Origin of the sequence: Streptomyces sp. SID12501 (assembly GCF_010550245.1) — a bacterium.
Lineage (GTDB): Bacteria > Actinomycetota > Actinomycetes > Streptomycetales > Streptomycetaceae > Streptomyces.
The window spans coordinates 112229-168190 of record NZ_JAAGLU010000007.1; the positions used below are offsets into that span (position 1 = coordinate 112229).

Here is a 55962-nt window from a genome sequence, read left to right on the forward strand (position 1 = left end):
ACCTCGTCGCCGCCTAGCGCGTTGATCGCGGACACGTCAGCCCCGCTCATCGCCCGTGGCGTCATACTCCCGGTCCCACCGGCTCTGCCGTACGCCGCCCCACGTACCCATCGCCACGGCCGCCACGATGAGATACGTGAGCAGTTCCCCGTACGAGATCGTGTCCACGGCATCGACCGGTCGGGCGACGCCTTCCGGGTCGTAGCGAACACGCAGTGTGTCCCCTTCCGACACCGACTCCCTGCAGCCGTCCTCCTCCGAAAGCGAAGGCCAGATCGCACGCCCGGTGGATGCCCGCACCAAGCACTTGTCGGTCCTGCCCTCTTCCTTGTGCACCACCACGGCCTCGGTCCACCGCCCGCGATCCGCCAGACCGGCCTGATCGCCGGCCTGTTTACCGAACGTGCCCAGCGCCACCCCCGCGACAACGGGCACGATGAACTGCCAAGAGACCTTTCGCCGCTTGAGCGGAACCCGGCGCAGCCACAGCACAGGTACCAACACCGTCGCGAGCGGCAGCACGATCCAGGCAAGCAACAGTGCCGCGCCGCCGAAAGGGTTCGGCAGAGGTGCTGCGGGGACAAGCCAGGCCAGTTCTGCGGAGCCGCCGGCGCACGCGAGGGCGCAGAGCGACCAGCGGATCATCGCCATCCGCCGCCAGGAAACCTCATCCGCCCACCCTGGCCGTACGTCAGCCTGGGACGACTTCGCTGCCATTTTTTTTCCCGCACTTTCCGGGCGGCGCCCGCCCGGTGCGTACAGCATCCGCTGCCGCACCAAGCGGGCGCCTCGCAGGCACTGCCGCTGAACTACGTCTCTGTACCGAGCCTTTGTACCGAGTCTCCGTACAGCACCTCTGAACTGCGCTTCGGCTACCTCTTCGCCGACTTGGCCAGTTCCTCGTCGATCTGCTCGAACTTGTCCGCGGCCATGGTCAGGTAGTCGCCCATGCCGTCCAGACCGTCCAGCGTGTCCTTCGCGCCGCGGGTGAACTCCTCGAAGTTCTCGTCGAAGGCCTTCGACGAGCTCTTCGTGACGTAGCCGGACTCGACCAGGTTCGCGATGTACTTGCGCAGGCCGTCCAGCTTCTCCTGGAGCTTTTCCTTCTCCTTCACGACATGCTTGGCAGCATCCCGCATGTCCTGATATGTGACATCAAGGTCCTTGGCCATGAAGCTGCTCCCTCGTCAAAGTGCCGCAGGGCCAACCCCCGTGGCTTCCCTGATCCAACTCGCTGTTCCAACTTGCTGTTCCAACTCGCTGAGGCAGCAGCTTACGGGTGTGGCGCGAGGGGAGACATCCCGGTTCTGGAACAGAACTGTTCAACACCGTTCCGTCACCGATTCACCATAGGGAAGAGCCCCGGGCCCACCCGTTGCCCTTCTGTCACAGGGAGCGGATATCGTCGCTCTGTACGGTGGCCGGCGTTGTGGAAGCGGCCACGGGGGCCGTTGGGGAGGACAACCGTGCGCCTGACTCTGACCGTGGTCGATCCGTTCGGCGGGAGCAGCGCCGACGTCGTGCTCGACGCGGATCCCGAGTCCACCGTCGGGGACATCGCGCAGGAACTGGCGAAACAGGTCGGCCACAGCGGTGCCCAGATCATTCCGCTCGGGCATCACGGGCAGGTGCCTCCGAACAACTCCCCCCTTGTCTATGTGGACGGTTACGCCGTCGACCCGAGCGCCAACGTCGGCGGATCGCCCTTGCGCGAAGGGGCCGTTGTCAGCCTTCAGGATCCGGCCGGGTGTCTGCCCGGGGAGCCGACCGGGCTCGTCGAACTGCGTGTCGTGGGCGGACCCGTCGCCGGGTTCGTGCACCGGCTCGGGGTCGGGCGGTACGACATCGGCAGCGGGCCCGCCTCGTACATCCGGATCGACGATCCCGAGGTCGACGCCCGCGCCCTCACGTTGTCAGTTGCAACCGATGGCACCTGCCAGGTCGCCGTACACGGAGAGAAGGACAGAGAGAAGGACGGGGACAAGGACGGGGGCAAGGAGAGGGACAAGGAGAGCGTCACCCTCGACGGCAAGGCGATGGCGGACATCGAGGGGAACGAGTGGCCCCTCGGCGGGCAGATCGCCATCGGCAACTCCCTTGTAGAACTGGCCCGTTACACCCCGCCCAACGCCGCCCTCAAGTGGTCCGAGGACGGTGTCGGCCTCGACTACAACCGGCCGCCTCGGCTGCGCGCCCCCGACCGGCAGACCAAGTTCCGGCTGCCGTCGCCGCCCCGGGACTTCGAGGCCCGGCCGCTGCCCTGGCTGATGGCGCTGACGCCCCTGGTGGGCGCGATCGTGGCCGTGGCGATCTTCGGGCGCTGGTACTACCTGATCATGGCCGGCCTCAGTCCGATCATGCTGTTCGCCAACTACTCCATGGACAAGAAGCACGGGCGCAAGTCCCATGCCAAGCAGGTCAAGGAGTACAAGGAGCAGAAGGCGCGGATCGAGAAGGACGCGCAGGACGCCCTGCTCGCGGAGCGGCAGGACCGGCGGCACGCCATTCCCGACCCCGCCACCGTCCTCTCCCTCGGCACCGGGCCCCGTACACGGCTGTGGGAGCGGCGGCGTACCGACCGTGATCATCTGCTGCTGCGGGTCGGCACCGGGCAGTTGCCGTCCGAGGTCGTGCTCGACGACCCGGAGCAGGACGAGCACCGGCGTCAGGTGACGTGGAAGATCGAGGACGCGCCCGTCGCGCTGTCGCTGCGGTCGCTCGGTGTCATCGGCATGGCCGGTCCTGGGGATTCGGCTCGCGCGCTCGGGCGGTGGGCCATCGCCCAGACCGCCGCGCTGCAGAGCCCCATGGACGTCCAGTTCTACGTGCTCAGCGAGAGCACCGCGCAGGAGAGCTGGGACTGGGTCCGCTGGCTGCCGCACACCAGGCCGTCCGGCGGGCAGGACGTCAACGTCCTCATCGGGACGGACGCGGAGACCGTCGGCGCGCGTATCGGCGAGCTGACGCAGATCCTCGACGCGCGCAAGAAGGCCGCCGAACAGAACAAGGGGCAGCGGGCGTCGTTCAGCGACCCGGACATTGTCGTCGTGTGGGACGGGTCCCGGCGGCTGCGGTCCCTGCCCGGCGTCGTCAAGCTGCTGCGCGAGGGGCCGGCCGTGGCGATGTACGCCCTCTGCCTCGACGCCGAGGAGCGGTTCCTGCCCGGTGAGTGCCAGGCCTTCGTCGTCGCCGAACCCAAGGCCGAGGAGCACGCCGACCCGGCGTACGCAGCCAACCAGGGTCAGCCTCAGCCGCAGGTCGCGGGCGGGTTCCCGTCCTTTCCCTCCTTCCACGCCTGGCATGCCGCCGACAGCGAACCCGATCAGCGCGCCCAGGCCGACAAGCTGCGGCTGCGCGTCGAGGAGGAGAGCGCGGAACGCGTGCGTGACGTACGCCCCGACTTCGTCTCCGCCGCCTGGTGTCTGCGCCTCGCCCGGTCCCTGTCCGCCCTGCGCGACATCAGCGGCGAGACCGAGGACTCGGCACTGCCCGGCTCCAGCCGACTGCTCGACGTGCTCCAGCTGGAGCCGCCGACGCCCGACGCGATCACCGCGCGCTGGCGGATGGGCGGGCAGTCGACGATGGCGGTCATCGGTGAGTCGTACGACGGCGCGTTCGGCATCGACATCCGCAAGGACGGGCCGCACGGGCTCATCGCCGGTACGACCGGTTCGGGCAAGTCGGAGCTGCTGCAGACCATCGTGGCCGCGCTCGCCGTCGCCAACACCCCCGAGAACATGACGTTCGTGCTCGTCGACTACAAGGGTGGCGCCGCGTTCAAGGACTGTGTGCATCTCCCGCACACCGTCGGCATGGTGACCGACCTCGACGCCCACCTCGTGGAGCGCGCCCTCGAATCGCTCGGCGCCGAGCTGCACCGCCGGGAACACATCCTGGCCGCCGCCGACGCCAAGGACATCGAGGACTACCAGGACCTCGTGCGCAGGGACCCCTCGCATCCTCCCGTCCCCCGACTCCTCATCGTCATCGACGAGTTCGCGTCGATGGTGCGCGACCTGCCGGACTTCGTCACGGGTCTCGTCAACATCGCCCAGCGAGGCCGTTCCCTCGGTATCCATCTGCTGCTCGCGACACAGCGGCCGTCGGGTGTCGTGTCCCCGGAGATCCGCGCCAACACCAACCTCCGTATCGCCCTGCGCGTGACGGACGGCGGCGAGTCCAGCGACGTCATCGACTCGCCGGAGGCCGGGCACATCTCCAAGAACACCCCTGGGCGGGCCTACGTACGACTCGGCCACGCCTCCCTCGTCCCCTTCCAGTCCGGACGGGTCGGTGGACGCCGGCCCGGAGCGGCGGACCCGGCGGTACTCATGCCCTGGTCGGGTGCGCTGGCCTGGGAGGACCTGGGCCGGGCCGCGCTGAAGAAGCCCAAGGTCGAGGCGCGGGAGGACGAGGAGATCACCGACCTCAAGGTGCTCGTCGACGCCGTGCGTGACGCCAACCGGTCGCTCGGTATCCCGCCCCAGCACAGCCCCTGGCTGCCCGCGCTCTCCGAGACGCTGCTGCTCGACGAGATCGAGGTGCCCGCCTTCGCCGACCATGGCACGGGCAAGCTGGCGCCCGTCCCGTACGGCATCGAGGACCTGCCGGCCGCCCAGGCTCGTCGCCCGGTCGTCGTCGACTTCGCCACCTTCGGACATCTGATGATCGGCGGCGCCCCGCGCAGTGGCCGCTCACAGATCCTGCGTACGATCGCCGCCTCGCTGGCCCGCACCCACTCCACCGCCGACGTCCACCTGTACGGCATCGACTGCGGCAACGGCGCGCTCAACGCCCTGAGTCGGCTGCCGCACTGCGGGGCTGTCGTCAGCCGTAACCAGACCGAGCGCGTGATCCGGCTCGTCAATCGGCTGAAGGGTGAGATGTCGCGCCGCCAGGACCTGTTGGCGGAGAAGGGGTTCGCGGACATCGGTGAGCAGCGGGCCGCGTCCGAGGCGGACGAGCGGCTGGCGCACATCGTCGTACTGCTGGACCGCTGGGAGGGCTGGGTGCCCACCCTCGGCGAGGTCGACCACGGCTCGCTCACCGACGAGTTGACGACGATGATGCGCGAGGGTGCGAGCGTCGGTGTTCATCTTGTCCTGACCGGTGACCGGACGCTGCTGGTCGGCCGGATCGCCACGCTCACCGAGGAGAAGTACGGGCTGCGGCTCGCAGACCGCAGCGACTTCTCGACGCTCGGTATCCCGCACCGCAAGGTCCCGGAGGAGATTCCACCGGGGCGCGGCTACAAGAACGAGTCCGGTATCGAGACCCAGTTCGCGCTGCTGTCGGAGGACACGACCGGTCAGGGCCAGGCCGCCGCGATCACCGCGATCGGGGAGGCGGCTGCGGCCCGGGACGCCCAAGTGCCGCGCTCCCGGCGCCCGTTCCGCGTCGACAGCCTGCCTTCGCGGATCTCGTTCGCGGACGCGTGGGGCATGCGCGACCCGGAGACCTCCGGCTCCCGTCTCTGGGGGCTCGTGGGCATCGGCGGCGACGACATCACCGGCTTCGGCCCCGACCTCGCGACCGGTGTGCCGACGTTCGTCATCGCCGGGCCGGCCAAGTCGGGCCGTTCGACGGTGCTGATGAACTTCGCGCAGTCGTATCTGTCCCAGGGCGTACGTCTGGTCATCGCGGCGCCGCGTCAGTCGCCGCTGCGGCAACTCGACGGTGCGGACGGGGTGTTGAAGATGTACACCGGCGACGACATCGACGAGGACGACTTCGAGGAGCTCATCGACCAGGCGTCGGTCGAGGAGCCGATCGTGGTCCTCGTCGACGACGGGGAGATCCTGGAGGACTGCGACGCAGCGAGCCAGATGAAGAAGATCGTCTCGCGGGGTGCGGAGCGGGGGCTCGGGCTGGTCATCGCCGGTGACGAGGAGGATGTCTGCAGTGGGTTCAGTGGGTGGCAGGTCGATGCGAAGAAGGGGCGGCGGGGGATTCTGCTGTCCCCGCAGGAGTCTTCGAGCGGGGATCTGATCGGGGCGCGGATCAGCCGGAGCATGGTGGGTGGGCAGGTGACGCCTGGCAAGGGGATGTTGCATTTGGGGGATGGGGAGTTGCGTACGGTCGTCATCCCGGGGTGAGTGAGGGTAGGGGCGGCTTGTCTTCGCCCCCGCCGCCCCTACCCGTCCCATCCTGTTCCTGGGGGCTGCGCCCCCAGACCCCCGCTGTCGGCCCTGAACGGGCCTCGTCCTCAAACGCCGGACGGGCTGAAATGCCCGGGCCGAGACGGGTGGGCGGGTGAGCGGGAGAACTCGCCCAACTCCCCTACCCCACCCGCGACATCCGAGCCACCGGATCCCCCGCCTCCGGGTTGTCCGTCTCGTACTTCAGGTCGTCACCGACCGGTGTGAGGAGCACCCTGTGCGACCCCGTGGTGCACACGTTCCTGTTCGACTTGTCGGCGATCGACGTGACGACGAGCTGCGTCTTCGTGACCTGCTTCAGGTACAGATCGTCGTCGCAGATGCCGCCGATCTGGTCGGTCTGCCGGAAGGTGCCCAACTTCTCGCCCACGGCGGCCTGTTGGACCGTCACCCGGAACGTCCCCATCGGCAACGCACCGTCGAGGGCGACAGCCGGCCCCTCCCAGGTGCCGACGTAGGACGCGGGGATCGCCGTAGGCCCGGTGACCACGCCCCCCGACGAGGTGCTCGGTGCCTGGCTCTCCTCGGCCTGGCCCGAGTCGTCGCTCGGCACCGGGGACTTGGCCGTGTCGGAGCTGCTGCTCTGAGCGGTGCCGTTGTCATCGCTCCCGCCCGGCAGCAGGTCGAACACGTACACCGAGCCCACCGTCACCGCGGCCATCGCGCCCGCCACCGCGAGGGCCACCGTGCAGCTCAGCTTCCGTCCGCGCCCGCCGGCGACGGGTGCCGAGGTCGCCGCGACGCTCACGGAGACCTTGCCGGGCGTCCGATCAGCCGGCTCCGGCTCCGCGTCCCGAGGCCCCGGCAGCGCCGGAAGCACCGGACCCGGCATCACCGGCGGCGGCCCGAACTCCCCCGCCCCACCCGCCGGCCCGGACAGCGCACCTTCCTTGACCTCCGCCTCAGCCCCCGCCACCTCCAGGTTCAGCAACGCCACCGCGCTGCGGCTGACCCGCTCCACCAGCGCTCCCGGCAGCCACCCGCCCGCCACCAGCCGCGCCGCGCCCTCCGGAGCGAGCCGCCGGGCCACCTCGCCGGGGGCCGGTCGCGCTGCCGGGTCCTTCGTCAGGCACTCTTCGACCACCTCCCGCAACTCACCCTCGAGTCCGTCGAGTTGGGGTTCCTCGTGGACGACCTTGTAGAGCAGGGCCGCCGAGGAGTCACCGGGGAAGGGGGATCTGCCGGTCGCCGCGTACGCCAGTACCGCGCCCAGGGAGAAGACGTCCGCCGCTCCCGTGATCGGCTTGCCGAGGATCTGTTCCGGTGACATGTAGCCGGGCGAGCCGACCGAGACACCCGTCGACGTCAGGGACGCCGTGCCGTCCGTGGCCCGTGCGATGCCGAAGTCGATGAGAAGAGGGCCGTCGAGGGTGAGGAGGACGTTCGAGGGTTTCACGTCCCGGTGGACGAGGTTCAGGGCGTGTACGGCGGTCAGCGCCTCGGCGAGGCCGGCGCCCAGTGCCCGTACGGAATCCAGGGGCAGAGGGCCGGCGCCCGTGATCGCCGCCGTGAGGGAAGGGCCGGCCGCGTACGCCGTCGCGACCCACGGCACCGGGGCGTCGGGGTCCGCGTCCAGGACGGGGGCCGTCCAGGCACCGCCGACCCGCCGGGCGGCCTCGACCTCGCGCCGGAACCGGGCCCGGAACTCCTCGTCGAGCGCGAAGTGCGGGTGCACGATCTTGACGGCGACGGTACGGCCGCCGGCGCTGCGCCCCAGGTAGACCCGGCCCATCCCGCCCGCGCCGAGCCGCCCGAGCAGCCGGTAGGGCCCCACGACGGCCGAGTCACCGACGTCCAGCGGCTGCATGACCCCCACCTCTCCCCCGTACACACACCGCACACGACCTCATACGCCCGCATGCGCCCGTACTGCGCGCGCTGGTCCCGTGCGCGATCAGCAGCCTACGGCTCCAGGAGGTCGACCTCCACGTCTGCGGGGAAGCCTGTCGTGGGGCCCACCCGGCGGGCGAACTCCCGCACGGCCGCCAGCTGCGGCCCGCCGAAGCGGAAGTCGAGGGTCGTGAAGTAGCGCTCCAGGACCTGCGCGTCGAACTCCTCCCAGCGGGCCGCCTGTTCGGCGACCTTGCCGACCTCCTCCAGGGAGAGGTCGCGGGAGGCGAGGAACGCCTCATGGACCTTGCGGGTCAGGACCGGTTCGCGCTCCAGGTAGTCCTTCCGGGCCGCCCACACCGCGAAGACGAACGGCAGCCCCGTCCACTCCTTCCACAGCGTGCCCAGGTCGTGCACCTCAAGGCCGTAGCGCGGACCGTCCAGGAGGTTGGCGCGCAGGGCGGCGTCCCCGATCAGCACCGCCGCGTCCGCCTCCTGCATCATCAGGCTGAGATCGGGCGGACACGTGTAGTAGTCGGGCTGTACGCCATAGCGCTCGGCCAGGAGCAGTTGCGCCAGGCGCACGGAGGTGCGGGAGGTCGAGCCGAGTGCGACCCGTGCGCCGTCCAGGCGGTCCAATGGGACCTGGGAGACGAGTACGCACGACATCACCGGGCCGTCACAGCCGACGGCAATGTCCGGGAAGGCGACCAGGTCTTCGGCGTTACGGAGGAACTCGACGAGCGTGATGGGCCCGATGTCGAGATCCCCGCGCACCAGCTTCTCGCTGAGCTTCTCAGGGGTGTCCTTGGTCAGCTCGAAGTCGAGGAGCGTGCCTGTTCTCGCGAGCCCCCAGTACAGAGGCAGGCAGTTCAGGAACTGGATGTGGCCGACGCGCGGCCGGGTGCGAGAATTGTCCACATCGCGAGGCTAACGGGCGTTCGGTACGGTGCACCCTCCCGGGGGTTGTCAAGGCCGCGCGCCGCCCCTCAAACGTCCGGGTGGCGTGATCTTGACCTCTATTGCTTTCAGGTAGCTGCATGCTAGGCTCGCCGCAAGTTGCAGTTTGGTTTCCCTTGCAGTACAGAGCCTGCGGAGCATCTGACCGCGGGCTCTCGTCGTATTCAGAAGAATGCAGTTGTTTACAAGTTTTTGTTTACACCTTGCAGGTTCTGGAGCAGGGCAACCCTTTGGGCCCAGGGAGGGCTTATGGCTACCGGAACCGTGAAGTGGTTCAACGCCGAAAAGGGCTTTGGTTTCATTGCCCAAGAAGGTGGCGGCCCGGACGTCTTCGTCCACTACTCCGCGATCAACGCGAGCGGATTCCGCTCTCTCGAGGAGAACCAGGCGGTTTCCTTCGACGTCACGCAGGGCCCGAAGGGCCCGCAGGCGGAGAACGTCAGCCCGATCTAAGTCTTCGGCTCAGCTGAGCCGAACGCTCTGATCCGGAACGTGTGCAGTACCCCAAGGAGCTCCGAGCCGTCACGACGGCATCGGAGCTCCTGCCTTTTCCGGCCGCGGCCGGCCGCGTTGTCAGTGGGCCCCGCTAGCGTCTCCTCCATGACCACCGACACCGACACCGACACCGACACCAACCCCGACTTCGTCGCCGCGACCCGCGTCTTCTACGACGCCATCGCCGAGGACTACTTCAACCGCTTCCGTTCCGGGCACGCCGCCCAGCCGTTGGAGCGGGCCGTGCTCGCCGCCTATGCCGAGTTCGTACGGGGTTCAGGGGGCGGCAGCGGCCAGGTCGCCGATCTCGGGTGCGGACCGGGGTGGGTCACCGGGTTCCTCGACTCGCTCGGGCTGTCGGTGTTCGGGCTGGACGTGTCGGCGTCGATGCTCGCGGTGGCCCGGCGGGAGCATCCGGGGCTGCGCTTCGAGCAGGGCTCGATGCTGGAGCTGGACCTCGCCGACGGGACGCTCGCCGGAGTCGTGGCCTGGTACTCGACCGTCCACACCCCTGCCGACCAACTGCCCGCCCTCTTCGCGGAGTTCCGTCGCGTACTGGCACCGGGCGGGCATCTGCTGCTCGGCTTCCAGGTGGGGGACGAGCCCAAGCACATCGACCAGCCCTTCGGGCTCCCCGTGTCCATGGACTTCCTGCGGCGCCGACCCGACCGGATCGCCGGGCTGCTGACGGAGGCCGGATTCACGCTCGCGTCCCAGACCGTACGAGCGGCGGACGAGCAGGCCGGGGAGTCGTCCGAGCAGGCGTTCCTGATGGCCCGCAAGCCGTGAGGGGCTGAGGGGGCTGAGGTGGGCTGAGGGACTTAGGAGGTTCTGGCTCAGTATCCGTAGTCCTCGGGGTCCGGAAGTGGCTGGTAGTCCTTGTACTCCTGCCACTCTCCCGGGTTGTCCTGGATCAGCTGCAACAGCTTCCCGAAGGCGGTCGGGTCGTACAACGCCCCGCTTATCTCGTCAGGGACACGGACGTCGTCGATCACGGCGGTCGGTGTGCCCGGGCCCTTTCCGGGCTCCGTGCCGACAGTCTCGTAGGCGTGCTCGGAAGCGGTGACGAAGGAGCGGTACTTCATCGTCCTCACCGCCGATTCGAACGCGGGGGTGCGCAATCCGTCGACCTGCTCGGCCAGTTGGAGGAGGCGGGCGTCGGTGAAGCCGTCGACCTCCTCCTCGGGCTGGTTGGCGTACAGCACCTCGTGGTACTCGGCGAACCTGCCGGTGTCCAGTGCGGCCCTGAGCGCGTTGGCCGCCTTCTTCGAGCCGCTCCCGCCGAGCCTGTCGTCGAGGAAGGAGGCCAGGGTGTACTCGGCCTTGACCTCCCGCCGCAGCACGGCGTTCTGGAGTTCCGGGCCGCCGCCGGTCGTCTCGAACTCCTCGCAGACCGGGCAGCGCATGTCCTCGTACAGGTGCACGGTCACCTCGGCGGTCGGGTCGCCGACCATGACGGTCGTGCCGCTCACCGCGAGCTTCTCCGGCACCTGTGCCAGGGTGTCGTACGGCTTCGGATCCCCGTACCGCTGCCCGCATCCCGTGACGAGCGCCATGCCCAGTACCGCCATGCCGACCACCGCGACCGTCGTCGTCCTTCTTGACGCGGCGAACCGCCCCCCGTGCCTCACGCGCACCTGTTGCCTCCCCAGCAATCAGCGTGACACTAAGGCATGTTCATGCAGAACGCACAGGTATATCGCCCGGCTGCGGGCCCCGGCGGTCCCCCGGCGGTCAGAGCACCCCCGCCGCTGCCAGTGCCGCCACGTATCCGAACGTCATCGCCGGGCCGATCGTCGAGCCCGCGCCCGCGTAGCTGTGGCCCATGACGGCGGCGCTGGCGTTGCCGGCGGCGTACAGGCCGGGGATCGCCGTGCCGTCGGCGCGCAGTACCCGTGCCTTGGCGTCGGTTCGTAGGCCGCCCTTGGTTCCGAGGTCGCCGGGGACGATCCGGAAGGCGTAGTACGGGGGCAGCCACAGGGGTGCCAGGCAGGAGTTCGGGAGGACGGCCGGGTCGGTGTAGTAGTGGTCGTACGCGCTGTCGCCGCGCCCGAAGTCGGTGTCGTCGCCGTTCAGGGCAAGGGAGTTGAAGCGGCTGACCGTGGTGCGGAGGGCGGCGGACGGGACGCCGATGGAGGCCGCCAGGGCGTCGAGGCTCCACGCCTTGTACGCGGCACCGGAGTTGTACCAGTCGGCCGGGAGTACGAAGGTCGGCGTGACGTCCTTGAAGAGGTAGCGGTTGCGGTAGTTCTGGTCGACGATCAGCCAGGCCGGGATGTCCGGGTCGGCGCCGTCGCGCTCGTACATGGTGTGGACGACGTCGCTGTAGGGACCGGCCTCGTTGACGAAGCGGGAGCCTGCCGCGTTGACCAACAGGCCGCCGGGGAGGGTGCGTTCGGCGAGGCAGAAGTACGGCTCGCCGGGGAGCGGGATCGCCGGACCCCACCAGGCGTCCTCCATCAGGGCGAGGGAACCGCCGGCGCGCTCACCCGCGCGGATTCCGTCCCCGGTGTTCTCCTTCGCGCCGACCGTCCACTCCGTACCGATGGGCTGCTGCTGGTACTGGGCGCGCATCGCCGCGTTGTGCTCGAAGCCGCCCGAGCCGACGATCACGCCGCGTCGGGCACGGAGAAGACCGGCGGTGCCGCCCCGGGTGACGACGGCGCCGGTGACCGCTCCGGACTCCGAATAGAGGTCGGTGAGTGGGGTGTTGAGCCAGACCGGCACCCCCGCCGACGCCAGCCCTGCGCGCAGTCCGCCCGCGAGTGCCTGGCCCATGGTGAGCGGGGTCTGACCCTTGAGAGCGGCCTTCGTGCCGCGCGCCAGGCACTCGACGGCGACAGCGGCGCCCTTCGCGTTCACGGCGGCGAGGGCGAGCCACTTGTAGTCGGCGCTGAAGACGACCATGCCGGACGGGACAGCGAGGTAGGGCGGGTTGAGGTGGGCGAGTTCGGCGCCCAGGACGTTCCCGTCGAGCTGATCGGGCTCTATGGAACGGCCGCCCGGGAGCCCACCGGCCAACTCCGGGTAGTAGTCGCTGTATCCATCCATCCATCGGAAGCGGAGGGGGCTGTTCGCCATGACGAAGGAGAGCATGGCGGGTCCGTGGGCGAGGAAGGCCTGTTGGCGGGCGGCGGGGACGTCCGGGCCGACGACCGCCGCGAGGTAGGTGGCGGCCTTGGCCGAGGTGTCCGGCACCCCGGCCGCCAGGATCACGGAGTTGTTCGGAATCCAGATCCCGGCGCCGGAACGAGCCGCGGAACCACCAAAAGTGGGCGCCTTCTCGACAACGACACAGGTCAGCCCCTGCTTCGCGGCCGTCAGCGCGGCGGTCATCCCGGCGGCGCCCGCTCCGACGACCACGACGTCGTACGTCCCGAGGAGGGGCGGGGCTGCGGCCTGGGCCGTCCCCTGCCCTGCCGCGACTCCCACCCCGACCGCAACACCCGCCGCAGCGGCGCCGGCCAACACGCCTCGCCTGGAAGGGAGTTCGTCACGTCCGGAAGGTTCGGTACGGTCACTTCGGCCGGTACGGCCGCTTCGGCCGCTTCGGTCGGTACGTCTCGCGGGGTCCGCTTCTGGGTTCATGGGGCGGGAATGTCGTACTTGGGTCTTGTGAAGTCAAGAACCATGCAAGCATCGCGCCCAGGCAAAACCTGGTACGCCTTCGGACCTGGAGTTCCTCTGCTACCACCGCGACCGGCCCGACTCCCTGACATTTGTCAGGGACCGGGCAGCCGGTTGGGTTCCTAGAGTGCTGAACGTCGGCCAGATGCCGCGCAGTTCATCATTCCGTCGTCACAGGGGAACACAGGAATGCTCACACGAACCATTGCCCGGGGCGCGCTCGTCGGTGCTGGTGTGCTGGCCCTGCTCGGCCCGCTCGCCGTCGGCACGGCCGCAGCGGACACGGCCACCACGCAGGGAACCGCCCGCATCATGGCGGCGCCGTACGCGGTCGTCCCGTACGAGACCGTCAACATCCGCAGCGGCCCGTGGCGTTCGGAGGGGATCGTCGGCACCGCTCCCGCGAACGAGCCGCGCGGCGCCTACTGCTGGACCACGGGCGAGACCATCACCGACAACGGCTACAGCAACAACGTCTGGGTGAAGCTCGTCGAGGGCTATGTGAGCGCCCTCTATCTCAAGGGCAACGAGTACGGCGACCTGCCCGCATCAGCGGTCTGCTGACCGTAAGTCATCCGCACAAGCGAGGAGGAGGACGACAGGCATGCGTAAAAGAACCGCGCTACTCGCCGCCGCCGGAGCCCTGGCCCTCGTGGGAACCTCGGCTCCCAACGCCGCGGCCGACGGACACGGGATCGGCTACTACGGACTGTGGGCGACCGGCGTCAATGTCCGAGAGGTCTACCCCAGCGGCTGCTGGGACTACCCGGGCCCGGCCAACTGCCCCGGCGTACTCGGCCAGGTAAGCGCACCCACCCAGGTCCGCGTGCGCTGCCAGATCCTTGGCCAGCCGGTGGGCGGGAACCCGTACTGGGTGGTGGTCGAGGTGCCCGGCTGGAGCGAGTACGGCGTCATGGCCAGCTACTACATCGACAATGCCAGCAACTGGATCGACGGCGTACCCGACCACTGTGTCTGGTCCGGAGGCTGACCACCCGCCACCCACCACCCGGCCGGGACTGTCGGCCCAGCCGCACATCGCGACACGACCGTCGGGGTCGGAACGCGGGCGCCGGACCACTCGGCTCAGCTCCAGGTGCAGGTCGGCACAGGACCAACTGCAGGACCAACCACAAGGGGGACACCCATGAACAAGATGCTCCGCCGTTCCGCCACCGCGATAGCCGTGACCGCGCTCGCGGTCGGCGCGCTCGCGACCTCCGCCGAGGCGGCTCCGGACACACGGGCCTCGGCGCTGAACGCCTCGACCGCGGTGAGCGCGGCGAACGACGGCGACCCGGACCTCACCGACATCTACATCTGGGCCACCGACGTCAACCTCCGCAGCCAGCCCACTTCGGCCTCACCGCGCTTGGCGGTGCGTTCGCAGTACTTCATGGACGCCGTGTGCCAGAAACAGGGTCAGTTCGTCAACGACCCGGCGGTCGGCGCCAACAGCTGGTGGACGGCGGTCATGGAATTCGGCGGCAGCGATGTCGCCTGGGTGAGCAACCTGTACATCCGGGGCGGCGAGAAGATCGCCGGCGTACCGGACTGCACGTTCTGACCCCCACGGGCGGACCTCCTCCGCCCGACCGTGGCCTCCTCCGCACCTGCCGACTTCGGCGCGGAGGAGGCCACCTGGTCCGGCTTCCTCCGCCAGGTGTCTGTGTAACAGCTGTAACAGCTGTGCTGCGTACGCGGCCGAGGTGGACCTACCGGGACACCGCGCGGTGATGATCAGGGCATGACCATGACCACCCGCGCCGCCACAGCGGCAGCGATCTGCGCGGCGGTACTGCTGACCGGCACCGCCTGCACCAGCGGCGACGACGGGCCGACGACCTCGGCCAAGAAGTCGGCCCCTGCCACACCCACGCCCACCGCCTCCGCCGAGCCCGCCGCCGACGCCGTTGAAGACCCCTACGCCGACACCGTCACCAAGGCTCCGAAGATCGACCGAAAGACCATCGCCTCTTTCGCCAACGGGCGGTTCGGTCGTGTCATCCCCTTCAAGGGCGGGCTCCACAAGGGGAGGCTCGGGATCGCCCTGAACTGCGAGGGCAAGGGCACGGTGAAGGTCGAGGTCCCCGCGCTCGGTATGACCTCCGTCGAGGAGTGCGCGGACGGCGAGGTCGCCACCACCTACAACGAGACCGAGGTCAGCGTCACAGCCCCGGACGCGTACGTCCACGTCACCGGCACCTCCGAGGTGCGTTGGTCGATCTCCGCCGGGCAGTGACAACCCCGTAAGCCAATGCCCGCTAGGAGGCTGAGGCTGCCGAGCTCAGCGCAGGTGCATGGGGATAGGCCGCCGACCGGTGCTGGAAGCTGAGGATCTTCGGGTTCTGGACGATGCCGTCCCGGATCTCGATGGCCTTGCTGACCGTCACGTCGGCGTCCCATGCCGCCGGGCCGCTCATGACCTTGCGCAGGTACGGCAGGAGCGCCTCGCTGATTTCCCAGGTGGCGGAGTTCCAGAGGTGGGACGGGCTGTGGTCGACCCCGTAGTAGTGGCATCCCGGTCCCACCGTGAGCATGGGCTCGCCGAAGGTGGTCGGGCGGGCCCAGGAGAAGCCCATGCCCTCGTCGCAGGAGACGTCGACGAAGGAGGTGCCCGGCCGGAACAGGGCGAGTTCCTCGTCGTTGACGAACATGAGCGGTGCGTCGGTGTCCTGCAGGATGCAGTTGACGATGATGTCGAACCCGGCCAGATACTCCGCCAGCGGCATGGAACCGGCCGCGGTGACGGCCCGCAGCTTCGACGGATCGTCCTCCTGCTCCTCGAAGTGGGCCATCACGACCGAGGGCATCGGCGAGGCCACGGCCGCGGCGGCTCGCTGGGTGAGCACGGTGACGTCGGTGACCCCCATGGCGCCCAGGCCCGTGACCGCTCCGCGCGCCGTGGCGCCGAAGCTGATGACCACCGCGCGCAGGCGGCGGCCGTAGTGGCCGGTCAGCCCGCCGAGCTGGAGGGCGTGCAGCACCGAGCAGTAGCCGGCCAGCTCGTTGTTCTTGTGGAACACATGGACGCTGAAGGCGCCCGCGGAGGTCCAGTGGTTCATGGCTTCCCAGGCGATCAGGGTCAGCCGTCGGTCGATGCCGATCTGGGTCATCTTCTCGTCCTGCACACAGTGCGGCCAGCCCCACAGGACCTGGCCCTCGCGCAGCTCGGAGACGTCCTCGTGCATCGGCTTGGGCAGCAGCATGACGTCGCACTCGGCGATGAGCTGCTCGCGGGAGCGCAGGCCCGCCACCAGGGGGCGCAGCGCATCGTCCGCGACGCCGAACCGTCGGCCGTATCCCTGTTCGAGGAAAATCTTGTCGCGCAAGTCGGGTGCGATTCGGTCGAGGTGGCGGGGGTGCAGCGGTAGGCGGAACTCGTTCTCCTTGTGCGAGGAGGCGAGTACTCCGAGAGTCATCAGGCTCATGTGGGGCGGCTCATTTCCGACCGGACGCGATGCGTCCCGGCATTGCCGTTCCCCGAGGGCGACGCCGAACTGGATGACGGCGTGCGAAGTGCGCTCGGTACCGCCACCGTACTCCGCTCCAGGTCCACGGAATGCCCGCCGCTCGTTTGAGCTCGAACAGCTGACGACGGCAACCGGCGACGTCAGCGGCCCAGCGTCGCCCCTACCTCCTCCCACGCGCGTGCGCTCAGCAGGGGCCGGAAGCCGGTGAAGAGGGCGAGCAGGTCCGGACCCCACTGTTCGCGGAACACCGGGTTCACTCGGGCCAGGTCCAGCTCGTTCGCGGCCGTCAGCTCGGCGAGGTCCTCGCGTCGGCTCCGGACCGTCGTCCGCGTACGGCCGGTGAAGCGGTCGTGGAACGGCGCGTCCGGCGCGGCCAGGCCCGGGTGGGTGGCCTTGCGGTTCATGGCGGCGTAGTCGTGGACGATCTCCTCCGCCTCCGGGCCGATCACCCTGGCCAGCTCGGCGCGACGGTCGAGGGAGAGCAGGGCGGTGGGGAAGCCGTCACTGCCGTAGGCGGCGTGGCAGAGGCCCGCCAGGCGGAGGGCCGGCCGGGCGTCCCAGGCGGCGAGCAGACGGTAGACCCGGCAGAGGTGGGCGAGCAGGGTGCCGCCTGGGTGCCCTATCTGCTCGGCGCCCAACTGCCTCAGGAATCCCACGGCTTGGGCGGCGGCGGAAGTAGCGAGGGTGAGGGGAGGAGATGGGGGAGGCGGAGAGTGAGGGGAAGCGGACATGGGGTGGCGTCCTCTCGGTGCGCGAAAGGTCGGCACCCGCCCGCTCCCCGCCCTGTGGTCCGGACCCCGGCGGGGGCGCGGGACGGGTTGCCGCCTGGGCCCTGTGCTGATCGTGACGTACTCGCCCGTAGCCAGTCAATCCTAAGGTTTTGTCACCAGCTCCAAGTGATAACTTGGGTGTTGTGACCCTGGATGATCTGCGCGTCTTCGTCGCCGTGTGCCGGGCGGGCAGCCTGAGCGCGGTGGCCCGTGACCTCGCGTGTACGCAGTCGGCCGTCAGCCAGCATGTGAAGCGGCTGGAGCGGGAGACTGGCGTCGCGCTACTGGAGCGGCACGCGCGGGGAGTTGTGCCGACGGAGGCCGGGCGGGTGTTACAGACCGCCGCCTCGGAAGGCATCGCCGGGCTGGAGCTCGCGCTGCGGCAGCTCAAGGATCTCGTCGACGGGGAGAGCGGGTCGGTGCGGGTTGCCACCGGCGCCACGACCGTACGGCACTTCATGGCGGAGGCGGTTGTCACCTTCCGGCGTCAACACCCCAAGGTGAGCCTGGAGTTCCGTACGGAGAACTCCAGCCGGGGGTGTTTCGCCGCGCTGGCCGACAGTGAGCTGGATCTTGCGTGGATCACCATCGGGGGGCCGGTGCGGGGGATCGAGCAGCGGGTGGTGATGGAGTTGCCGTGGGTGCTCGCCGTGGGGGCGGGTGAGGCTCTCGCGGGGCGGGACCATGCCGAGGTCGGTGATCTGCGTGACCTGCGGTTGATTCGGCTGCCGCCCAACTCCACGTCCGCCGCGCGCCTGGATGCCGCATTCGCGGAGGTGGGGGTGCGGCCGGTGTTCGACACGAGTGTCGCCGACTGGGACACGGCACTGCTCCTCGCCGAACTGGGCCTGGGGTGCGCCATTGTCCCCGCCGTCCCCGACCTGGTCGTGCCGGGTACGGACGGGCCGGTTCGGCTCATTCCGTTGCCCGCGCTCCGGCCGTTGGCGGTGGGGTGGGCTGTGCGGCGGTGGGATGCGCTCAGCCCGATCGCGCGGGTGTTCGCGGACACCGTCGCCGACAGTTGCCGAGGGTAGGCCGGTCGTACGTCGGCTGCGGAGTGGTGGGGCAGTGGGGGCGCCCTGCGGCGGAGCCGCAAGTCGACACAGCCCCCGCACCCCTGCGCCTGCGCCTGCCCCTGCCCCTGCCCCTGCCGGGGCTCGTTTCCGCACTCCCCTTCACAAAACAAGGCAGCCCTTGAAGGGCCCGGCCTACTTCTCGTACAACCCCTCCACCTCGTCCGCGAAGTCCCGCATGATCTCGAACCGTCGCAGCTTCATCGACGGGGTCAGATGACCGGCCTCCTCCGTGAAGTCGACGGGGAGGATGGTGAACCGGCGGATCGTCTCCGGGCGGGAGACGAGTTTGTTGGCCTCCCCCACCGCCCGTTGGATGACGCCCCTCAAGCCGTCGTCGTCCATGAGGAGTTCGGCCGGTACCGGGTGCTTGCCCTGCATCTGGCGCCAGTGGGTGAGACCCGGGGGGTCGAGGGTGATCAGGGCCGAGATGTAGGGGCGGCCGTCGCCCAGGATCATCACCTGGGAGATCAGGGGGTGGGACCGCAGCCAGTTCTCGATGGGCGCCGGGGCCACACTCTTGCCGCCGGCCGTGATCAGGATCTCCTTCTTGCGGCCGGTGATCGTCAGATAGCCCTCTTCGTCGAGGGAGCCGATGTCGCCGGTCGCCAGCCAGCCCTCCGGCGCCGCCGGGACGACACCGCCCGCTCCCGGGTCCCAGTAGCCGCGCAGGATCTGCTCGCCCGCGAGCAGCACCTCACCATCGGCGGCGATCCGCACCCGGGTGCCGGGGAGGGGCCAACCCACCGTGCCCACACGGGGTCTGAGCGGTGGCGTGATGGTGGCCGCGCCGGTCGACTCGGTCAGGCCGTACCCCTCGTAGATCTCGATGCCCGCACCGGCGAAGAACCCGGCCAGGGGGCGGGCGAGGGGTGAGCCGCCGCAGATCATGTAACGGACCCTGCCGCCCATGGCGTTGCGGATACGGCGGTAGACGAGGGGGTCGTAGAAGGCGCGCGCGGTGCGCAGCGCGCGGCTGGGGCCGTTGCCGATGCCGTGCCGTTGCTCCTCCACCGCCTCGCTGTAGCGGCGGGCCACGCCCACCGCACGGTCGAAGGACGCGACCCGCTTGCCCGTCTCGGCCCTCGCGCGGGCGGTGTTGAAGACCTTTTCCAGCATGTAGGGGATGGCGAGCAGGCATGTCGGCTTGAACGCCGCCAAGTCCCCCAGCAGGTCTTCCGACTTGAGGCTCGGGGCGTGGCCCAGCCGTACGCCCGCCCGGATGCAGGCGATGGCCACCATCCGGCCGAAGACGTGCGACAACGGCAGGAACAGCAGCACCGACGCCTCCTCCTTCGTCTGCTCCAGGAAGACGGGGTAGAGGAGTGCGATGGCGTTGTCGACCTCGGCGAAGAAGTTGCCGTGCGTGAGCGCGCAGCCCTTCGGTCGGCCGGTCGTACCCGAGGTGTAGATGAGCGTGGCGAGGGTGTCGGGGCCCAACACCCCACGGCGTACGGCGACCTCCTGGTCCGGCACGTCCTTGCCGAGCTCCGCGAGCCGCTCCAGGTGCCCCTTCTCGAAGACCCACATGTGCTTGAGGTCGGGGATGCGGTCGCGTTCCGGGCCGAGGGCGGCGGCCTGCGTGAGGGTCTCGGCGGCGAGGGCCACGGCGCCGGAGTCCTGGAGGATCCAGCGGGTCTGGAAGGCGGAGGACGTCGGATAGATGGGTACGGTCACCAGGCCCGCCGCCCACGCGGCGAAGTCCATGAGCGTCCACTCGTACGTCGTCCGCGCCATGATGGCCAGCCGGTCGCCCGGCATCAGGCCCTCGGCTATCAGCCCCTTGGCCACCGCGCGGACCTGCTCGGCGAACTCGGCCGCTGTGACATCCGTCCAGGTCCCGTCCGGCTCACGGCGACTGAGGACCGTCGCCTCGGGCTCCTCGTTCGCGTTGTCGAAGGGGACGTCCGCGAGCGAGCCGTACGTCGCGGGTGCGACGAACGCCGGTACGGCCACCTCCCGCACGACCCCGTCCAGCCGCCGGATCTCGGGCTCGACCAGGAGCGGCTCGCCGTCGTAGCCCACCGCGGCCACGATCTGTTTCGAGGCCGGGGAGGACGGAGAGGACGGGAACGACGACGACACGAGCGGCTCCTGTGGCGTGCAGCGGCCTTCCGGTGGGAGTGCACCTCCGGTGGGTTCACCACAGATGTACGGATTCGGCAGCGCCGCTGTTCAGAAACCGGATCGTACGGCTCGCACGTGTGGGGGTCGTGCGGGTTCGGGGGTGGTGGAGCGGCCGGGGTGTGCAAGCTCAGGCATCACACAGGTTGCCGATGGGTTACCTCGCCCCGTCATGAGCATTTCACGTTAGCACCGGCCACAGGGGCCTTCCTAGGCCTTCTTCACACCTCTCCACACATGACGGGTCGTGTCCGTCAGGGGGGAATTGGGGCTTACCTCCGGTAACTTTACTTCAGAGTAAGTAAGCCGTCGAGTCATACAGCCTCATATCGAGCCGGGAGTTGCGTAGCCGTATGCCTGCTCACACCCTCGACCGGACACCTGCCCTCGCCCCCCTGCTGGCCCGGGGCGCCCTCCTGTCCCCCTTCAAGAAGGCCGCCCTCAACAGGCCCCGCCCGGACGCCGGCCTCCCGGACACCCGCCTCGTCCTGCCCGGCGTACGCATCGATCTCGCCCGCCTCGCCGCCTACGAGCGGGTCTGCGGATTCCCCGTCGGCGACGACAGTCTCCCCATCACCTATCCGCACGTCCTCGGCTTCCCCCTGGCCATGCTCCTGATGACCGACCGGCACTTCCCGCTCCCGCTCCTCGGACTGGTCCACACCTCGGTGGAGATCATCCGCTGGCGCCCGCTCGCCGCCACCGGCACCTACGAACTCTCCGTGTACGTCGAGGAGTTGACGTCCCACCGACGCGGCACCGAGGCCGCCGTGCAGACGGAGGTGCGGGAGGGCGAGGAACTGGTGTGGGAGTCGCGGAGCACCTATCTGGCACGGCACCGGCGTGTGGAGCAGCCTGCCGCCTGCGCACCAGTGGCCGGCGCGCAGGCCACTGGTGCGCCGCCCGCCTGCGACGAACACGAGGCGCTGCCACTGGTCGCCGAATGGCGACTCGGGGAGGACGTCGGCCGGCGGTACGCCGCCGCCTCCGGCGACCGCAACCCCATCCACCTGCACGCCCTCACCGCCCGCCTCTTCGGCTTCCGGCGCGCGATAGCCCACGGCATGTGGACCGCCGCCCGCTGCCTCGCCGCCCACGGCACCCCCCAATCGGCCCTGGTCCGGACCGACTTCAGGGCGCCGGTGCTGCTGCCGGGCGCGGTGGAGTACGGGGCGGACGGCTTCGGGAGCTTTGAGCTGCGGGGCGGGGGGCGGGTGCATCTGCGGGGTGAGGTGCGAAGGGTGTAAGGGTTTTCGGTTCGGTGCCGCGCCGTCGTGGCTGGTCGCTCCCCCATCGCGGCGGAGCCGCAAATCAATACTTCCCCGCGCCCCTGAAGGGGGGCCTGCGGCCACCCCTTCAGACCTCTACGCCGGAGGTGACCAGGGGTTGCCCGCCATCAGGTTGTCCAGGCCCGCCCAGGCGAAGTTCATCAGGGTTGTCGCCGCCTGCCTCGCGGTGATGCCGGGGGTGGCGTTGGCCCAGGCGGCGAGGGACTCGGCGGCACCGACGAGGGCCACCGCGAGGCCGGCGACCTCGCGTTCCGGCAGTGAGGGGTCGCGGTGGGCCTCGCGGGCGGCGACCACGATCAACTGGGTGACGAACGCGACGAGTTCCTCGCGCATCACGGCGACCTCGGACGCGAACGGCTCGCCGTGCGTACGGGCCTGGAGGTGCAGCACCGACCAGCCGTCCGGGTGCTGGGCGGTGTGCGTGAAGAACGCGCGCAGACCGTCCCAGAGCTGGCGGTCGGCGGGCAGCGCCGGTTCGACGCCGGCGCGGACCGCTTCGGTGAGCGTCCTGGCCTCGCGCCGGATACAGGCGGTGAAGAGGTCTTCCTTCGAGTTCAGGTACAGATAGACCAACGGCTTGGAGACACCGGCGAGTTCGGCGATCTCGTCCATCGACGCGGCCATGTAGCCGCGCTGACCGAAGGTCCGTACGGCGGCGTCCAGCATCTGCTGCTCACGGACGGCCCGCGGCATCCGCTTGTTCTTCACAGCACCCATGGGGGCAAGGGTAGTTGGGCTCCCGGGTCAGGAGGGCTGACCCTGCGCGCGGGCCGCCTCGTCGACGGCCTCGTCCTCCTGGCTGCGGTTCGCGTCCAGGTTGGCCTTGACGCGGTCCACCCTCTCGACGATCTGCAACGACGCGCGGTCCCGCTCCTTGCGGAGCGCCACGAAGCTGATCGGGGCGGAGATCACCAGGGAGAGCAGGATGATCCACATGCCGTTGGAGTTGCCCAGGCCGCGCGGGGCGATACCGGAGAGGACGAGGCCCCAGACGACCAGCAGGCAGGCCACCAAGATCCCGAGGCGCATCAGCGTGTAGCGGAGCATCTCAATCCACTCTTCCGGTTCCAAAAAGGGGCACCGTCCAGTGAAGCACGGCGAGGTTCCGATCTTGCAGGGGGGTGTACGAGGGTGTACGGGGTGCACGGGCTCACGACAGGGGCAGCAGCATGATGACGTCGTCGCGGTCATCGCCGGGCGCGACCCGTATCGCGCCGGGTATGCGGCCGACCTCCTTGTAGCCGCAGGAGCCGTAGAAACGCTCCAGGCCGAGGCCGCCGCGGCAGCTGAGGCGGATCGCCTCCGTGCCCTCGAAGGTGCGGGCCGCGTCGGCCGCCGCCGACAGCAGGTCGCGCCCGTAGCCCCTGCCCTGGTGGCGGGGGTGCACCATCACCGTGTACAGCCACACCCAGTGCGCCGTCACGCGGCGGGGGTTGAAGGTGAAGAAGGCGGTCGCGGCGACCCGCCCGTCCTCGTCGTGCCCGACCAGGAGCCGGGTGATGCCGCCCGCCATCGCCGCGAAGTACTTCACCAGCTCGGGCCGGATCGCCTCCCTCTCCACAGGGGCGACGAATCCGACGGCACCGCCCGCGTTGGAGACGTCCGCCCACAGGTCGAGGAGCCCGTCACGGAGGTCGGGGGTGACGGCGGGATCGAGGGTGAAGGTAAGGGTCACGGAACAAGAGTACCCATTACCGCACTCGTGTTCACACCCGCACCCGCACTCACACCCGCATCGGCTGCGGCGAATCCCGGCGCGCCGGGTCCGGACCGTCGTACTCCCGGATGATCTCGTACCGCGTGTTGCGCTCCACCGGACGGAAGCCGGCGTCCCGGATCAGGTCGAGCAGGTCCTCGCGGGTGAGCTTGTTGGGGGTGCCGTAGTTGTCGGCGTCGTGGGTGATCTTGTACTCGACGACCGAGCCGTCCATGTCGTCGGCGCCGTGCTGCAGGGCGAGCTGGGCGGTCTGGACGCCGTGCATGACCCAGAAGACCTTGACGTGCGGGACGTTGTCGAACAGCAGCCTCGACACCGCGAAGGTCTTGAGAGCCTCCGCGCCGGTGGCCATCTGCGTGCGCGCCTGGAGGCGGTTCCTGACCTTGCCGTCCTTCATGTCGACGAAGTCGTGCTGGTAGCGCAGCGGGATGAAGACCTGGAAGCCGCCGGTCTCGTCCTGGAGTTCACGCAGGCGCAGGACGTGGTCCACCCGGTGGCGCGGCTCCTCGATGTGGCCGTAGAGCATCGTGGACGGGGTCTTGAGACCCTTCTCGTGCGCGAGGCGGTGGATGCGCGACCAGTCCTCCCAGTGCGTCCGGTGGTCGACGATGTGCTCGCGGACCTCCCAGTCGAAGATCTCGGCGCCGCCGCCGGTCAGCGACTCAAGACCCGCGTCGATGAGCTCGTCGAGGATCTCCGACGCCGACAGGCCGCTGATCGTCTCGAAGTGGTGGATCTCCGTCGCCGTGAACGCCTTGAGGGAGACGCTCGGCAGGGCCGCCTTCAACTCCCGCAGGGAGCGCGGGTAGTACCGCCACGGGAGGCTCGGGTGCAGGCCGTTGACGATGTGCAGCTCGGTGAGGTTCTCGCCCTCCATCGCCTTGGCTAGCTTGACCGCCTCCTCGATGCGCATCGTGTACGCGTCCTTCTCGCCCGGCTTGCGCTGGAACGAGCAGTAGGCGCAGGAGGCGGTGCACACGTTGGTCATGTTGAGGTGCCGGTTGACGTTGAAGTGGACGACGTCACCGTTCTTACGGGTCCGCACCTCGTGCGCCAGCCCGCCGAGCCAGGCCAGGTCGTCCGACTCGTACAGCGCGATGCCGTCCTCGCGGGTCAGCCGCTCACCGGCCCTGACCTTCTCCTCCAGCTCGCGCTTGAGCCCGACGTCCATGCTCATCCCTCGCTCATCCCTCTCCCAGACAGATTTCCTGCGGACCTCGTAAACCGTACTCCCCCACCCTTCGGGCGGGAGGGGCCCCCATCAGGCACTTCGTGCCTGTACCCCTACGGCTCTTCCGGCAGCTCACCGACCCTGTTCTCCCACTTCGTGGAGAGCACGATGGTCGTACGGGTCCTGGAGACGCCCGCGGTCCCGCTGAGCCGCCGGATGGTCTTCTCCAGCCCGTCGACGTCGCTCGCCCGCACCTTGAGCATGAACGAGTCGTCGCCCGCGATGAACCAGCAGTCCTCGATCTCACCGAGGTCCCGCATACGGCGTGCCACGTCCTCGTGGTCGGCCGCGTCGGAGAGCGAGATACCGATGAGGGCGATGACGCCGAGGCCGAGCGAGGCGGAGTCGACGGTGGCGCGGTACCCGGTGATGACACCGGCCGCCTCCAGCCGGTTGATGCGGTCGGTGACACTGGGTCCCGACAGACCGACGAGGCGCCCCAGCTCGGCGTAGGAGGCCCGGCCGTTCTCTCTCAGGGCCTGGATGAGCTGCCTGTCCACGGCGTCCATGCGATCGAGCCTTCCGATGAAGAGTCCTGAAGAATGCTGAACATTTCTGAAGACTGCTGAGGTACTCAAGTACTGAGGTTCCTGAAGGTGATGAGTGGTACTGCCAGTTGCTGATACGTACGCCGGCTCAGTCGTTATCAGCACGGGACGTACGGGACTGCCCGGCCCCGCCGCCGAGTTCGCCCTTCCAGCGGCGGTACAGCCCGTGCGGGACGCCCGCCGCGTCGAGCACGCGCCCGGCCACGAAGTCCACGAGGTCCTGGATGTGGGTGGCACCGGCGTAGAAGGCGGGCGAGGCCGGGACGACGCTCGCGCCGGCGTCGTCCAGGGTCACCAGGTGACGGAGGGTCTGCCCGTTCAACGGGGCCTCCCGTACGGCGACGACGAGAGTGCGCCGTTCCTTGAGGGTGACACTGGCCGCCCGCTGCAACAGGTCCTTCGACAGCCCGAGCGCGACCCCGGCCACGCAGGCCGTTGAGGCGGGCACGATCAGCATCCCCTTGGTGGCGTACGACCCCGAGGAGGGCCCGGCCGCCAGATCCCCGGCACTCCAGTGCCGTACGCCGCTGATGTGCACGTCGAAGGTGTCGGGCTTGCCGTCGGCGCCCCGGGACAGCCATTCCCGCAGGTCGTCCTGCCAGTGGGCGTCCCGGAAGGAGATCCCGGTCTCGTCGAGCAGCGTGAGCCGGGAGGCCCGGGACACGACCAGGTCGACGCTCTCGCCCGCGTCGAGAAGAGCGCGCAGCACTGAGGCGGCGTAAGGCGTGCCGGAGGCGCCGGACACCCCCACGATCCAAGGCGCACGCGGCGTCTCTCCTGGCTTGAGTGGGTTCACGACACGGAGCTTATCCGGCATCGTGAGGTGGGAACCGGGCGAGGCCGCCCGGGCGTTCTCTGTGGGGGGCGAGTTGATTCGCCCGTCATGGGCGGGCGGGGGTTGCCACTGCTCGCCAAGGAGTGCGCACGAGGTCGAATTAGCTCGATCGTGTGATCGTCGGCTTCGGGGCTTGCGGCGCCCTGGGCCGTTCGGGCTAACGTGGTCGTGCGACCTGGGACACCGGGTACGGCGTCAGCGTGCGGGGCCCCTGCTCCACCTGTGGATGGTTCAGGGCCTCCCCGTCGCCTCTGGCCGTATCTATTTGGCCAGGTCGTGAGGGAACTGGCCTCCCGGGCCCGGACCACGCACAGGATGCGTGTCACCTCCCCGGGGTCGAGTACGCCGGGGACCAGCTCGCCCAAGACCGTTCGGGGCGCGCGGCTGAACGGACTCACTCCCGCTCAGTCCACAGGAACGGTCTGTCATGTGGGGCAAGTGGAACGCGGCGAGAACGGGCCGGGCCGGTGCTGGTTCTGGTTCTGGTCCGTCACAAAGTGACCGGCTCACGCGTGATGGCGAGTTGTCCGGCGGCCTGCTGTCCGGGGGCGAAGGCCGCAGCCAAGCTGATGCTCGGCTGGGTGGCGCTGCTGTGGCTGCTGGAGGTTGTCGACGTGGTGAGCGGCCACGCGCTGGACGGCCTCGGCATCAGACCCCGCGGGGCCCGGAAGGGGCCGTGGAGGGCCCGGTCGTGGGTGTCCTCCGTGCCATGACCTGGCATGAGCTGGCCTGACCCGATCACTCGATCGGGTGGTCAGACGGTGAGCCCACGGACGACCAGATCGAGCAGCGCGCACCCGAAAAGAGCGATGCCGATGAACCCGTTGACCGAGAAGAACGCCCGGTTCAGCCGCGACAGGTCATGCGGCCGCACGATCCTGTGCTCGTACACGAACGCGCCCGCCACGATCACCAGCCCCAGCCAGAAGAACGCCCCCGCGTCCGTGACCAGCGCGTACCAGACGAACAGGCCGGTCGTCAGCGCGTGGCAGACCCGGGCGCTCCACACCGCCGCCGGGATGCCGAAGCGGGCCGGTACCGACAGCACGCCGGTCTCGCGGTCGGTGTCGACGTCCTGGCAGGCGTAGATCAGGTCGAAGCCGCCGATCCAGATGCCGACCGCCAGCCCCAGGATCACCGCGTCCCAGGACCACTCCCCCGTGATCGCCAGCCAGCCGCCGACCGGGCCCATGGCCTGGGCGAGGCCCAGGATGGCCTGGGGGAAGTTCGTGAACCGTTTGCCGTACGGATACACCACCATCGGGATCACCGCGACGGGGGCGAGGGCCAGGCACAGGGGGTTCAGGAGGGCCGCCGAGCCGAGGAAGACGACGACGGCGATCAGGGCACCGGTCCAGGCGTGCTTCACCGACATCGCGCCCGTGACCAGTTCACGGTGGGCCGTGCGCGGGTTACGGGCGTCGATCTCCCGGTCGATGATCCGGTTGACCGCCATCGCGAAGGTGCGCAGGCCGACCATGCAGACGGTGACCAGGAGCAGTCGGCCCCAGTGGATGTTCCTGTCCGTCTGGAACATCGCCGTCAGCGCCGCGATGTAGGCGAAGGGCAGTGCGAAGATCGAGTGTTCGATCATCACCAGGCGCAGGAACGCCTTCGTGCGGCCCGGCTGGGGCAGTGCGGCGGATGCGGATGCGGAGCTCACAGACCGTATTCCTTCCAGCGTCTGTCGACCTTGGCCGCCGTGTCCGGGTCGGACACGACCATCTCCGGCCAGCCGCCGTCCCGTGTGTACCCCTCCTCGGGCCACTTGCGGGTCGCGTCGATGCCCGCCTTGCCGCCCCAGAACTGCTGGTAGGAGGCGTGGTCGAGGTGGTCGACCGGTCCTTCGACGACGGTCAGGTCGCGGCCGTAGTCCGTGTTGCCGAGGGCGCGCCAGGCGACTTCGTGCAGGTCATGGACGTCGCAGTCCGAGTCGACGACCACGATCAGCTTGGTCAGGGACATCATGTGGGCGCCCCAGACCGCGTGCATCACCTTCTGCGCGTGTTTGGGGTACTTCTTGTCGATCGAGACGATCGCGCAGTTGTGGAAGCCGCCCGACTCGGGGAGGTGGTAGTCCACGATGTCCGGGACGATGATCTTCAACAGGGGGAGGAAGAACCTCTCCGTGGCCCGGCCCAGCGGGCCGTCCTCCGTCGGCGGCCTGCCCACGACGATCGACTGGAGCAGCGGACGCCGCCGCATCGTCACGCAGTCGATGGTGAGCGCCGGGAAGGGCTCCTGCGGGGTGTAGAAGCCCGTGTGGTCGCCGAAGGGCCCCTCGGGCAGCATCTCGCCCGGCTCCAGCCAGCCCTCCAGCACCACCTCCGCCTGCGCCGGCACCTGCAGCGGCACCGTCTGGCAGTCGACCATCTCGATCCGCTTGCCGGCGATGAACCCGGCGAACAGGTATTCGTCGATGTCACCGGGGAGGGGCGCGGTGGACGCGTAGGTGACGGCGGGCGGGCAGCCGAACGCGATGGCGACCGGCAGCCGCTCACCCTTGCGGGCCGCCACCTGGTAGTGGTTCCGGCTGTCCTTGTGGATCTGCCAGTGCATCCCGATCGTGCGCTTGTCGTGCCGCTGGAGGCGGTAGAGACCGAGGTTGCGTACGCCGGACTCCGGGTCCTTGGTGTGTGTCAGCCCCAGGTTGAAGAAGGAGCCGCCGTCCTCGGGCCAGGTGAAGAGCGCCGGGAGGCGGTCGAGGTCCACCTCGTCGCCCTTGAGGACGACCTCCTGGACCGGCGCGTTGTCCGACTTCACCTTCTTCGGCGGTACGTGCGTCATCGCGCCGAGCTTGCCGAAGGCCTCCCGCACACCCACGAACCCCTGCGGCAGCTCGGGCTTCAGCAGCCCGCCGATCCGGTCGCTGATGTCCGCGTACGACTTCAGCCCCAGCGACTTGAGCAGCCGCCGGTCGGTGCCGAACACGTTCATCGCCAGCGGCATCGCCGACCCGCGCACGTTCTCGAAGAGCAGCGCGGGCCCGCCTGCCTTCTGCACGCGGTCGACGATCTCCCCGACCTCCAGGTACGGGTCCACCTCGGCCTTGATGCGCTTGAGGTCGCCCTCGCGCTCCAGCGCCCTGAGCAGGGAGCGAAGATCGTCGTAAGCCATGCGTTCCAGTATCCGTTACGCACTACCCTGGACTGGTCAGCGGGGGCCGGACGCGACCGTCAACGTGCCCGGACAGCTACTCAAGGGGACCTATACATGCTGCGGGTGCTGTTGATCCTGGTGCCTCTCGCACTGAGCATCTACGCGTTCATCGACTGCGTCACCACGCAGGAGAAGGACGTCCGCTTCATGCCCAAGCCCGTGTGGGCCATCCTGATCCTGCTGTTCCCGCTGGTCGGCTCCATCTCCTGGCTGATCATCGGCCGTGACCGTGCCACCGCCCAGCGGCTGGGCGCCTCGGGCGGCCAGTGGATCGCCCCGGACGACAACCCGGAGTTCCTGAAGTCCCTCAAGGACGAGAAGGCCGACCGGCCCGAGGACGAGGTCAAGGACGACGACGCCCACCTGCGGGACTGGGAGGCCGACCTGCGCCGCCGCGAGGAGGAGCTGAAGCGCCGGGAGAGCGGCGAGGACTCCAAGGAGTAGTACAGAGGAGCAGGACAAGCTGGAGGAGTAGTACAAGCTGTACGTCGGTGAGCCTCCCGAAGCGGACAATGCGCCCCTGGGCCGGGCCTGGTGCGAGCCGGACACTTACCTCGCATGACGACTGCTCCAGCCAGTGCACCCGTGACCCCGGCCCCCGAGTACGGCGACAAGGTCATCGCCGTGGAGACCGCGGGCGCGGAACCCATTCCGGACGCCGAACGGCACGGCGGCCCGCTCCAGTTGCTGTGGACCTGGGCCTCCCCGAACATCGAGTTCGCGACCGTCTACATCGGCGTGATCTCGGTCCTCTTCTTCGGCCTGGACTTCTGGCAGGCGTCCGCGGCCCTGCTGCTGGGCGCCGCGCTCGGTTCGCTGACGCACGGGATCCTCTCCCTCGACGGCCCCCGGTTCGGCGTACCGCAGATGGCGATCGGGCGGTTCTCCTTCGGGTTCCGGGCGAATCTGCTGCCCGCCGGTGTGAACGCCCTTGTCTCGGGCGTCGGTTGGTTCGCCGTCAACAGTGTGAGCGCCGCTTTCGCGCTCAACACGCTGACCGACCTGCGTCCGCTCCCCTCCCTGCTGCTCGTGGTGGTGGCGGAGATCGTGATCGGCTTCATCGGCCACAACTTCGTGCACGCCTTCGAGAAGTACGCGTTCCCGGCGCTGGCGATCGTGTTCCTGCTGGCCGGTGTCTGGACGTTCAAGGAGGCCGACCTGGGCGCGCCCGGCTCCGGCGGCGGCATCGGCGGATTGCTGCTCGCCTTCAGCGCGGCCTGGGGGTACACGGCCGGCTGGAACCCGGCCGCCTCGGACTACTCCCGCTACCTTCCCCGTACGGCCGACCGCTTCCGCACCGCGCTCTACCCGGCCGTCGGCCTGTTCGTGTCCGTCTCCGTCGTGGCGTTGATCGGCGCGGCCTCGGCGACGATCGTCGCTCCCGAGGGTGCGACCCCGACGGCGGCGTTCACGGGTCATCTCCCGGTCTGGCTGAGCGACCTGGTGCTCCTCGCCATCATCCTGGGCGCGGTCTCGGCGAACGCCCTGAACGTCTACTCCTCCGCGATGTCGGTCACGTCCCTCGGCTTCCGGCTGCCCGTGTGGCTGGGGCGCGGCGCGATCGTGGTGCTGTGCGGGCTCGCGGGTACGGCGGCGGCCTGGTCGTCGCTGGCGGACGCGGGGGCGGCGTACGAGGCGTTCCTGCTGGTGATCGCGTACTGGGTGGGGCCGTGGCTGGGGGTGGTGCTGGTGGAGCGGTGGCTTCGGGCGCGGACGCCGGTGGAGGAGCTGAGCGCGCGGCTGTCCGACCGGGGCTTCACCAACTGGCCCGGTATCGCTGCTCTGTTGGCGGGCATCGTGGTGTCGGTGCCGCTCTTCTCGAACCAGGAGAAGTACGTGGGCTGGGTGCCGGAACAGTGGCCGTCCTTCGGCGACATCACGTGCCTGGTGGGGTTCGTGGTGAGCGCGGGGTTGTACGCGGGGCTGTACCGGGTGTTGCGGCGGGCCGCCTGACCGGACCGGCCGGACCGAACAGGGCGACCTGCTCGTCGATCGGCTCGTCGATCGGCCGGGCGTACATCCCCCACACGCCCGGCACACATCAGTAATGCGTCATGAGCACGTCATTTTTAGGCCAACAATCGCCCCGCCGCAGCTCAGGAACAGACGGGTCCGGCGGGCCGAACAGATTCAGACGCCGCTCAGCATCGGCAGTGCCGACAGGTGCTCCTCCGGGACGTCGAAGGCCTCCGTCAGGGTGCCGAGGTGCGGGGCCAGCCGGGTCGTGAGGGTGTGCAGGGCCTGCGGGAGGGCACGTACCTGATCGGCGGTGAGTGCCTGTTCCGCGAGCAGCAGGCCACTGCGGGCGCTGACCTGACGGAGGAGGAACAGCGCGCTCAGGTCCTCCAGGACAGCGTGCGTGATCGGGTCGGACACCCGGGCGCAGGCTGCGAGTAAAGCGTCGGCGGCCTGGCCCACCGTGTACGCCTCCACGAGGTTGAGGGCGGCGTCGGACGCGTTGTTCCAACGCCCGAGGGCGTCACCGCCGTCGTTGTCGCGCCGCAGATCGCGACGGGCGGCGAGGTGCCAGTAGCGCTCGGCGGTGGTGAGGGCGCGGCGCAGCAGCCCCGGGTCGGTCAACGGCTCGTCGCCGGTGGGCCGGACGGGCTCCGCCGCCAGTTCGTGTCCGAAGATCATCTCGGCGCCGGCCTTGCACCAGATCGCCACGTTGTCGCCCTCGGCGGTGATCGCGCCGTCCATGTCACCGGCCATGGCGGCGATTCCGTTCGCGGGGAACAGCCCCCGGGCGCCGCACCGTTCCCGGCTCTCGGTCGCGATCTCGCGGGCCCGCCAGGTGACCCACCCCTTGGTGACGGCGACCAGCCGCTCGGCGCCCTCGCGGTCCTCGGGCGTGTGGGTGACCCAGCGTTCGGTGGCCGCCCGGTGCAGGAAGTTCATGGCGTAGGCGGTGGCGGTGTGGTCGAGGAGGCGGGTGTGATGGGTGCGGTGGGCGGCGAGCGGGACGCGCTGTCCGGCGACCGGTCCGGATATGTGCCGGGTGTACGAGTACCGGACGGCGATCGCGAGTGCCGTACGGGCCACCCCGAGCCCGCTGGCGCTCATGCACAGCTTGCCCGCCGTGACGCGGCTGATAGCGTGGATGAACCGCTTGCGCGGACTGCCGACGGAGCTGACGAGGCTCCCGTCGGGCAGGAGTTGACCGTGGGCGCCCTGGATGAGGGCGGTGCGGGGCAGCCGTACGTTGTCGAAGTTCGTGGCGCAGTGGTCCACCCCCGCACCGACGCGCTCCGGCAGCAGGGTGACGGTGATGCCGGGCAGGGTGCCGTACTCGTCGCTCAGCGGGGTGAGGAAGAGGAAGGCGCCCAGGTACTTGTCGTCGACGATCAGCCGGGCGGCGACCACCGCGGTCTTGGGGCCGCCCGCGGAGCTGGTGTTGGGCATGTACTTCTGCGCCCCGGGGTGCGGGGTGTGCAGGACGAACTCGTCGCGCTCCCTGTCGTACCGGGCGACGGTCTCCAGCGCCGGTACGTCGTTGCCGTGCGCGCGCTCGGTGCACAGGAACGTCCCTATACGGGACATGGAGGTGAAGTCCGTCAACTCACGTGACGGGGAGACCTGGTCGTCGACGACGCTGCCGAGGAAGAGGTTGTAGTGGATACCGGCCACGGTGACCGTGGCACCGTCGACGGGGCAGGTCCACTCGTGCAACGCCGCTAGTCCGCGCGGGTCGTTGGCGAAGTTCTCGGGCGACGGTACTTGTCTGTTCAGGGCTCTCAGGCGCTTGTAGGCGAGCCGCCATCGCTGCTGGGACCCCAGTCCTGGCCGATACCGGAAGAGTTCGTCCGAGACCGCTTCGCGCCAGCGGCCGTGGACCTCGTTTCCGTCCTCGCCATCACTGAAGAGGAGGCCCGTGATGGCGGCTTGATCAAGGACTGGATGGGGTGTGCGCGTCTCGGTGGTCATGGTGATCGAGATGCCCATTGTCATTGGGGGATCAACCAATAGTGACCAGGAGCACTTGAGAATCCGCCAATACACAGAATTAACAGACATGAATCGGCCGAAGTGCGACAGCGGCGGTTGAGCTGACTTCGAACACTTAATCGACTCCGGCGGGACGTCCGGAACGGCTAACCGGAATCCGGATCGGGCCGTCTTCCTCGTAGCGCTTTTCGTGTCTCGGCCCAAGAACGTGTGAAGGCCGAGTGACCCTACGAAACAGGAGGCGAAGGAGACGCCGGTGGACGGTGCGGAGCCGGAAGGGTTACGGGGTGGACCAGCCGATGCCGTGCGGGACCCGGAGCCGTTCGAGGCGTTCTACCGGCATCATGTCGACGCGGTGATGCGGTGATGCGCTTCGTGGCCCGGCGCGTCGACGACCCCCACACGGCGGCCGATCTGGTGATCCCGTCAGCCGACGGGCGCGGTGAGTACGTTTTCCGGTCGCCCGGCAAGGTACGAGGCCAGGTTGTGGTGGATCTCAGCGAGGTTGGCGGTGCGAGCACTGTCGGTGTACCAGGCAATGCCGGGGCTCAGCACGACGTTGTTGAGCCCGCGCAGGCGGTCGGCGTCGTCGTCTGCCAGGTCGTCCAGCGCGGCACCCGCGAGCCGACCGTATTCGAGCATGCCGACGAGTGCCGCCTGGTCGATGAGGGTGCCCCGGCAGGTGTTGACGAGCACCGCCGTGGGCCGAAGCGTGGCCAGACGTTCCGCAGTGAGAATCTGTACGGTGGCGGGGGTGAGCGGCAGGTGCAGCGACAGGACATCGCTGGACCGCAGCAGGTCCTTGAGGGAGACGAGAGTGATGCCGGGGGCGGCAGTACCGGTCCGGTTGGTGCCGATCACGCGCATGCCGAAGGCTACGGCGATCCGGGCAACGGCCGTGGCGATGCGTCCGGTGCCCAGCAGTCCCAATGTCAGACCGCTGAGCTGCCTGCCGAGGAAGGGCCGGTAAAGGTGGCTCGCCCCCTGTCGTACCGCGATGTCGGCCGCCAGCAGTCGACGGCTGACCGCGAGCAGCAAAGCGAACGTATGCTCGGCCACCGCCTGGCACGAGTAGTCGGGGCAGTGCGCCACGGTGATCCCCCGAGCCTTCGCGGCAAACAGGTCCACCATATCGAAACTGCTGGTCACCAGGGTGATGTACCGCAGCCGGGTCACCTCGGCCAGCAGCGCAGCATCAAGTCGCGTCCACTCGACGACGGCGGCGTCGGCACAGCTGAGCCGGGCGGCTGCGGTATCGGAATCGGGCCGGTCATGGAAGACCTCGAAGTCGCCCAGCTCGGCGAATCGCCGCCGCCAGTCTTCGGGCAGGTACGTGGGCTCGTCCAGGTAGACGATCTTCATGCCGCACCGGTCCGCTGCTGGAGCGAGCCGATGATCAGCACCGCCCTCATCCGGGCGCAGGCGGCGGCGAACATGGCGGGATCGCGGGCGAGTGCGAACCGCACATACCTGGAGCCGGTCGCCGGATCGTCCCAATAGAAGTGATCGCCTGGCAGGATCCCCACCCCCACGTCGCCGAGAAGCCTGACCACGTCGAGGGCGGTGAGCGCCGGAGAGTCGATGCACGCCCACTCCACGCTGATCGTCGGGTCGGGTTCGGCCGGCGTCAGCACCGTACCTTCAAGGGTCCTGCGCAGAACCGCGCGATTGTCCCGGACCAGCCGACGCACCGTCGCTTCCAGGCCACGGCGCACGGAGTCCTCCAGGTACCGGGTCAGCAGATGCAGCACAAACGGACTGACATTGAGCATCATGTCGTTGTGCAGTTCACACAGGGGCTCGTACAGGTCCCTGCTGGTGGCCAGGATGCTGCACTTCAAGTCCAGCGTCGGCCAGGTCTTCCCGGTGTCCTCGACACACAGGTAGGAGACACCGGACCGCTCAAGGACCGCGTACTGGTCCCACCGCTCATAGGCGCCATAGAAGCGGAAGGTCCAGTCGATGACGAGAACAGTGCCGGTCGCAGCGCACCGCTGGGCGAGGTGCGTGAACTCCGGTTCCCTCAGGGCGAATCCGGTGGGATTGTTGGGCAGCGTCAGGAAGAGCGCAGCCGGCCCGCGCGGTCCGAACAGTCGCTCGAGCCCGGGCCCTGCGAGTTCCCGCTCCGCGACCGGGCACAGTACCGCGCCGCGCCGCCGCAGGATCCCCGGCAGGTTGTCGAAGCAGGGTTGCAGCAGGCCGACCGGCGTCCCCCGGTCGCTGAGGAAGGCCGCGACAAGGTCGATGGACATGGACGCGGACTGGCACAGCAGCGTGTGCGGTCGGTCGGCTGCGGTCGGCTGGCCGGCGAGCTCGTAGAAGCGCCGCTGGAATTCTTGTTCGAGATTCCGTTGCGGATACCTCTCGCTCTCCGAGAAGAGCGACGGAAGCCGCCGGATGATCAACTGCTGCGCCGAGTCCTGCAACTGGTGGGCGTGACCGTCGGCCAGATTGAACTCACAATCGACGGCCAGGTGCTCATACTGTGTCAGATTCGGAAGCCTGACTGGTGCTTTCATTTCACTCTTCTTCCTCAAGACACGGCCGTAGCGCCTGAACCGGATTTTCCGATTCTTCGTTCTCGCCGCCGAGCAGCCTCAGAATGAGATCGTGTACGAGAAGTGCAGCCGTGAGGTATTGCCACAGCTCCGGCCGCACCAGCAGGGGAAGAGCCATGACCAGCGCGACAGCGGACACCGCCAGCCGATGACGCAGACGCCGTGATCGTGGTAAACGACTCCTCAAGCGGATCATGACTGCCTCCTCGACCCTTCCTGAGTTCAAGATACGAGCGAAACTCACAGGGCATCAACTCCCTTCTGTACGAGGGAGGCAGAAACCGATAGCGTGAATAAAATATCGGCCCGCCGGCAGCGGGAATCATCCTGCGTTGAGGTAGTGACCATGACGCCAGAACCGCGGCCTGTTGCGTTCCAGGCATCTCTGCGCAGTCTGCTGGACAGCCCGGCACTATCCGGGAACAGGAAAAAACTGGCCCGCGCGCTCGGCGTCAACGAGGCCACCATCTCGCACTACCTGCACGGACGTATCAAACCCAGTTTCGAGATGCTCGTCGGCATCGCCAACTTCTTCAACGTCAGCCTGGACTACCTGGTGTTCGGGGAGCGACCGCGCCTGGAGGCCCCCGAGGACCCGGTCGGCCTGCGGGCCCAGATCCGACGCGCCGTCGTTGAGTCGAGCGACCTCAGCGGACGGCACCTGGACATGTTCACCCGGATCAGCCGACGCTTGGAGGCGAAGATCGACGACGTCGCCCGCGCCCTCGCCGAGGAAACCGAGGGCTGGGGACCGGTGGGCTTCGTCACCGACTCCGAGGCGATCGGCCTGGAGGCGTGCATCACCCGGATGCGGATCATGACCCGAATGTTCCAGTCGGACACCCAGGACGGTGAACCGGGCGCGTTCTTCGAGGTGGTCTCCGACAATCTGCGCCGCCTCCGCCCCTACCAGTACCTGCTGTACGGCGAGCGCGAGACATGGATCCCTGCCGTCGAGTCGTTCCGGGAGTTGGTGATCCGCAGCGGTTTTCCCGGGGAACTCTCCCCGGAGTTGCTGCAATTCCGCTCCCTGAACCAGGAACTGGTCAGCTCGGTGTGCATCCTGGATCTCGACCTGCCGTTGATCAAACGCCAGGAGCCGATCCTCTGGGAGCGTCACCAGGACAACATCTCACCGGAAGGCATCTGGGCATATATGTCCATCGAGCGATCGGACGCCCAGGGAGGGGTCACGATCGAACCGCTCTACCTGCAATCGACGCTGCGCCAGTTCAACCGCGACTGGGCCGACGCGAAACCGTTGTGAACCCGGTGGAACACAGGTGGCGGCTACGGACCCCGTTGGTATGCTGACGCAGAAGACTCAGGATTCAAACCCTTCAGGATGGGTGTCTTCGAATGAACCAGCCAGCGGGCACAGCCTCCGGGAACGATACGCAGGTGGGCGACGCATTCGTTCCCGCAGACTTCGAGGTTCCCGACGGATATGACAACGGGAAGTTTCGCCTGATCCCGCTCCGCCCCGAGCACAACGACCGTGATTACCGCGCCTGGACCACGAGCATGGAACACATCCGGCACACTCCCGGGTTCGAGAGCTACAGCTGGCCGGTTTCCATGACGATCCACGAGAACATGAACGACCTCGTCCAGCACACTGCGGATTTTCACGCCCGGACCGGATTCACTTACTCCGTGATGGATGAGGACGACGACGTCATCGGCTGCGTGTACATCTACCCGTCGGACCGTCCCTTCCACGCAATCGTCCGCTCCTGGGTACGCGAGGACCACGCACACCTGGACGCACCGCTGTACGACACCATCGACAGTTGGCTGCGCCTCACCTGGCCGTTCGCCGACTTCAGTTACGCACCGCGCTCCCAGTCGTACGCATCCATTCGCTAAGGGGTGTCCCGTAAATGATCCCTGCGTTGAGCGTGGGGTCCGTTCGGCGGTGGGTCGCCCAGCTATCCGGCGAGGGTGAGGTTGTGCAGGTGAGCGGTGCCGCACGTCGGCTGGAAAGGTCCGGCCGTCGGCCAGGGGGATGGGGAGCTTGCCCGTGCCGTACTTGTGCGTATGTGCCGCGATGTAACCGGTGGCGGTCGGCTGGGTGTGGAGGACGACGAGGTCGACGAGCCAGCCCCAGACGACGACATGACGACGAGGCATGTCGGCCCAGCCCGGCGGTCAAAAGGCATGATGAACCGTCAACTGCCTCTGGTTGGAGCGTAGTTCCGCTCCGGGAAGTACACGGTGGTGACCAGGGTCCGGCTGGTCGGTTCACCGGGAGCGCAAGACGGTTTCCAGGACCTCGTGGACGGTCTTGGCGGGGTGACCGATGGTGGCTTCCAGTGTCGGGTCGGTGGCATTGAACTCGCCATTGCGCGATGCCGCGAACATCGTCAACGAGAACTCCGCAGCCGACCGCGGCATCCCGCCGGCGACTGCTGCGGACGTCCACTCGTCATCGTCCATGACAACTCTGGTGACGGTCCGGCCGGTGATGCGGCTGAGGACGTCGGCAACGTCGGCGAAGTCGAGCGCATGGGGGGCTGTCAGCGGCGGCGTGACCCCTTCGAGCGCGCCGTCCTCGGCCAGGGCGAAGGCCGCGGCTTCCGCCACGTCCTCGTGGGCCGTCCAGGACACCGGGCCGTCCTGCGGCACGGCCAGCGTGCCGGTCTCCAGCGCCGCGCCGATGTAGTAGCCCAGGGCGGAGGCGTAGAACCCGTTGCGAAGAGCGGTGTAGGGGACTCCTTGCCGCTTGAGGTGCTCCTCGGTAGCCGCGTGGACCTGCTGCGGCGGGAAGAGTGACACGGGAGAGGCCGCCTGATGGCTGGTGTACAGGATGCGTTGGGCGCCCGCTTCCCGTGCCGCGTCGATGGCGGCACTGTTGGCGGTCAAGGCGCCGCCGCCCCGAATGGCCGCGGAGACGACCAGGACGCGCTCGGCACCTTCGAAGGCGTGCTTCAGGCTGTCGGGTTCGGTGAAGTCTCCCGCGCGGACTCGGACGCCGCGCTCGGTGAGGTCGGCGGCCTTGCTCACGTCGCGCACACTGACGCCGATCCTGTCGGCCGGTACCCGCTCCAGCAGACGGTTGACGATCAGCGACCCGAGGTGGCCGGTGGCTCCTGTGACGATCAGCATCGGTGGCTCCAGGGCATTGTTTCCAATGGAACGAAAATAACGGTAACACTGATACTTCCATTGGATGCAACCGTATGAGCCCATCTGGAGATCCGCCTACGATGCCAGCGTCTTCAGCCAGTCCGGCAAGGGAGGGTTGGCGATATCAGCGGTAACATCTCCTGCCGTTCACGGGCGATACCATCGTCTCCATGGCACCGACCACGCAGCGGCGAGACATCACCCGGGACCGCATCGTGAAGGCTGCGGCCGGCCTGCTGCGCGATCAAGGGCCGAGCGCGGTGACCACGCGCCGAGTGGCCCAGGAGGCCGGGCTGCAGCCTCCCGCTCTCTACCGTCTCTTCCAGGACAAGGACGAGTTGCTGGATGCCGCCGCGGAGCGTGTCTTCGCCGAACATGTGGCGAGCAAGCAGACCACCGCGCCCTCGGACGACCCTGTGGAGGACCTCCGCGCCGGATGGAACACGCAGATCAGCTTCGGCCTGGCCAACCCGTACGTCTACGGCCTGTTGCTCGACCCGGTCCGCGCACGCGACGCCCCGGCACAGGTCAAGGGCGTGCTGATCCTCGCCGAGCGTGTGCACAGGATCGCCGCGGCCGGGCGGCTTCGGGTGAGCGAGGAACGCGCCGTCAACCTCATCCGCTCGGCGGGGGTCGGAACCGTCCACACCCTGCTGACCCAGCTACCGGAGCAGAGCGACCCGCACCTGGCCGACGCCGCTTTCGACGCGATCACCCGCGCCATCCTCACGGATGAGCCCGCTGTCCCCACCCAGGACCCGGCGGCCGTCGTCGCGGCCTTCCGCACCCTCCTGCCTCAACTGCCCACCCTCAGCAAAGCCGAGGCAGCCCTTCTCGACGAGTGGCTGCAACGCTGATCCAGCCCGACTTCCACCTCCAGCGGCGTCGCGTCCTTCACCTGCCGGGCGGAGGTCGTGGCGGGAAAGACCCGCGCGGCGCGGGCCGGGCGGCCGGCTGTCCGCCGCTCACGGTTCTTGGCGCACGCCTGGCTGCAGTGGGCCGCTACCCGGAAGGTGGGTTGTCCGGTCAGCCCGCGTCGGGGAGAACGATTATGTTGCCGTCCTTGTCGAGCGTGCGAGTGGCCCAGTACACGTCCCACTTGTCGTCGACCTGCTGCGGCACCTTGCCCTCCGGATAGCGCGCCCACCCTGCCGACGGCTCTTCCTTGTCCGACACGCAAGCGCCGCCGGAGTCGCCCACGGCCAGGACGGGATACTCGCCGCCGCTGCAGATGTCCTCCGTGTACTCGAAGGCGGAACATCCGGTGAGTGCCACGACTGCGGCCGCGCTCACGAGAGCAGCAGCGGCGATACGGCCCCTTCCGGGCCGAATGGCAGTGGCGGTTCGGCTGGTTCTGCGGGGCAGGTACATGATCGTCTCCAGTCGCTCTTGATCCGTCTGCCGCTACTCTCGCCGCCAGGAGCTGCCGTTCCATGAGTACTCGTACTCACCACTGCACTCATGGATACTCAACCGCTGCGTTTTCAGGGGGATTTGAAAGAGGTCGGGCGGTGACGGCAGGTGGATGAAGGGACGAGAGTGTCCTGTACGAGTCCCTGGTGCGACGAGTTGGCGCCTAGCCTCGTGAACTACCCTCGCCGCAACGGATGTTGACCGACAGGAGTGCAGGGTGGCGCAGGACCAGGTCCGTATCGAGGGCATCGACACCAGTAGGCCGCACCCTGCCCGGATCTACGACTACCTGTTGGGCGGCAAGGACAACTACGTGGTGGACCAGCAGGCCGGCGACGCGCTCGCCGCCGCGGCGCCCGAGGTGCGGATCGGTCTGCGGGCCAACCGTGCCTTCATGCGGCGCGCGGTGCGGCACGTGGTCGGCAGCGGCGTACGGCAGATCCTCGACATCGGCACCGGGCTGCCCACCTCGCCCAATGTGCACGAGGTCGCCCAGGAGCTGGTGCCGGAGGTACGGGTCGCGTACGTCGACAACGACCCGATCGTGAAGGTGCACGCCGACGCGCTGCTGAGCCGGACCGGCGGCGGGACCAGCACCGTGCTCGCCGATCTGCGCGACCCGCGGGCCGTCCTGGACCATCCCGACGTCCGCCGGGTCATCGACTTCGACGAGCCGGTCGCCCTGCTCCTGGTCGCCGTCGTCCACTTCCTGGCCGACGCGGAGAATCCCGGGGAGATCGTCGCCACCCTGCGCGACGCACTGCCGACCGGCAGCTTCCTGGTCCTCTCGCACGCCACGGGCGACTTCGCGGACCGCACCGACGCCCAGGCCGAGTACAGCCGGAAGGCCACCGCCACCCTGAACCTGCGCCCCCGCGCCGAGGTGGAGCGCTTCTTCGCCGGCTTCGAACTGCTCGAACCGGGCCTGACCCAGGTCCCGTTCTGGCACCCGGACGCCCCGCCGCCGGAGCGGTCCGAGGAGATCGGCATCTACGGGGGTGTGGCCCGCAAGACGGGCTGAACGCCCGCGTGGGACACGCCCGCGCGGAACAGCGGCATCAGCAAGTCGCGGTCCGGAACCGCTCGACGTCCCGCTGGACAAAGGTCGGCAGGACGTCGACCAGCCCCGAGACGATCACCTGGAGCTCGTGCCGGAGCTCGGCAGAACCGTCCCAGACCGCAGGGCTCCTGGTGATCACCGCGCACAACAGGTCACCCGCATACATGTGGCCCTCTGCCATCGGGTTGTCCCGCAGCACCTCCAGCGCCATCGGCAGGAGATACGACAGTCCCACGTCCTGTCGGATCAGCAGGCGCAGGTCCTCGACGGTCAGCTCTCCGATCGGCCGACGCCGAAGGGCATGCGCGGTGACGACAAGCCGGGTCGCGTCGTCCGGAGGATCCGGCCGGCGGTCGCGTTCGAGCTCCTCAAGAGAGCACCTATGATGCGACGCCCTCGGGCTATGCACGCCCGTGAGACACGCCCGCGACGAACTCCGCCCAGGCGGCGCGGGTTACGACCATCACCGGGCCACCGGAAGCCACCTTGCTGTCACGAACCGGGACGACGCCGGGGAATCCGGGGGCCACTTCGATGCAGTCGCCGCCGTTGTTGCCGCTGTAGCTGCTCTTGATCCAGGTCGCCGCGCAGAGTTGGTGCCTGTCCATGCTGCTCGTAACCCTCCATCACGTCGCTGATCAGAGCGGCGGATTCGCGGGCCGACGGAATGTCCGCCCTGAGCACATCATAGGTCTGGCTGTGGCGTGTGCAGTCTGCCGGATCGTTGGTGAAGTGCCCCTGGCCCAGCGACTCCGAGTACACCCATCGCTCGTCGGGGAGATCGATCAGGGACATTGAACTCTTCGGTGGGACAAGCCCGAAAAGGCCCGTCGGGACCACCTGGATGCGAATGTTGGGACGCTGCCCGACGCCCAGCAGATGCGCGCACTGGTCACGCATGGCCTCCGGGCTCCCCACCGCGTTCCGCAGACAACTCTCGTCCAGAACAACGACGTACAACGGGCCGTCGTCGGCGAAGAACCGCGGTTGGCGGCTCAACCGGGCCCGGACGCGCTCCTTCACTCGACGGCGACGGCGACGGCAGCAGGGAGACCGACGTCGATGTGCTGCTCCGGCGCCACCAGCGGCAGGCGCACCCCGGGGACGGGGAGAGCGTCGCCCCGCCTCGACGCCGGATCTTCCGGTACGTGCCGTACTCCATCCTCCAGGACGGCTCCGCCGAGCCCGAGTACGAGGCGTGCTGCGTCTCGGGCGACGAGGACGACTGCGGGGCGGTGTCGGAACGGCACCCGGACCCGGCCGAGGTCGAGGAGTGGCAGCGACGGCACACCCAGAAGACCCGCCACACGCGATACCGCCGCTCGTTCGCCGACTACTCCGTACTGGAGCCGACGGTGTGAGCCGAACATGACCTCGGTCAGCGACCGTCGCCGTCACCGTCGCCCTCGGGCTCCGGGCGCGGGAGTTCGTCGAGGTCGAGGGTGAAGGTCCGGCCGCCGGCCAGGGGATGGGGAGAGGCGGATCCTCTGCGGGAGCTACACCCCAAGGCCATCGCACCGATCCGCCCACGCCGGCGGTCATGCGCTCCCGGCAGTGGCCCGCACTCACTGGCCGACCGACGCCGTCTCCCCGTGATCCCAGTCCGTCGGGCCGGGCAGCCCGCTTGTTGACGTCGACTAGATACTGAGTGTAGACACTGAGGTATGACTGTCCCTCTGGCACTCCTCGGACTCCTCGAACGGGAGTCGAGCCACGGCTACGACCTCAAGCGCGACTACGACACCTACTTCGGCCGGGGCAAGCCGCTGCCCGCCGGGCAGGTCTACTCGACCCTGAGCCGCCTCGCCCGTGACGGAAAGGTCGAGGCCGGTGAGGCCGAGCCCGGGGCGGGGCCGGACCGGAAGCGCTACGTGATCACCGAGCTGGGGGTCACGGAGGTGGAGACCTGGCTGACCGAGCCGGTCGCGGGCGAACCTCACCTGCAGACGGTGCTGTTCACCAAGGTCGTGCTGGCGCTGCTGCTGGAGCGCGACCCCCGCGCGTATCTCGACATCCAGCGCGCCGCCCACATGGAGCGGATGCGGGAGCTGACCGAACTGCGCCGCACCGGCAGCACGATCGACTCGCTGCTCGCCGACCACGGCGTGTTCCACCTGGAGGCCGATCTGCGGTGGATGGAGCAGACCGTGGCACGGCTCGCCGCCCTGACAGCGGAGGTGCGCTCATGAGTTCGGGCGAAGGCTTCCTCGTGGAAGCGCGCGATGCCGTCCTGTCGTTCGGGCAGACACCCGCGCTGCAGGGCGCGAACCTCTCCGCCCGGGCCGGCGAGATCCTCGCCGTCACCGGTCCGAGCGGCTCCGGCAAGTCCACGCTGCTGCACTGCCTGGCCGGGATCCTCGCACCCGACTCGGGCGAGATCTGGTTCGACGGCCGCCGCATCGACACCCAGCGCGAGCCCGAGCGCAGCGCACTGCGCCGCGACCACTTCGGCTTCGTCTTCCAGTTCGGTCAGCTCGTCCCCGAGCTGACCGCCGAGGAGAACGTCGCACTGCCGCTTCTGCTGGCGAAATCCCGCAGGGCGAGCGCGCTGGCCGAGGCCCGGCCGTGGTTCGGACGGCTCGGCCTGGACGGTCTTGAGGGGCGCCGGTCCGGCGAGCTCTCCGGCGGACAGGCACAGCGTGTCGCCCTGGCCCGCGCGCTGGTCTCCCGGCCGAGGGTGCTGTTCGCCGACGAGCCGACCGGCTCGCTCGACTCGCTCACCGGCGAGCACGTGATGGACCTGCTGGTCGCCTCCGTCCGCGAGGAGGGCACCACCGTCATCCTCGTCACCCACGAACCGAGGGTGGCCGCCTTCGCGAACCGCGAAGTCATCGTCCGCGACGGCAAGGCGACGCCGCTGTACGTCGAACGGCTCACCCCGTGATCCGCCTCGGGCTGCGCCTCACCCTGAGTGGCGGCAGGGAAGCAGCCGCCCGTCTCGCCGTCATCGCGGCCGCCGTCGCCCTCGGTGTCGGTCTGCTGTTGAGCATCCTGGCGGCCATCAACGCCACCGCCACCCAGAACAACCGCAACGCCTGGCTCAACACCGGCTCCGGCACGAGCGCGTCGAGCCGGTCGGCGGCGAAGGCAGCGAAGGCGGACACGGACCCGCTGTGGTGGCTGCTCAGGGCGGACCACTTCGACGGCAAGATCATCGGGCGTGTCGACGTCGCCGCCACCGGCCCCGACTCCCCAGTCCCACCGGGCCTTTCGCACCTCCCAGGACCAGGTGAGTTCTACGCCTCACCGGCCCTCAGCAAGATCCTCGTCTCCACCCCCGCGGCCGAACTCGCCGACCGCTACCCCGGCCGCCAGGTCGGCACGGTCGGCAAGGCGGCGCTCCCGGGCCCAGACTCGCTGCTCATAGTCATCGGCCACAGCCCCGGCCAGCTCGCGCAGCAGCGCGACGCCACCCAGGTCACCTCGATCACCACCGTCACCCCCAGCAGCTGCAACGGCACGAACTGCACGGTCAGGGTGGGCATCGACAACGGTGGCATCAAGCTCATCCTCTCCGTCGCGGGTACCGCCCTGATCTTCCCGGTGCTCATCCTCATCGGCACGGCCACCAGACTGGCTGCCGCCCGCCGTGAGCAGCGCTTCGCCGCGATGCGCCTGGTGGGCGCCACGCCGGGGCAGATCTCGATGCTCTCGGCCGTCGAATCGACGGTCGCCGCGGTCATCGGCACGACCGTCGGCTTCGGCCTCTTCGCCCTGTTCCGTACGCAGCTGGCGGCGGTCAACCTCACACGTACGACGTACTTCGCCAGTGACCTCACGCTCCGGACCGGCGACATCCTGCTCGTCGCCGTCGCCGTCCCGGTGGGGTCCGCGATCGCGGCCCGGATCGCCCTGCGCCGCGTGCAGATCTCCCCGCTCGGGGTCACCCGGCGCGTCACGCCACGCCCGCCGCGCGTCTACCGGGTGATCCCGCTGGCCGCCGGTATCGCCGAACTCTCGTACACCATCGGCCGGGTTCCCAGCAGCACCAACGCCCAGATCTGGGTCTTCGTCCCGGGAATCCTGCTGGTCCTGACCGGACTCGTCATCGCCGGCCCCTGGCTGACCATGACCGGAGCCCGCGTCCTGGCCCGGCGCACCAGCCGGCCCGCGCTGCTCGTCGCGGGTCGGCGGCTCTCGGACGACCCGAAGGCAGGCTTCCGCGCGGTCAGCGGTCTCGTGCTCGCCCTGTGCGTCACCAGCGCCGCCGTCGGGATCATCGGCTCGTTGAACGCCGAGCGCGGCATCCCGGAGGGCAGCCGGGCGGTCGCCGACGCCCTGGTCGCCACCTACGTCCATGGGGCCGACCCGACTTCAGGGAAGCTGACCGGAGCTGTGCCCCCGCTCTCGCGGGCCTCGCTGGACGACCTGAACTCCGTACCGGGCGTCAAGGGCGTGCTGATGATCCACACGAACCCGCTCGGCACCACGGACCCGGCCTGGCGCAGTTCCCAGGGTTCCGGGACACCGCCGCTGGCCGGCCTGGCCTCGTGTGCCGAGCTCGCGAGGATGCCGGCCTACAGCGCATGCGCCTCCGGGGCTGAAGTGGCGTCGGTCAGTCAGGGCTACAGCACCTTCGGCACCTACCGCTGGGCACACTGGCCCACGGCATGGCCCGCCGCCGCCATCTCCGCGCAGCGCCTCGCCGCCCTGCCGGTCCAGGAGATCGTCGTGGCCACCGACGGGTCGACGTCAGCGGTCGAACGCGCGCGCACGATCCTCGCGAACACGTATCCCGGCCAGGAGGGCCCGTGGACCGTCCGCGAGGACCATGCCGCAAGTGGCGCGGAACTCGCCGGATACCAGCAACTGGCCAACGTGGTCATCCTGGTCAGCTTCCCCATCGCCGGCTGCAGCCTGGCGGTGAGCGTGGCCGGGGGCCTACGCGACCGCAAGCGCCCCTTCAGTCTGCTGCGGCTGACCGGCACACAGCTCGGGGTGCTGCGACGGGTCGTCCTGCTGGAGAGCGCGGTCCCGCTCCTGGTGGTCGCGGTCGTCGCGATCGGGATGGGCTTCCTGGCCGCCCAGCTGTTCGTACAGGCACAGTTCGACTACTCGATCCGGGCCCCGGAGAGCCAGTACTACGCGATCGTGCTCGCCGGGCTCGTCGCCTCGCTGGGGGTCATCGCATCCACGATGCCGCTGCTCAGGCGGATCACGGGACCCGAAACGGCACGCAACGAGTAACAGGTACGACGGGTGACTCGGCCCGGCTCTGCCCGACTGCGCTGGGCCGGTCCGAGCCGAGCCATCCGTCGTCAGCTCATCGCCCGTACGCCCTCCCGCAGGAACCAGCCCGTCCGGGAACGGGCCCCACCAACCGTCCCCGTCCCAGTCCCCGCCGCCTCCGCGACCTGTTCCGGTGTCCCCTCCGCCACCACGAGCCCGCCGCCTGCGCCGCCCTCCGGGCCGAGGTCGATGAGCCAGTCGGAGGCGCGCATGACGTCGAGGTTGTGCTCGATCGTGACGACCGAGTGTCCCGCGTCGACGAGGCGTTGGAGTACGTCGAGCAGGCGCGCGGTGTCGGCGGCGTGCAGGCCTGTGGTCGGTTCGTCGAGGAGGTACAGGGTGCGGCCGGTCGCGCGGCGCCCCAACTCCTTCGCCAGTTTGAGGCGTTGGGCCTCGCCGCCGGAGATGGTGGTGGCGGGCTGGCCCAGCGGGAGGTAGCCGAGGCCCACGTCCGAGAGCCGTTGCAGGCGGGCGGCGATCTGCCGTACGCCCCGGAAGACGGTGAGCGCCTCGTCCACCGTGGCGGCCAGCACCTCGGCGATGTCGTACCCGTCGTAGCGCACCGCGAGCACCTCGTTCCGGAACCTGCGGCCCCGGCAGCCCGAACACCGCACGTCCACCGCGGGCAGGAAGTGCATGTGGACGGCGAGCACACCGGCGCCCTCGCACCGCTCGCAGCGTCCGCCGGGCACGTTGAAGGAGAAGGCGGCCGGAGTCAGCCCCCTCGACCTCGCCGTCTCCTGCGCGGCGAAGAGTTCCCTGACCGGGGTGAAGACGTCAGCGTACGTCGCCGCGTTCGAGCGCGGGAGGCGGCTGATCGGCTCCTGGTCGATCGTCACGACCTTGTCGAGGTGCGCCCAGCCTTCGATACCGTCATGCTCCCCCGGCGACACCGAGGCAGCCGACAACATCCCTCCCGCGTCGAGGCGTTGATGTGCCGCCCTGCCCAACACATCCAGTATCAGCGTCGACTTGCCCGAGCCGGACGGTCCGGTGATCGTCACCAGGCGCCCGAGCGGAATCCGCACGGTGACGTTCCTGAGGTTGTGGGCGCGGGCCCCGCGAATCACCAACTCCGCGCTTGCATCCGGGCGTTGCTTACGGGCCGGGTGCTGGAGCCGGCCCGACAGATACGCCCCGGTGACGGACCCCTCCGTCGCCGCCACCTGCTCCGGGGTTCCCTCGGCGACGACCCGGCCGCCGTCCCGGCCCGCGCCGGGGCCGATGTCGACGACGTGGTCGGCGGCCCACAGCACGTCCAGGTCGTGCTCGATGACGAGGACCGTGTTGCCCAGGTCCCGGAGGCGGCGCAGTACGTCGATGAGGCGAGCCGTGTCGGCGGGGTGCAGTCCGATGGTCGGCTCGTCGAGGACGTAGAGCATGCCGGTGAGGCCCGAGCCGAGCAGCGCGGCCAGGCGCAGCCGCTGGGACTCGCCCGCGGAGAGGCTGGTGCTCGACTGGTCGAGGGTGAGGTAGCCGACCCCGGTGTCGACGAGCCGACGTACCCGTTCCTCCAGGTCGGCGACGACCGGTTCGGCGAACCGCCACTCGTCCCCGGTGGAGAACGCCCTCAACTCCGCCACCCAGTCGGCGAGTTCGTCGAGCGGCAGGCGGGACGCGGCCGTGATGCCGAGCCCGTGCACGGTGACGGCCCGGCTCTCGGGGCGCAACCGTGTCCCGGCGCACGCTCCGCAGGTCTCCTTCACCATCGAGCGCTCGGCCTTCTGCCGGTACACGGTGTCGTCGACACGGTCGGCGTAGCGGCGCATGAACGCGGTGACGACACCCTCGAAGCGGCCCGCCGAGACGGTGGCCGGAGGCTCGATCCCGGGAGCGGGGAGGTGCCTGCGGAATTCGGGCGACTCGACCCCGTAGAGAAGCAAGTCCCTTGATGGTGAGGCCAGTTCGGCCACCGGGGCGTCCGTGTCGAAGGTGAGGTCGTAGTGGCGGGCCGCGGCTCGCAGCAGGGGCAGGTTCCGCTCGACGAGCTGCCTGGGCCAGCCGCGCACCGCGCCGCCGGCGACGCTCGACTCCTCGTCGACCAGGGTCCGTACGTCCACCCGGATCACCTCACCGAGCCCGGTGCAGGACGGGCAGGCGCCGGCGGGCTTGTTGAAGGAGAAGGAGCCCATGACGAGCTCGGGCACGGGGGCGGAGCAGTGCGGGCAGGCGGCGGCGCTCTCACCCTCGGCTCCCGCCTCCGCGCCCCCTTCCACTCCCGACTCCGACTCCTCCTCGCCCTCCGGGTCGTGGGCGTACGACGGCGGGATCTCCGCCCCGCAGCCGGGGCACGGGCGTACGCCGATCCGGGACCACAGCAGCCGCAGATAGGTGAAGACCTCGGTCGCCGTACCGACCGTCGAACGCGGGCCGCGCCCTGCCGGACGCTGGTCGACGCTGACGGACGGGGACAGGCCGGTGATCGAGTCGACGGAGGGCCGGCTGACACCGGCGGTCGCCACGCCCCACGCCTCCATGTACTGGCGGTGGCTCTCCCGGTGAAGGGTGTCGAGGGCGAGCGTGGACTTACCGGAACCGGAGAGACCGGTCACGACGACCAGCTTCTGCTTCGGGATCGCGAGCGAGATGTTCTTGAGGTTGTGGAGACGGGCACCTTTGATGTGCATCACGGGAGTTCGGTGGTCAGCCGTACCTTCAACCAAGCCTTCATCCATGCCTTCAAGTTTTTCATTGAAGCTCCTGTTGAGGCTTTGAGCCGTAAACCTCGACCCGTACTGCCTCTAAGCTTCAAATCCGTGACGAACCATGAGGTACGGCTGCGGCCCGTCGACCTGGCCCGGCTGTCGGGCCTGTCGACGCAGCAGATCCGCAACTACGAGGACGCGGGTGTCCTGCCCCCGGCGGCACGGACGGAGTCGGGATACCGCGTCTTCGGGGACGTACACCGCCGCGCGTTGCTGACCTACCGGGCCCTGCAGCCCGGGTACGGGCCACTGGCGGCAACCACTGTCATGCGCACCCTGCACGACGGGGACCTGCCGGGCGCGCTCGCGCTCGTCGACGCGGCGCACGCCGGGCTGCACGAGCAGCGGACGGCCCTGCGGGCGACGCGCGAGGCCCTGGAGGCGCTGGCCGGCCGGCGGCCCCCGAAGGCGACAGCCCCCGCGACCGACCTGCGGATCGGCGAGGTGGCCGCGCTGCTCGGCGTACGCACCTCCGCGCTGCGGGTGTGGGAGGCGGCGGGGCTGCTCACCCCGGCCCGCGAACGGGGCACGGGCTACCGGCAGTTCGGCCCCGACGACGTCCGCGACGCCCGCCTGATCCAGACCCTCCGCCGCAGCCACTATCCCCTGGACCAGATCCACCCGGTACTGGAGGAACTGCGCCGGGAGGGCGGCACGGAGGCACTGCGAACGGCGGTCGCGGCACGCGGGGAGGCACTGACGGGGCGTACGCGGGCGATGCTGGCGGGGGCGGGGCGGTTGGCGGAATACATCGAGTACATCGAGATCACCGGATACGGATACGGCGAGTACGCCGAGTACGTCGAGAACAACTGATGGCGGCCGATGACTGCCAATGACCGCCGATGCCGACCGGACGGCCCTGCCATCATGCGGGCCTAGCCGACCAGATGGTTCCTGCCGGGGCCGCCGGAGAGAAAGTCCTTGCCGGGGCCGCCGTACAGACGGTCGTTGCCGCCGTTGCCGTAGATCACGTCGTTGCCGCTGTTGCCGTACAGGTCGTCGTCACCGGCACCGCCGTAGAGGTGGTCGTTCCCGGCCTGGCCGTAGATGTAGTCCCTTCCCCCCGCTCCACGGATGGTGTCGTTGCCGGACCCGCCGTTCAGGGTGTTGACGGCAGCGGTTCCGGTGAGGGTGTCGTTGCCGTTGCCACCCCAGATGTTGTTGCCCGCCGAGAGGGTGTCGTTGCCGTCGTCGCCGTACATGTCGCGGCCGTTGGTCAGCCGGTCGTTGCCGGTTCCACCGTGGAGGTTCTCGAAGCCGAGGCCGGCCGGGTTCGGGTAGCCGGTCGATGTGTACCGGGTTCCGTTCAGCGTGTCATTGCCCGGGCCGCCGTATACGTCGAAGCGACGGTCGGGGAAGTTGCTCAGCGACGTGTCGTTACCGTCACCGAGGTTGAATATCGCCCGCGGGTAGGCTCTCGGGGCGGAGAAATCGTCAGAGAACGTACATTGCACTTTGGTCGGGTCGCCGGGGTATTCCGTATCCTCGCCGGGGTGCACGCATCCAGGGCCCGCGTCGATCGGCACGACGTCATCGATACCGATGGAAATCTCTTGCCGGCCGGTGTTGTCCGAGTAATAGCCGCCGACCCAGTAGAACACCTTGTTCGTCTGCCCGTTCGCCGCGGTATAGACCACATGGTCGCCATCGACGATGACCGCGGTGGCGCTTGACGCGGTCGTCCCCGTCGCTTCCGTGGCGTGTGCGCTCGCCACGGGCAGCAGCAGGCCGCTGACGACGAGAGCCGCCGTGGCGCCCGGCCACGTACTACCGCGGGTACTCCGACGGTGCGTCCCCATGAGTTTCTCCTCCGGCAGGTACCGATAGTCGTCCGTATCGACCAGAAGACCCACGGCGCGCACCAACGGTTGTACGGGCCACACCTCCACCTGGGGCACCTCCCTACGCCACCGTCCGCAGACCCCCTGTTCCCGCCCCCGCCCCCGCCCCCGTCCCCCGCACCACCCGCCACGCGCAGGCCGCCGTGAGCAGCTCGCCCAGCAGGTCCGGGTCGTCGATCTCCAGGCCGAGGAGGGACTCGATGCGTTCCAGGCGCTGGTAGAGGGACTGGCGGCCGATGTGGAGGAGGGCCGCCGTGCGGGTGGGTGAGCAGCCGTTGCGGAGGTGGACCTCCAGGGTGCGGACCAGGTCGCTGGGGTGGGCCGCCTCCCACGCCAGGAGGGGGCCCAGGGTGTGCTGGACCAGGCGGCTCAGGCGGTCCTGGTTGGCGTCCACGCCCCCTCGGGTCAGTTCTCGTTCGAGGGCGAGGGCCCGGGACGACGTCACCAGGGGGCCCTGCGGGGCGTTCGGCTCCGGTGGCGGCACCGTCAGTGCCAGTTCCAGGGTCGTACGGGCCGCGCGCAGCGTCTCGCTCCAGCGCAGCCAGCCGTTGCCGGCGTCGACGGCGTGGCCCACGGCGACGGTGAGGCCGGGGGCGGCGGCAGCCGTGCGGAAGGCGTCCTGCACCGCCCGTACCGGGTCCCGTCCCGTCTTCGCCCCCGGCACCGGCCGGACCGAGACAAGGGCGAGTACGTCCCCCGGGAAGGCGGCCCGCAGCACCGCCCCGCCCAGGGTGCGCGCCGCCCGGTCGACCGTGGAGACGTCCCGCGTGCCGTGCACGGAAACACCGATCAGGCGGGCGCCGGGCCCGGGATGGAAGCCGGCGAGGGCGGCGCGGGCCTCGACCTCGGGCTGGTTGAGGGCCTGGCCGTCGGCGAGGTCGGCGAGCAGGGCGGCGGTGTGATCGTCGCCCCAGGGGCGGACCACCGTACGGCCGGACAGGCCCCGGGCGACGATCGCGCGGTTGGCGGCCTCCGTGATGCGTACGAAGGGGACGACGCGGCGCAGGGCGAGAAGCGGCAGGCCGAGGCGGCGGGCCTCGTCCGTCACCTCGGGCGGCATCGCGGGGAGCGAGCGGCCGATCTCCACGGCCAGGCCCGCCGCGCCCCGGGCGGTCAGCTCGCGGACGTAACGGCGCCGCACCTCCTCGTCCGTGTCGGTGAGGCCGAATCCGTTGGTCAGCAGCAGTTCGCCGCCGTCCAGGAAGTTCGCGCCCTCGTACACCTCGCTGGAGTGCACCCAGCGCACGGGCCGGTCCAACGCGGCCTCGCCGGCGAGGAGTTCGGGCTCGGCGGCGCGGACCGGGTCGAGGGCCAGGACTTCACGGAGGGTGAGTGCGGGCACGGGTGCCTCCCAAGGCGCTGACACTTCGTCCTGCTGGGGGATGCCCGGAGAGTACTTTCCGCACGTTGCCCCGGTGTTTCCGCCGAAGGAGAGTGAACCCATGGATCCGGAAGATCGAGCGGGTCGGCCAGATCGGGCAGATCACATGGAACAGGTGGATCAGGTGGATCAGGGAGACCGGATGGATCAGCTGGATCAGGCACTGGCACGCTCGTGGCTCGCTGTCGCCGTCGAGGAAGCCCGTGCCGGGCTCGCCGAGGGCGGTATCCCGATCGGCGCCGCGCTCTACGGCGCCGACGGCACGCTCCTCGGGCGTGGGCACAACCGGCGCGTCCAGGACGGCGACCCCTCGACGCACGGCGAGACCGCCGCGTTCCGTAATGCGGGACGGCAGCGCTCGTACCGTGGGACGACCATGGTCACCACGCTCTCCCCGTGCTGGTACTGCTCCGGTCTGGTGAGGCAGTTCGGTATCTCCCGGGTGGTCGTGGGAGAGGCCGTCACCTTTCACGGCGGACACGACTGGCTCGCCGAGCACGGCGTCGAGATCGTGCTGCTCGACGATCCCGAGTGCGTCGGCATGATGCGCGACTTCATCACGAACAATCCCGCACTGTGGAATGAGGACATCGGTGAGTGACACCACGTCGGCGCAGACCCCCGCCGCACCCCGTATCCCGACCGTCGACCTGCGGCCCTGGCTGTCCGGCGACGCGGAGACCCGGGCCGCCATCGCCCGTACCGTCGACTCCGCCCTCCAGACCGCCGGATTCCTGCTGGTCACCGGGCACGGCGTCGACCCCGCCCTGCGGGCCGGTATCCGGGAGGCGGCCCGCGCCTTCTTCGCGCTGCCCGCCGAGGCGAAGGAGCGGTACACGGCGAAGGTCGGCGGGAGGGGATGGCTGGGGCCGGGGGCCGAGGCGAACGGGTACTCGGAGGGTACGGAGACCCCGCCGGACCTGAAGGAGTCGCTGACCTTCGCCACGCACGCCCCCTTCGACGACCCGGCCGTCAACGCCGAGTGGTACGCGCCCAACGTGTGGCCCGCCGAGGCGCCCGAGCTGCGGAGGCTGTGCGAGGAGTATCTCGACCGGATGGCCGAGCTGGAGAAGGAGCTGCTCACCCTCCTCGGGTCTGCTCTCGGGCTCGAACCCGACTTCTTCTCACGGCACATGGACCATCCGACGTACGGGTTCAACATCAACTGGTATCCGGGAGTGGAGGTCGTCGGCGAGCCGGAACCGGGGCAGTTCCGGATCGGGCCGCACACCGACTTCGGGACGGTCACCATCCTCGACCGGCAGGCCGGGAAGGGCGGGCTGCAGGTCTACACGGACGAGGGCGGGTGGGAGGACGCGCCCTTCGACCCCGAGGCGTTCACCATCAACATCGGTGACCTGATGGCCCGTTGGACCGGCGACCGCTGGCGCTCGGGCCGCCACCGGGTGCTGCCGCCGCCGGCCGACTCCCCCGCCGAGGAACTGATGTCCCTCGTCTACTTCGGCGAGTGCACCCCGGGCACGATCGTCGAGTCGGTACCCGCGCCGGTGGGCCGGGTCGCCTACGAGGCCTTCGACTCGCATGTCTACCTGCGGGGGCAGCTGGACTCGATCACGGTCGACTGAGACTCGCCGACATGATCAGGGCGATCGACCGCGAGAACGACTCCCTCACGGACGGCAGCGACAGCCAAGGCAGCAAGGACGGCCAAGACAGCTATGTCACCGTCGCCTGTTCGAGCCGTTCACCGCGACCGACGCGGACAATCTCGGGGATGTGCTGCACGAGCTCCTCCAGGACTCCAGGACGCCTATCTCGCCCATTGACATCCTCCCCCTCTAAAAGAGGGGGATTTCAACCCGGTTGGGTTGGGGTTCACGAACGCTCGGCCGCTGTGTGGGCGGTGTCGTCCCTCCGGCACCGGCTGTTCGCCGGGGGCGGGGAATCCCGCCCTGTCCTGCCGCGACGTTGTTTGCTGCGTTGGTGTCCGCGTTGCAGGTGAAGCCGCAGGAGGAGCAACAGAACTCGGCTTGGCTCTTGCGCGAGTTCTTGTCGATCCATCCGCAGGCGCTGCATCGCAGGCTGGTGTAGGGGGCGGGGACGTCTTCGACCCGGCCGGGGGCCTTGTGTTCGGTGCGCCGGCGGAGCATGCCCCAGCCCTGGGCGAGGATGGCCCGGTTCAGTCCGGCCTTCTGACGCACGTTCTTGCCGGGCTGCTCGGCGGTGCCCTTCGCCGAGCGGGTCATGTTCTTGATGTTGAGCTTCTCGAACCGCACCAGGTCGTAGGTGCGGGCGAATGTCGTGCTCGTCTTTTCGCACCAGTCCTTGCGCCGGTTGGCCTCTCGCGCCTTGAGCTTGGCAACCTTGGCGTACCCGGCGGTCTTGGCCTCGCTGCCCTTGGGTGCTCTGGCTGCTCGCCGCTGGTGCTTGCGCACCTGCGCCCGTTCCCTGACCGTGAGCTGCGGGCAGTTCAGCTTCCGGCCGTCGGACAGCGCGGCCGTGATCGTCACGCCCCGGTCGATGCCGATGACCTCACCCGTACCGGGGGCGCCGATCGGCTCGGGGACGATTGCGAACGCCGCGTGCCACTGTCCGTTGCGCCAGGTGATCCGGAACGTCTTCGCGCTGGGCAGCGCGGTACGGGTGAGGCGGAAGCGGACCCAGCCGCAGCCGGGAACCTTCACCTGCGCCCACCGCCTGTTGAGTTTCCGCACCACCACCGAGCGGCCCATGACCTGCCTGCCGCTCTTCGCGTTCACCTTCGGCGAGCCGTTCACCTCGAACTCCGGCACGCGGTCGGTGCCGATGACCCGGAAGCCCTCGTGCCGGTACTTCCTACGCCAGGTCGGCTCGCCGAACCCGGACGTGAACCGCGCGTTCTTGGCCTGTGCGAAGTCCTTGAGTGCCTGCTGCTGCACGTCCGCGTTCCCGGCACCCAGCCATTCGTTGTCCCGCCGGGCCTCGGTGAGCTGGCGGCACTGCTCGGCGAAACCGGGTGCGGCCCTGCGGCCCTTGCACCAGTACGAGTGCTGCTCAACGGCCAGGTTCCACACGTACCGGGCGTGCGCGCAGTGTTCACGCATGACCGCCTCCTGGGCAGTCGTCGGGTACATGCGAAACCTGGACATGGTCCCATCTTAGCATCGAATTGGGTCCGGTGTCAGAATGGGACCATGACAAAGCATGTGAACCTCCGCCTCCCCGATGACGTGCACGAGCTGGCCGTGGCCGCCGCGTCCGCCGACGACCGCTCCCTGAACTCGTGGCTGATCGCAGTCGTGCGCCGCGCCGCCGAGTCGAGTGAGGCGCCGAATCACGCTGGCGGCGATTCGGCGATCCCTGCCCCACTACACGGCAGCGGGCATTCGCCCCGACCCTGAAGCACCAGGCACCCCGCCCGAAAGCAAGGTGGAAGGTGAACCACGACGCGAACGGCGAGGGTCCGCCG

The 55962-nt window shown here is 69.2% G+C and carries 55 protein-coding genes and 2 pseudogenes (2 of these 57 only partly in view); 27 read left to right on the forward strand and 30 right to left on the reverse strand.

Features of this window, described 5'->3' with window-relative positions:
• Positions 1-17, forward strand: partial view of an ATP-binding protein gene (locus G3I71_RS09965; protein ID WP_164313605.1) — the end only. The gene continues 424 nt to the left of window position 1, outside the view; the window shows 17 of its 441 coding nt (coding positions 425-441); its start codon lies beyond the left edge, outside the window; its stop codon occupies positions 15-17.
• Between the two features lie 19 nt (positions 18-36).
• Here G3I71_RS09965 and G3I71_RS09970 read toward each other — a convergent pair whose 3' ends face one another.
• Positions 37-651, reverse strand: coding sequence for a hypothetical protein (locus G3I71_RS09970; RefSeq protein ID WP_239149048.1), 615 nt, complete (start codon positions 649-651; stop codon positions 37-39).
• Between the two features lie 221 nt (positions 652-872).
• Entirely contained in the window at positions 873-1172 is a 300-nt protein-coding gene (locus G3I71_RS09975) for a WXG100 family type VII secretion target (RefSeq protein ID WP_164313606.1), read from the reverse strand.
• 294 nt (positions 1173-1466) lie between these two features.
• Here G3I71_RS09975 and G3I71_RS09980 point away from each other — a divergent pair, with 294 nt between their 5' ends.
• Positions 1467-6095: an FtsK/SpoIIIE domain-containing protein gene (locus G3I71_RS09980; RefSeq protein ID WP_164313607.1), complete on the forward strand. Its 4629-nt coding sequence runs from the start codon at positions 1467-1469 to the stop codon at positions 6093-6095.
• Positions 6096-6279: 184 nt separating this feature from the next.
• On the opposite strand, the gene G3I71_RS09985 is transcribed toward G3I71_RS09980, so the two are convergent.
• Entirely contained in the window at positions 6280-7965 is a 1686-nt protein-coding gene (locus G3I71_RS09985; RefSeq protein WP_164313608.1) for a serine/threonine-protein kinase, read from the reverse strand.
• 95 nt (positions 7966-8060) lie between these two features.
• Positions 8061-8909 carry a menaquinone biosynthesis protein gene (locus G3I71_RS09990; RefSeq protein WP_164313609.1) on the reverse strand — a complete coding sequence of 283 codons (849 nt, stop codon included), beginning with the start codon at positions 8907-8909 and terminating at the stop codon, positions 8061-8063.
• A gap of 288 nt (positions 8910-9197) precedes the next feature.
• Here G3I71_RS09990 and G3I71_RS09995 point away from each other — a divergent pair, with 288 nt between their 5' ends.
• Both G3I71_RS09995 and G3I71_RS10000 read left to right on the forward strand, forming a co-directional pair.
• The gene (locus G3I71_RS09995; RefSeq protein WP_006380707.1) at positions 9198-9401 is read left to right on the forward strand and encodes a cold-shock protein; all 204 of its coding nucleotides are present in this window, start codon (positions 9198-9200) and stop codon (positions 9399-9401) included.
• Positions 9402-9548: 147 nt separating this feature from the next.
• On the forward strand, positions 9549-10232 hold the full coding sequence (locus tag G3I71_RS10000) for a class I SAM-dependent methyltransferase (RefSeq protein WP_164313610.1): 684 nt from the start codon (positions 9549-9551) through the stop codon (positions 10230-10232).
• Positions 10233-10279: 47 nt separating this feature from the next.
• Here the strand turns inward: G3I71_RS10000 and G3I71_RS10005 are convergent, their stop codons facing one another.
• Together G3I71_RS10005 and kstD are read right to left on the reverse strand one after the other, a co-directional pair.
• Positions 10280-10999: a thioredoxin domain-containing protein gene (locus G3I71_RS10005; RefSeq protein ID WP_239149063.1), complete on the reverse strand. Its 720-nt coding sequence runs from the start codon at positions 10997-10999 to the stop codon at positions 10280-10282.
• A gap of 178 nt (positions 11000-11177) precedes the next feature.
• Positions 11178-12914 (reverse strand): 3-oxosteroid 1-dehydrogenase, encoded by a 1737-nt coding sequence (gene kstD / locus G3I71_RS10010; RefSeq protein WP_164313612.1) that lies wholly within the window; start codon positions 12912-12914, stop codon positions 11178-11180.
• A 345-nt stretch (positions 12915-13259) separates the two neighbouring features.
• Here kstD and G3I71_RS10015 point away from each other — a divergent pair, with 345 nt between their 5' ends.
• The 4 genes from G3I71_RS10015 to G3I71_RS10030 all read left to right on the forward strand — a co-directional run bounded on the left by G3I71_RS10015 (position 13260) and on the right by G3I71_RS10030 (position 15312).
• On the forward strand, positions 13260-13634 hold the full coding sequence (locus tag G3I71_RS10015) for an SH3 domain-containing protein (protein ID WP_164313613.1): 375 nt from the start codon (positions 13260-13262) through the stop codon (positions 13632-13634).
• A gap of 40 nt (positions 13635-13674) precedes the next feature.
• The gene (locus tag G3I71_RS10020) at positions 13675-14061 is read left to right on the forward strand and encodes a hypothetical protein (protein ID WP_164313614.1); all 387 of its coding nucleotides are present in this window, start codon (positions 13675-13677) and stop codon (positions 14059-14061) included.
• Between the two features lie 156 nt (positions 14062-14217).
• Entirely contained in the window at positions 14218-14637 is a 420-nt protein-coding gene (locus tag G3I71_RS10025; RefSeq protein ID WP_164313615.1) for a peptidase M23, read from the forward strand.
• Positions 14638-14817: 180 nt separating this feature from the next.
• Positions 14818-15312 (forward strand): hypothetical protein, encoded by a 495-nt coding sequence (locus G3I71_RS10030; protein ID WP_164313616.1) that lies wholly within the window; start codon positions 14818-14820, stop codon positions 15310-15312.
• Between the two features lie 22 nt (positions 15313-15334).
• Here G3I71_RS10030 and G3I71_RS10035 read toward each other — a convergent pair whose 3' ends face one another.
• Positions 15335-16501: a N(5)-(carboxyethyl)ornithine synthase gene (locus G3I71_RS10035; protein WP_164313617.1), complete on the reverse strand. Its 1167-nt coding sequence runs from the start codon at positions 16499-16501 to the stop codon at positions 15335-15337.
• Positions 16502-16683: 182 nt separating this feature from the next.
• Positions 16684-17199: a DUF6817 domain-containing protein gene (locus G3I71_RS10040; protein ID WP_164313618.1), complete on the reverse strand. Its 516-nt coding sequence runs from the start codon at positions 17197-17199 to the stop codon at positions 16684-16686.
• Between the two features lie 257 nt (positions 17200-17456).
• Here G3I71_RS10040 and G3I71_RS10045 point away from each other — a divergent pair, with 257 nt between their 5' ends.
• Positions 17457-18347, forward strand: coding sequence for a LysR family transcriptional regulator (locus G3I71_RS10045; RefSeq protein WP_164313619.1), 891 nt, complete (start codon positions 17457-17459; stop codon positions 18345-18347).
• Positions 18348-18521: 174 nt separating this feature from the next.
• On the opposite strand, the gene G3I71_RS10050 is transcribed toward G3I71_RS10045, so the two are convergent.
• A complete protein-coding gene (locus G3I71_RS10050; RefSeq protein WP_343242910.1) occupies positions 18522-20420 on the reverse strand; it encodes an AMP-binding protein in 1899 nt (632 codons plus the stop codon).
• Positions 20421-20863: 443 nt separating this feature from the next.
• Between G3I71_RS10050 and G3I71_RS10055 the strand changes: the two genes are divergently transcribed.
• Positions 20864-21757: a MaoC/PaaZ C-terminal domain-containing protein gene (locus tag G3I71_RS10055; protein WP_164313621.1), complete on the forward strand. Its 894-nt coding sequence runs from the start codon at positions 20864-20866 to the stop codon at positions 21755-21757.
• Between the two features lie 117 nt (positions 21758-21874).
• Here G3I71_RS10055 and G3I71_RS10060 read toward each other — a convergent pair whose 3' ends face one another.
• From G3I71_RS10060 to G3I71_RS10085, 6 genes are all read right to left on the reverse strand, one after another.
• Complete coding sequence (locus G3I71_RS10060) at positions 21875-22516, reverse strand: TetR/AcrR family transcriptional regulator (RefSeq protein WP_164313622.1); 642 nt, start codon at positions 22514-22516, stop codon at positions 21875-21877.
• Positions 22517-22543: 27 nt separating this feature from the next.
• Positions 22544-22846: a DUF4229 domain-containing protein gene (locus G3I71_RS10065; RefSeq protein WP_164313623.1), complete on the reverse strand. Its 303-nt coding sequence runs from the start codon at positions 22844-22846 to the stop codon at positions 22544-22546.
• A 103-nt stretch (positions 22847-22949) separates the two neighbouring features.
• Positions 22950-23474 carry a GNAT family N-acetyltransferase gene (locus G3I71_RS10070; RefSeq protein ID WP_164313624.1) on the reverse strand — a complete coding sequence of 175 codons (525 nt, stop codon included), beginning with the start codon at positions 23472-23474 and terminating at the stop codon, positions 22950-22952.
• A gap of 49 nt (positions 23475-23523) precedes the next feature.
• Positions 23524-24687, reverse strand: coding sequence for an aminofutalosine synthase MqnE (gene mqnE / locus G3I71_RS10075; RefSeq protein WP_164313757.1), 1164 nt, complete (start codon positions 24685-24687; stop codon positions 23524-23526).
• A 113-nt stretch (positions 24688-24800) separates the two neighbouring features.
• Positions 24801-25256 carry an Lrp/AsnC family transcriptional regulator gene (locus tag G3I71_RS10080; protein ID WP_164313625.1) on the reverse strand — a complete coding sequence of 152 codons (456 nt, stop codon included), beginning with the start codon at positions 25254-25256 and terminating at the stop codon, positions 24801-24803.
• A gap of 127 nt (positions 25257-25383) precedes the next feature.
• Positions 25384-26091: a UbiX family flavin prenyltransferase gene (locus tag G3I71_RS10085; protein WP_343242898.1), complete on the reverse strand. Its 708-nt coding sequence runs from the start codon at positions 26089-26091 to the stop codon at positions 25384-25386.
• Between the two features lie 536 nt (positions 26092-26627).
• Here G3I71_RS10085 and G3I71_RS10090 point away from each other — a divergent pair.
• The gene (locus G3I71_RS10090) at positions 26628-26843 is read left to right on the forward strand and encodes a hypothetical protein (protein ID WP_164313503.1); all 216 of its coding nucleotides are present in this window, start codon (positions 26628-26630) and stop codon (positions 26841-26843) included.
• A gap of 41 nt (positions 26844-26884) precedes the next feature.
• Here the strand turns inward: G3I71_RS10090 and mqnP are convergent, their stop codons facing one another.
• Both mqnP and G3I71_RS10100 read right to left on the reverse strand, forming a co-directional pair.
• Positions 26885-27793: a menaquinone biosynthesis prenyltransferase MqnP gene (gene mqnP, locus G3I71_RS10095; RefSeq protein WP_164313627.1), complete on the reverse strand. Its 909-nt coding sequence runs from the start codon at positions 27791-27793 to the stop codon at positions 26885-26887.
• A complete protein-coding gene (locus G3I71_RS10100) occupies positions 27790-29247 on the reverse strand; it encodes a menaquinone biosynthesis decarboxylase (protein ID WP_164313628.1) in 1458 nt (485 codons plus the stop codon). The genes mqnP and G3I71_RS10100 overlap by 4 nt, the downstream gene beginning before the upstream one ends.
• Positions 29248-29343: 96 nt before the next feature.
• Here G3I71_RS10100 and G3I71_RS10105 point away from each other — a divergent pair, with 96 nt between their 5' ends.
• Positions 29344-29733, forward strand: a complete 390-nt coding sequence (locus tag G3I71_RS10105) for a PLD nuclease N-terminal domain-containing protein (RefSeq protein ID WP_164313629.1) — start codon at positions 29344-29346, stop codon at positions 29731-29733.
• 114 nt (positions 29734-29847) lie between these two features.
• Entirely contained in the window at positions 29848-31242 is a 1395-nt protein-coding gene (locus G3I71_RS10110) for a cytosine permease (protein WP_164313630.1), read from the forward strand.
• 177 nt (positions 31243-31419) lie between these two features.
• Here G3I71_RS10110 and G3I71_RS10115 read toward each other — a convergent pair whose 3' ends face one another.
• Complete coding sequence (locus G3I71_RS10115; RefSeq protein WP_343242899.1) at positions 31420-33237, reverse strand: acyl-CoA dehydrogenase; 1818 nt, start codon at positions 33235-33237, stop codon at positions 31420-31422.
• Positions 33238-33490: 253 nt separating this feature from the next.
• Here G3I71_RS10115 and G3I71_RS50995 point away from each other — a divergent pair.
• Positions 33491-33651: pseudogene (locus G3I71_RS50995) on the forward strand (RNA polymerase subunit sigma); the annotation flags it as partial.
• 9 nt (positions 33652-33660) lie between these two features.
• Here G3I71_RS50995 and G3I71_RS10120 read toward each other — a convergent pair.
• The 3 genes from G3I71_RS10120 to G3I71_RS10130 are packed head-to-tail and all read right to left on the reverse strand — an operon-like array spanning position 33661 to position 35988.
• The gene (locus tag G3I71_RS10120; RefSeq protein WP_164313631.1) at positions 33661-34596 is read right to left on the reverse strand and encodes a 2-hydroxyacid dehydrogenase; all 936 of its coding nucleotides are present in this window, start codon (positions 34594-34596) and stop codon (positions 33661-33663) included.
• Positions 34593-35753 (reverse strand): aminotransferase class I/II-fold pyridoxal phosphate-dependent enzyme, encoded by a 1161-nt coding sequence (locus G3I71_RS10125; protein ID WP_164313632.1) that lies wholly within the window; start codon positions 35751-35753, stop codon positions 34593-34595. The genes G3I71_RS10120 and G3I71_RS10125 overlap by 4 nt, the downstream gene beginning before the upstream one ends.
• Before the next feature lies 1 nt (position 35754).
• Positions 35755-35988 carry a hypothetical protein gene (locus G3I71_RS10130; protein ID WP_164313633.1) on the reverse strand — a complete coding sequence of 78 codons (234 nt, stop codon included), beginning with the start codon at positions 35986-35988 and terminating at the stop codon, positions 35755-35757.
• Between the two features lie 150 nt (positions 35989-36138).
• Here G3I71_RS10130 and G3I71_RS10135 point away from each other — a divergent pair, with 150 nt between their 5' ends.
• Both G3I71_RS10135 and G3I71_RS10140 read left to right on the forward strand, forming a co-directional pair.
• The gene (locus G3I71_RS10135) at positions 36139-37059 is read left to right on the forward strand and encodes a helix-turn-helix domain-containing protein (protein WP_164313634.1); all 921 of its coding nucleotides are present in this window, start codon (positions 36139-36141) and stop codon (positions 37057-37059) included.
• Between the two features lie 134 nt (positions 37060-37193).
• The gene (locus G3I71_RS10140) at positions 37194-37661 is read left to right on the forward strand and encodes an N-acetyltransferase (protein WP_164313635.1); all 468 of its coding nucleotides are present in this window, start codon (positions 37194-37196) and stop codon (positions 37659-37661) included.
• 375 nt (positions 37662-38036) lie between these two features.
• Here the strand turns inward: G3I71_RS10140 and G3I71_RS10145 are convergent, their stop codons facing one another.
• Positions 38037-38900: an NAD(P)H-binding protein gene (locus G3I71_RS10145; protein ID WP_164313636.1), complete on the reverse strand. Its 864-nt coding sequence runs from the start codon at positions 38898-38900 to the stop codon at positions 38037-38039.
• A 191-nt stretch (positions 38901-39091) separates the two neighbouring features.
• Here G3I71_RS10145 and G3I71_RS10150 point away from each other — a divergent pair, with 191 nt between their 5' ends.
• Positions 39092-39778 (forward strand): TetR/AcrR family transcriptional regulator, encoded by a 687-nt coding sequence (locus G3I71_RS10150; protein ID WP_164313637.1) that lies wholly within the window; start codon positions 39092-39094, stop codon positions 39776-39778.
• Positions 39779-39947: 169 nt separating this feature from the next.
• Here the strand turns inward: G3I71_RS10150 and G3I71_RS10155 are convergent, their stop codons facing one another.
• Positions 39948-40286, reverse strand: coding sequence for an SCO0607 family lipoprotein (locus tag G3I71_RS10155; RefSeq protein WP_164313759.1), 339 nt, complete (start codon positions 40284-40286; stop codon positions 39948-39950).
• A gap of 265 nt (positions 40287-40551) precedes the next feature.
• On the opposite strand from G3I71_RS10155, the gene G3I71_RS10160 reads away from it, so the two are divergent.
• A complete protein-coding gene (locus G3I71_RS10160; RefSeq protein WP_164313638.1) occupies positions 40552-41355 on the forward strand; it encodes an SAM-dependent methyltransferase in 804 nt (267 codons plus the stop codon).
• 37 nt (positions 41356-41392) lie between these two features.
• On the opposite strand, the gene G3I71_RS10165 is transcribed toward G3I71_RS10160, so the two are convergent.
• The 3 genes from G3I71_RS10165 to G3I71_RS52655 are packed head-to-tail and all read right to left on the reverse strand — an operon-like array spanning position 41393 to position 42393.
• On the reverse strand, positions 41393-41803 hold the full coding sequence (locus tag G3I71_RS10165; protein ID WP_164313639.1) for a contact-dependent growth inhibition system immunity protein: 411 nt from the start codon (positions 41801-41803) through the stop codon (positions 41393-41395).
• Positions 41796-41969 (reverse strand): DUF397 domain-containing protein, encoded by a 174-nt coding sequence (locus tag G3I71_RS10170; protein ID WP_343242912.1) that lies wholly within the window; start codon positions 41967-41969, stop codon positions 41796-41798. The genes G3I71_RS10165 and G3I71_RS10170 overlap by 8 nt, the downstream gene beginning before the upstream one ends.
• Complete coding sequence (locus tag G3I71_RS52655; RefSeq protein ID WP_343242913.1) at positions 41887-42393, reverse strand: DUF5753 domain-containing protein; 507 nt, start codon at positions 42391-42393, stop codon at positions 41887-41889. The genes G3I71_RS10170 and G3I71_RS52655 overlap by 83 nt, the downstream gene beginning before the upstream one ends.
• A 65-nt stretch (positions 42394-42458) precedes the next feature.
• Here G3I71_RS52655 and G3I71_RS10175 point away from each other — a divergent pair, with 65 nt between their 5' ends.
• From G3I71_RS10175 to G3I71_RS10190, 4 genes are all read left to right on the forward strand, one after another.
• Positions 42459-42755: a hypothetical protein gene (locus tag G3I71_RS10175; protein WP_343242900.1), complete on the forward strand. Its 297-nt coding sequence runs from the start codon at positions 42459-42461 to the stop codon at positions 42753-42755.
• Positions 42756-43058: 303 nt separating this feature from the next.
• The gene (locus tag G3I71_RS10180; protein ID WP_164313641.1) at positions 43059-43583 is read left to right on the forward strand and encodes a PadR family transcriptional regulator; all 525 of its coding nucleotides are present in this window, start codon (positions 43059-43061) and stop codon (positions 43581-43583) included.
• Positions 43580-44278 (forward strand): ABC transporter ATP-binding protein, encoded by a 699-nt coding sequence (locus G3I71_RS10185; RefSeq protein WP_164313642.1) that lies wholly within the window; start codon positions 43580-43582, stop codon positions 44276-44278. The genes G3I71_RS10180 and G3I71_RS10185 overlap by 4 nt, the downstream gene beginning before the upstream one ends.
• The gene (locus tag G3I71_RS10190; protein ID WP_164313643.1) at positions 44275-46581 is read left to right on the forward strand and encodes an ABC transporter permease; all 2307 of its coding nucleotides are present in this window, start codon (positions 44275-44277) and stop codon (positions 46579-46581) included. The genes G3I71_RS10185 and G3I71_RS10190 overlap by 4 nt, the downstream gene beginning before the upstream one ends.
• 71 nt (positions 46582-46652) lie before the next feature.
• Here the strand turns inward: G3I71_RS10190 and uvrA are convergent, their stop codons facing one another.
• On the reverse strand, positions 46653-49250 hold the full coding sequence (uvrA, locus tag G3I71_RS10195; protein WP_239149070.1) for an excinuclease ABC subunit UvrA: 2598 nt from the start codon (positions 49248-49250) through the stop codon (positions 46653-46655).
• Between the two features lie 129 nt (positions 49251-49379).
• Between uvrA and G3I71_RS10200 the strand changes: the two genes are divergently transcribed.
• Complete coding sequence (locus G3I71_RS10200; RefSeq protein WP_164313644.1) at positions 49380-50144, forward strand: TioE family transcriptional regulator; 765 nt, start codon at positions 49380-49382, stop codon at positions 50142-50144.
• A 62-nt stretch (positions 50145-50206) separates the two neighbouring features.
• Here the strand turns inward: G3I71_RS10200 and G3I71_RS10205 are convergent, their stop codons facing one another.
• On the reverse strand, positions 50207-51130 hold the full coding sequence (locus G3I71_RS10205; protein WP_164313645.1) for a calcium-binding protein: 924 nt from the start codon (positions 51128-51130) through the stop codon (positions 50207-50209).
• Between the two features lie 103 nt (positions 51131-51233).
• Positions 51234-52514, reverse strand: coding sequence for a PucR family transcriptional regulator (locus tag G3I71_RS10210; protein WP_164313646.1), 1281 nt, complete (start codon positions 52512-52514; stop codon positions 51234-51236).
• Between the two features lie 181 nt (positions 52515-52695).
• Here G3I71_RS10210 and G3I71_RS10215 point away from each other — a divergent pair, with 181 nt between their 5' ends.
• Both G3I71_RS10215 and G3I71_RS10220 read left to right on the forward strand, forming a co-directional pair.
• Complete coding sequence (locus G3I71_RS10215) at positions 52696-53154, forward strand: nucleoside deaminase (protein WP_164313647.1); 459 nt, start codon at positions 52696-52698, stop codon at positions 53152-53154.
• A complete protein-coding gene (locus G3I71_RS10220; RefSeq protein WP_343242901.1) occupies positions 53147-54139 on the forward strand; it encodes a 2-oxoglutarate and iron-dependent oxygenase domain-containing protein in 993 nt (330 codons plus the stop codon). The genes G3I71_RS10215 and G3I71_RS10220 overlap by 8 nt, the downstream gene beginning before the upstream one ends.
• A 213-nt stretch (positions 54140-54352) precedes the next feature.
• Here G3I71_RS10220 and G3I71_RS10225 read toward each other — a convergent pair whose 3' ends face one another.
• Positions 54353-55642 (reverse strand): RNA-guided endonuclease TnpB family protein, encoded by a 1290-nt coding sequence (locus tag G3I71_RS10225; protein ID WP_164313649.1) that lies wholly within the window; start codon positions 55640-55642, stop codon positions 54353-54355.
• 45 nt (positions 55643-55687) lie between these two features.
• Between G3I71_RS10225 and G3I71_RS10230 the strand changes: the two genes are divergently transcribed.
• Complete coding sequence (locus tag G3I71_RS10230; protein WP_203729823.1) at positions 55688-55894, forward strand: Arc family DNA-binding protein; 207 nt, start codon at positions 55688-55690, stop codon at positions 55892-55894.
• Positions 55895-55917: 23 nt separating this feature from the next.
• A pseudogene (locus tag G3I71_RS10235) lies at positions 55918-55962 on the forward strand (ABC transporter substrate-binding protein); its annotated part runs 1161 nt beyond the window's last position; the annotation flags it as partial.

What these genes read in the sequence shown, in the direction of transcription:
- G3I71_RS09970 (WP_239149048.1), bottom strand. Translation starts at nt 651, where the DNA reads ATGGCGATGATCCGCTGGTCGCTCTGCGCCCTCGCGTGCGCCGGCGGC.
- G3I71_RS09975 (WP_164313606.1), bottom strand. Translation starts at nt 1,172, where the DNA reads ATGGCCAAGGACCTTGATGTCACATATCAGGACATGCGGGATGCTGCC.
- G3I71_RS09985 (WP_164313608.1), bottom strand. Translation starts at nt 7,965, where the DNA reads ATGCAGCCGCTGGACGTCGGTGACTCGGCCGTCGTGGGGCCCTACCGG.
- G3I71_RS09995 (WP_006380707.1), top strand. Translation starts at nt 9,198, where the DNA reads ATGGCTACCGGAACCGTGAAGTGGTTCAACGCCGAAAAGGGCTTTGGT.
- G3I71_RS10000 (WP_164313610.1), top strand. Translation starts at nt 9,549, where the DNA reads ATGACCACCGACACCGACACCGACACCGACACCAACCCCGACTTCGTC.
- G3I71_RS10005 (WP_239149063.1), bottom strand. Translation starts at nt 10,999, where the DNA reads ATGGCGCTCGTCACGGGATGCGGGCAGCGGTACGGGGATCCGAAGCCG.
- G3I71_RS10015 (WP_164313613.1), top strand. Translation starts at nt 13,260, where the DNA reads ATGCTCACACGAACCATTGCCCGGGGCGCGCTCGTCGGTGCTGGTGTG.
- G3I71_RS10020 (WP_164313614.1), top strand. Translation starts at nt 13,675, where the DNA reads ATGCGTAAAAGAACCGCGCTACTCGCCGCCGCCGGAGCCCTGGCCCTC.
- G3I71_RS10025 (WP_164313615.1), top strand. Translation starts at nt 14,218, where the DNA reads ATGAACAAGATGCTCCGCCGTTCCGCCACCGCGATAGCCGTGACCGCG.
- G3I71_RS10030 (WP_164313616.1), top strand. Translation starts at nt 14,818, where the DNA reads ATGACCATGACCACCCGCGCCGCCACAGCGGCAGCGATCTGCGCGGCG.
- G3I71_RS10035 (WP_164313617.1), bottom strand. Translation starts at nt 16,501, where the DNA reads ATGAGCCTGATGACTCTCGGAGTACTCGCCTCCTCGCACAAGGAGAAC.
- G3I71_RS10055 (WP_164313621.1), top strand. Translation starts at nt 20,864, where the DNA reads ATGCCTGCTCACACCCTCGACCGGACACCTGCCCTCGCCCCCCTGCTG.
- G3I71_RS10060 (WP_164313622.1), bottom strand. Translation starts at nt 22,516, where the DNA reads ATGGGTGCTGTGAAGAACAAGCGGATGCCGCGGGCCGTCCGTGAGCAG.
- G3I71_RS10065 (WP_164313623.1), bottom strand. Translation starts at nt 22,846, where the DNA reads ATGCTCCGCTACACGCTGATGCGCCTCGGGATCTTGGTGGCCTGCCTG.
- mqnE (WP_164313757.1), bottom strand. Translation starts at nt 24,687, where the DNA reads ATGGACGTCGGGCTCAAGCGCGAGCTGGAGGAGAAGGTCAGGGCCGGT.
- G3I71_RS10080 (WP_164313625.1), bottom strand. Translation starts at nt 25,256, where the DNA reads ATGGACGCCGTGGACAGGCAGCTCATCCAGGCCCTGAGAGAGAACGGC.
- G3I71_RS10100 (WP_164313628.1), bottom strand. Translation starts at nt 29,247, where the DNA reads ATGGCTTACGACGATCTTCGCTCCCTGCTCAGGGCGCTGGAGCGCGAG.
- G3I71_RS10105 (WP_164313629.1), top strand. Translation starts at nt 29,344, where the DNA reads ATGCTGCGGGTGCTGTTGATCCTGGTGCCTCTCGCACTGAGCATCTAC.
- G3I71_RS10110 (WP_164313630.1), top strand. Translation starts at nt 29,848, where the DNA reads ATGACGACTGCTCCAGCCAGTGCACCCGTGACCCCGGCCCCCGAGTAC.
- G3I71_RS10115 (WP_343242899.1), bottom strand. Translation starts at nt 33,237, where the DNA reads ATGACAATGGGCATCTCGATCACCATGACCACCGAGACGCGCACACCC.
- G3I71_RS10120 (WP_164313631.1), bottom strand. Translation starts at nt 34,596, where the DNA reads ATGAAGATCGTCTACCTGGACGAGCCCACGTACCTGCCCGAAGACTGG.
- G3I71_RS10125 (WP_164313632.1), bottom strand. Translation starts at nt 35,753, where the DNA reads ATGAAAGCACCAGTCAGGCTTCCGAATCTGACACAGTATGAGCACCTG.
- G3I71_RS10130 (WP_164313633.1), bottom strand. Translation starts at nt 35,988, where the DNA reads ATGATCCGCTTGAGGAGTCGTTTACCACGATCACGGCGTCTGCGTCAT.
- G3I71_RS10135 (WP_164313634.1), top strand. Translation starts at nt 36,139, where the DNA reads ATGACGCCAGAACCGCGGCCTGTTGCGTTCCAGGCATCTCTGCGCAGT.
- G3I71_RS10145 (WP_164313636.1), bottom strand. Translation starts at nt 38,900, where the DNA reads ATGCTGATCGTCACAGGAGCCACCGGCCACCTCGGGTCGCTGATCGTC.
- G3I71_RS10150 (WP_164313637.1), top strand. Translation starts at nt 39,092, where the DNA reads ATGGCACCGACCACGCAGCGGCGAGACATCACCCGGGACCGCATCGTG.
- G3I71_RS10180 (WP_164313641.1), top strand. Translation starts at nt 43,059, where the DNA reads ATGACTGTCCCTCTGGCACTCCTCGGACTCCTCGAACGGGAGTCGAGC.
- G3I71_RS10185 (WP_164313642.1), top strand. Translation starts at nt 43,580, where the DNA reads ATGAGTTCGGGCGAAGGCTTCCTCGTGGAAGCGCGCGATGCCGTCCTG.
- uvrA (WP_239149070.1), bottom strand. Translation starts at nt 49,250, where the DNA reads ATGCACATCAAAGGTGCCCGTCTCCACAACCTCAAGAACATCTCGCTC.
- G3I71_RS10205 (WP_164313645.1), bottom strand. Translation starts at nt 51,130, where the DNA reads ATGGGGACGCACCGTCGGAGTACCCGCGGTAGTACGTGGCCGGGCGCC.
- G3I71_RS10215 (WP_164313647.1), top strand. Translation starts at nt 52,696, where the DNA reads ATGGATCAGCTGGATCAGGCACTGGCACGCTCGTGGCTCGCTGTCGCC.
- G3I71_RS10225 (WP_164313649.1), bottom strand. Translation starts at nt 55,642, where the DNA reads ATGTCCAGGTTTCGCATGTACCCGACGACTGCCCAGGAGGCGGTCATG.
- G3I71_RS10230 (WP_203729823.1), top strand. Translation starts at nt 55,688, where the DNA reads ATGACAAAGCATGTGAACCTCCGCCTCCCCGATGACGTGCACGAGCTG.